The sequence below is a fragment of the Mesorhizobium sp. WSM4807 genome, from assembly GCF_055811615.1.
In genome coordinates this window covers 1-54718 of sequence record NZ_JBVVQY010000003.1, presented here as the reverse complement: position 1 = coordinate 54718, position 54718 = coordinate 1, and the positions used below count along the sequence as shown (strand labels likewise).

At 62.9% G+C, this 54718-nt stretch carries 57 protein-coding genes and 4 pseudogenes; 33 read left to right on the top strand and 28 right to left on the bottom strand.

Annotated elements, in window-relative coordinates; translation table 11 throughout:
* Positions 1–208: 208 nt before the first annotated feature.
* The 3 genes from rpsR to AC0L3N_RS04490 all read right to left on the bottom strand — a co-directional run bounded on the left by rpsR (position 209) and on the right by AC0L3N_RS04490 (position 3178).
* Positions 209–457, bottom strand: a complete 249-nt coding sequence (gene rpsR, locus AC0L3N_RS04500; RefSeq protein ID WP_006203718.1) for a 30S ribosomal protein S18 — start codon at positions 455–457, stop codon at positions 209–211.
* Positions 457–951, bottom strand: coding sequence for a 30S ribosomal protein S6 (gene rpsF, locus AC0L3N_RS04495; protein ID WP_292204681.1), 495 nt, complete (start codon positions 949–951; stop codon positions 457–459). Before rpsF ends, rpsR begins: the two co-directional genes overlap by 1 nt.
* 301 nt (positions 952–1252) lie before the next feature.
* The gene (locus tag AC0L3N_RS04490) at positions 1253–3178 is read right to left on the bottom strand and encodes an LTA synthase family protein (RefSeq protein ID WP_473545935.1); all 1926 of its coding nucleotides are present in this window, start codon (positions 3176–3178) and stop codon (positions 1253–1255) included.
* Between the two features lie 267 nt (positions 3179–3445).
* Here AC0L3N_RS04490 and fabD point away from each other — a divergent pair, with 267 nt between their 5' ends.
* The 7 genes from fabD to gmk all read left to right on the top strand — a co-directional run bounded on the left by fabD (position 3446) and on the right by gmk (position 10007).
* Positions 3446–4399: an ACP S-malonyltransferase gene (fabD, locus tag AC0L3N_RS04485; RefSeq protein ID WP_123149766.1), complete on the top strand. Its 954-nt coding sequence runs from the start codon at positions 3446–3448 to the stop codon at positions 4397–4399.
* Positions 4400–4455: 56 nt separating this feature from the next.
* Positions 4456–5193 carry a 3-oxoacyl-[acyl-carrier-protein] reductase gene (gene fabG, locus AC0L3N_RS04480; protein WP_473545933.1) on the top strand — a complete coding sequence of 246 codons (738 nt, stop codon included), beginning with the start codon at positions 4456–4458 and terminating at the stop codon, positions 5191–5193.
* A gap of 189 nt (positions 5194–5382) precedes the next feature.
* A complete protein-coding gene (locus AC0L3N_RS04475) occupies positions 5383–5619 on the top strand; it encodes an acyl carrier protein (protein WP_006203723.1) in 237 nt (78 codons plus the stop codon).
* Between the two features lie 34 nt (positions 5620–5653).
* The gene (gene fabF, locus AC0L3N_RS04470) at positions 5654–6916 is read left to right on the top strand and encodes a beta-ketoacyl-ACP synthase II (protein WP_473545931.1); all 1263 of its coding nucleotides are present in this window, start codon (positions 5654–5656) and stop codon (positions 6914–6916) included.
* Between the two features lie 102 nt (positions 6917–7018).
* The gene (gene mltG, locus AC0L3N_RS04465; protein ID WP_473545929.1) at positions 7019–8257 is read left to right on the top strand and encodes an endolytic transglycosylase MltG; all 1239 of its coding nucleotides are present in this window, start codon (positions 7019–7021) and stop codon (positions 8255–8257) included.
* A 179-nt stretch (positions 8258–8436) separates the two neighbouring features.
* Entirely contained in the window at positions 8437–9327 is an 891-nt protein-coding gene (locus tag AC0L3N_RS04460; RefSeq protein ID WP_123149761.1) for a YicC/YloC family endoribonuclease, read from the top strand.
* 5 nt (positions 9328–9332) lie between these two features.
* On the top strand, positions 9333–10007 hold the full coding sequence (gmk, locus tag AC0L3N_RS04455) for a guanylate kinase (RefSeq protein WP_167378860.1): 675 nt from the start codon (positions 9333–9335) through the stop codon (positions 10005–10007).
* A gap of 12 nt (positions 10008–10019) precedes the next feature.
* Here the strand turns inward: gmk and rsmA are convergent, their stop codons facing one another.
* The 7 genes from rsmA to AC0L3N_RS04420 all read right to left on the bottom strand — a co-directional run bounded on the left by rsmA (position 10020) and on the right by AC0L3N_RS04420 (position 18311).
* Complete coding sequence (gene rsmA, locus AC0L3N_RS04450; RefSeq protein ID WP_473545927.1) at positions 10020–10859, bottom strand: 16S rRNA (adenine(1518)-N(6)/adenine(1519)-N(6))-dimethyltransferase RsmA; 840 nt, start codon at positions 10857–10859, stop codon at positions 10020–10022.
* Positions 10856–11890, bottom strand: coding sequence for a 4-hydroxythreonine-4-phosphate dehydrogenase PdxA (gene pdxA, locus AC0L3N_RS04445; protein WP_473546339.1), 1035 nt, complete (start codon positions 11888–11890; stop codon positions 10856–10858). Before pdxA ends, rsmA begins: the two co-directional genes overlap by 4 nt.
* Positions 11887–12819, bottom strand: coding sequence for a peptidylprolyl isomerase (locus tag AC0L3N_RS04440; protein WP_473528030.1), 933 nt, complete (start codon positions 12817–12819; stop codon positions 11887–11889). Before AC0L3N_RS04440 ends, pdxA begins: the two co-directional genes overlap by 4 nt.
* Positions 12820–13073: 254 nt before the next feature.
* The gene (locus AC0L3N_RS04435) at positions 13074–15362 is read right to left on the bottom strand and encodes an LPS-assembly protein LptD (protein ID WP_473545925.1); all 2289 of its coding nucleotides are present in this window, start codon (positions 15360–15362) and stop codon (positions 13074–13076) included.
* A gap of 128 nt (positions 15363–15490) precedes the next feature.
* Positions 15491–16573, bottom strand: a complete 1083-nt coding sequence (lptG, locus tag AC0L3N_RS04430; RefSeq protein ID WP_473545923.1) for an LPS export ABC transporter permease LptG — start codon at positions 16571–16573, stop codon at positions 15491–15493.
* A 16-nt stretch (positions 16574–16589) separates the two neighbouring features.
* Positions 16590–17792: an LPS export ABC transporter permease LptF gene (gene lptF, locus AC0L3N_RS04425; RefSeq protein WP_473545922.1), complete on the bottom strand. Its 1203-nt coding sequence runs from the start codon at positions 17790–17792 to the stop codon at positions 16590–16592.
* Between the two features lie 30 nt (positions 17793–17822).
* Complete coding sequence (locus tag AC0L3N_RS04420; protein ID WP_473545920.1) at positions 17823–18311, bottom strand: hypothetical protein; 489 nt, start codon at positions 18309–18311, stop codon at positions 17823–17825.
* A 44-nt stretch (positions 18312–18355) separates the two neighbouring features.
* Here AC0L3N_RS04420 and AC0L3N_RS04415 point away from each other — a divergent pair, with 44 nt between their 5' ends.
* Positions 18356–19867, top strand: a complete 1512-nt coding sequence (locus tag AC0L3N_RS04415; protein ID WP_473545918.1) for a leucyl aminopeptidase — start codon at positions 18356–18358, stop codon at positions 19865–19867.
* Between the two features lie 19 nt (positions 19868–19886).
* Positions 19887–20336 (top strand): DNA polymerase III subunit chi, encoded by a 450-nt coding sequence (locus AC0L3N_RS04410; RefSeq protein WP_473545916.1) that lies wholly within the window; start codon positions 19887–19889, stop codon positions 20334–20336.
* Between the two features lie 331 nt (positions 20337–20667).
* Here AC0L3N_RS04410 and AC0L3N_RS04405 read toward each other — a convergent pair whose 3' ends face one another.
* Complete coding sequence (locus tag AC0L3N_RS04405; RefSeq protein WP_473545914.1) at positions 20668–21150, bottom strand: MarR family winged helix-turn-helix transcriptional regulator; 483 nt, start codon at positions 21148–21150, stop codon at positions 20668–20670.
* A 98-nt stretch (positions 21151–21248) separates the two neighbouring features.
* On the opposite strand from AC0L3N_RS04405, the pseudogene AC0L3N_RS04400 reads away from it, so the two are divergent.
* Positions 21249–21616: pseudogene (locus AC0L3N_RS04400) on the top strand (antibiotic biosynthesis monooxygenase family protein).
* 65 nt (positions 21617–21681) lie between these two features.
* On the top strand, positions 21682–22128 hold the full coding sequence (locus AC0L3N_RS04395) for an anthrone oxygenase family protein (RefSeq protein ID WP_473545912.1): 447 nt from the start codon (positions 21682–21684) through the stop codon (positions 22126–22128).
* 166 nt (positions 22129–22294) lie between these two features.
* Here the strand turns inward: AC0L3N_RS04395 and AC0L3N_RS04390 are convergent, their stop codons facing one another.
* Together AC0L3N_RS04390 and AC0L3N_RS04385 are read right to left on the bottom strand one after the other, a co-directional pair.
* Positions 22295–23017 carry a haloacid dehalogenase type II gene (locus tag AC0L3N_RS04390; RefSeq protein ID WP_473545910.1) on the bottom strand — a complete coding sequence of 241 codons (723 nt, stop codon included), beginning with the start codon at positions 23015–23017 and terminating at the stop codon, positions 22295–22297.
* A gap of 194 nt (positions 23018–23211) precedes the next feature.
* Positions 23212–23700, bottom strand: coding sequence for a RidA family protein (locus AC0L3N_RS04385; protein WP_473545908.1), 489 nt, complete (start codon positions 23698–23700; stop codon positions 23212–23214).
* Positions 23701–23890: 190 nt separating this feature from the next.
* On the opposite strand from AC0L3N_RS04385, the gene AC0L3N_RS04380 reads away from it, so the two are divergent.
* From AC0L3N_RS04380 to AC0L3N_RS04335, 10 genes are all read left to right on the top strand, one after another.
* Entirely contained in the window at positions 23891–24580 is a 690-nt protein-coding gene (locus AC0L3N_RS04380) for a TetR/AcrR family transcriptional regulator (protein ID WP_473545906.1), read from the top strand.
* 232 nt (positions 24581–24812) lie between these two features.
* Complete coding sequence (locus tag AC0L3N_RS04375) at positions 24813–25553, top strand: FadR/GntR family transcriptional regulator (protein WP_473545904.1); 741 nt, start codon at positions 24813–24815, stop codon at positions 25551–25553.
* Entirely contained in the window at positions 25550–26725 is a 1176-nt protein-coding gene (locus AC0L3N_RS04370) for a PLP-dependent transferase (protein ID WP_473545902.1), read from the top strand. Before AC0L3N_RS04375 ends, AC0L3N_RS04370 begins: the two co-directional genes overlap by 4 nt.
* Before the next feature lie 27 nt (positions 26726–26752).
* Positions 26753–28012 carry an ABC transporter substrate-binding protein gene (locus AC0L3N_RS04365; protein WP_473545900.1) on the top strand — a complete coding sequence of 420 codons (1260 nt, stop codon included), beginning with the start codon at positions 26753–26755 and terminating at the stop codon, positions 28010–28012.
* Between the two features lie 104 nt (positions 28013–28116).
* Positions 28117–29052: a carbohydrate ABC transporter permease gene (locus tag AC0L3N_RS04360; protein WP_123149749.1), complete on the top strand. Its 936-nt coding sequence runs from the start codon at positions 28117–28119 to the stop codon at positions 29050–29052.
* Positions 29053–29071: 19 nt separating this feature from the next.
* Positions 29072–29905, top strand: coding sequence for a carbohydrate ABC transporter permease (locus tag AC0L3N_RS04355; protein ID WP_292518219.1), 834 nt, complete (start codon positions 29072–29074; stop codon positions 29903–29905).
* A 10-nt stretch (positions 29906–29915) separates the two neighbouring features.
* Positions 29916–31016, top strand: coding sequence for an ABC transporter ATP-binding protein (locus tag AC0L3N_RS04350; protein ID WP_473545898.1), 1101 nt, complete (start codon positions 29916–29918; stop codon positions 31014–31016).
* A gap of 192 nt (positions 31017–31208) precedes the next feature.
* Complete coding sequence (locus tag AC0L3N_RS04345; RefSeq protein WP_123149746.1) at positions 31209–31820, top strand: hypothetical protein; 612 nt, start codon at positions 31209–31211, stop codon at positions 31818–31820.
* 3 nt (positions 31821–31823) lie between these two features.
* Positions 31824–32669, top strand: a complete 846-nt coding sequence (locus tag AC0L3N_RS04340; protein WP_473545895.1) for a 23S rRNA (adenine(2030)-N(6))-methyltransferase RlmJ — start codon at positions 31824–31826, stop codon at positions 32667–32669.
* Between the two features lie 131 nt (positions 32670–32800).
* Positions 32801–33253 (top strand): hypothetical protein, encoded by a 453-nt coding sequence (locus AC0L3N_RS04335; RefSeq protein ID WP_473545893.1) that lies wholly within the window; start codon positions 32801–32803, stop codon positions 33251–33253.
* Here the strand turns inward: AC0L3N_RS04335 and AC0L3N_RS04330 are convergent.
* Positions 33223–33561, bottom strand: a complete 339-nt coding sequence (locus AC0L3N_RS04330) for a transcriptional regulator (protein WP_192362290.1) — start codon at positions 33559–33561, stop codon at positions 33223–33225. The genes AC0L3N_RS04335 and AC0L3N_RS04330 overlap by 31 nt on opposite strands.
* Before the next feature lie 447 nt (positions 33562–34008).
* Positions 34009–34557, bottom strand: a complete 549-nt coding sequence (locus AC0L3N_RS04325) for a hypothetical protein (RefSeq protein WP_473545891.1) — start codon at positions 34555–34557, stop codon at positions 34009–34011.
* Positions 34558–35006: 449 nt separating this feature from the next.
* Here AC0L3N_RS04325 and AC0L3N_RS04320 point away from each other — a divergent pair, with 449 nt between their 5' ends.
* Positions 35007–35603 (top strand): glutathione S-transferase family protein, encoded by a 597-nt coding sequence (locus tag AC0L3N_RS04320; protein WP_473545889.1) that lies wholly within the window; start codon positions 35007–35009, stop codon positions 35601–35603.
* A gap of 74 nt (positions 35604–35677) precedes the next feature.
* On the opposite strand, the gene AC0L3N_RS04315 is transcribed toward AC0L3N_RS04320, so the two are convergent.
* Positions 35678–36328 (bottom strand): outer membrane protein, encoded by a 651-nt coding sequence (locus AC0L3N_RS04315; RefSeq protein ID WP_473545887.1) that lies wholly within the window; start codon positions 36326–36328, stop codon positions 35678–35680.
* 406 nt (positions 36329–36734) lie between these two features.
* On the opposite strand from AC0L3N_RS04315, the gene AC0L3N_RS04310 reads away from it, so the two are divergent.
* The 5 genes from AC0L3N_RS04310 to AC0L3N_RS04290 all read left to right on the top strand — a co-directional run bounded on the left by AC0L3N_RS04310 (position 36735) and on the right by AC0L3N_RS04290 (position 41040).
* A complete protein-coding gene (locus AC0L3N_RS04310) occupies positions 36735–37511 on the top strand; it encodes an SDR family oxidoreductase (protein WP_473545885.1) in 777 nt (258 codons plus the stop codon).
* Positions 37508–39595, top strand: coding sequence for an excinuclease ABC subunit UvrC (gene uvrC / locus AC0L3N_RS04305; RefSeq protein ID WP_473545883.1), 2088 nt, complete (start codon positions 37508–37510; stop codon positions 39593–39595). The genes AC0L3N_RS04310 and uvrC overlap by 4 nt, the downstream gene beginning before the upstream one ends.
* Positions 39596–39694: 99 nt before the next feature.
* Positions 39695–40291, top strand: a complete 597-nt coding sequence (pgsA, locus tag AC0L3N_RS04300; RefSeq protein WP_127316551.1) for a CDP-diacylglycerol--glycerol-3-phosphate 3-phosphatidyltransferase — start codon at positions 39695–39697, stop codon at positions 40289–40291.
* 1 nt (position 40292) lies between these two features.
* The gene (moaD, locus tag AC0L3N_RS04295) at positions 40293–40550 is read left to right on the top strand and encodes a molybdopterin converting factor subunit 1 (RefSeq protein ID WP_473486722.1); all 258 of its coding nucleotides are present in this window, start codon (positions 40293–40295) and stop codon (positions 40548–40550) included.
* 1 nt (position 40551) lies between these two features.
* Positions 40552–41040: a molybdenum cofactor biosynthesis protein MoaE gene (locus AC0L3N_RS04290; protein ID WP_473545881.1), complete on the top strand. Its 489-nt coding sequence runs from the start codon at positions 40552–40554 to the stop codon at positions 41038–41040.
* A gap of 46 nt (positions 41041–41086) precedes the next feature.
* On the opposite strand, the gene AC0L3N_RS04285 is transcribed toward AC0L3N_RS04290, so the two are convergent.
* From AC0L3N_RS04285 to AC0L3N_RS04270, 4 genes are read right to left on the bottom strand one after another with little or no spacing between them, the layout of a single operon-like run.
* Positions 41087–41584: a DoxX family protein gene (locus tag AC0L3N_RS04285; RefSeq protein ID WP_473545879.1), complete on the bottom strand. Its 498-nt coding sequence runs from the start codon at positions 41582–41584 to the stop codon at positions 41087–41089.
* 2 nt (positions 41585–41586) lie between these two features.
* Positions 41587–42387 carry an HvfC/BufC N-terminal domain-containing protein gene (locus AC0L3N_RS04280; protein WP_473545877.1) on the bottom strand — a complete coding sequence of 267 codons (801 nt, stop codon included), beginning with the start codon at positions 42385–42387 and terminating at the stop codon, positions 41587–41589.
* Complete coding sequence (gene bufB / locus AC0L3N_RS04275; RefSeq protein ID WP_473545875.1) at positions 42374–43297, bottom strand: MNIO family bufferin maturase; 924 nt, start codon at positions 43295–43297, stop codon at positions 42374–42376. Before bufB ends, AC0L3N_RS04280 begins: the two co-directional genes overlap by 14 nt.
* 32 nt (positions 43298–43329) lie before the next feature.
* Positions 43330–43653 carry a BufA1 family periplasmic bufferin-type metallophore gene (locus AC0L3N_RS04270; protein ID WP_473546337.1) on the bottom strand — a complete coding sequence of 108 codons (324 nt, stop codon included), beginning with the start codon at positions 43651–43653 and terminating at the stop codon, positions 43330–43332.
* Between the two features lie 280 nt (positions 43654–43933).
* Between AC0L3N_RS04270 and AC0L3N_RS04265 the strand changes: the two genes are divergently transcribed.
* Positions 43934–44701, top strand: a complete 768-nt coding sequence (locus AC0L3N_RS04265; RefSeq protein WP_473545874.1) for a YbaY family lipoprotein — start codon at positions 43934–43936, stop codon at positions 44699–44701.
* Positions 44702–44838: 137 nt separating this feature from the next.
* Here AC0L3N_RS04265 and ndk read toward each other — a convergent pair whose 3' ends face one another.
* The 4 genes and pseudogenes from ndk to AC0L3N_RS04245 all read right to left on the bottom strand — a co-directional run.
* Positions 44839–45261 (bottom strand): nucleoside-diphosphate kinase, encoded by a 423-nt coding sequence (gene ndk, locus AC0L3N_RS04260; RefSeq protein WP_473545872.1) that lies wholly within the window; start codon positions 45259–45261, stop codon positions 44839–44841.
* A 211-nt stretch (positions 45262–45472) separates the two neighbouring features.
* A complete protein-coding gene (locus tag AC0L3N_RS04255; protein ID WP_473545871.1) occupies positions 45473–45769 on the bottom strand; it encodes a DUF1905 domain-containing protein in 297 nt (98 codons plus the stop codon).
* A 158-nt stretch (positions 45770–45927) separates the two neighbouring features.
* Positions 45928–46566 (bottom strand): annotated as a pseudogene (gene bluB, locus AC0L3N_RS04250) (5,6-dimethylbenzimidazole synthase).
* A gap of 125 nt (positions 46567–46691) precedes the next feature.
* Positions 46692–46814 (bottom strand): annotated as a pseudogene (locus AC0L3N_RS04245) (glutathione S-transferase family protein); the annotation flags it as partial.
* 96 nt (positions 46815–46910) lie between these two features.
* Here AC0L3N_RS04245 and AC0L3N_RS04240 point away from each other — a divergent pair.
* Both AC0L3N_RS04240 and AC0L3N_RS04235 read left to right on the top strand, forming a co-directional pair.
* The gene (locus tag AC0L3N_RS04240; RefSeq protein ID WP_123151279.1) at positions 46911–47291 is read left to right on the top strand and encodes a hypothetical protein; all 381 of its coding nucleotides are present in this window, start codon (positions 46911–46913) and stop codon (positions 47289–47291) included.
* A 150-nt stretch (positions 47292–47441) separates the two neighbouring features.
* Positions 47442–47728: pseudogene (locus AC0L3N_RS04235) on the top strand (alpha/beta hydrolase); the annotation flags it as partial.
* A 1-nt stretch (position 47729) separates the two neighbouring features.
* On the opposite strand, the gene AC0L3N_RS04230 reads toward AC0L3N_RS04235, so the two are convergent.
* Entirely contained in the window at positions 47730–48431 is a 702-nt protein-coding gene (locus tag AC0L3N_RS04230; protein ID WP_473545869.1) for a glutathione S-transferase family protein, read from the bottom strand.
* A 158-nt stretch (positions 48432–48589) separates the two neighbouring features.
* Here AC0L3N_RS04230 and AC0L3N_RS04225 point away from each other — a divergent pair, with 158 nt between their 5' ends.
* Positions 48590–49102 (top strand): DinB family protein, encoded by a 513-nt coding sequence (locus tag AC0L3N_RS04225; protein WP_473545867.1) that lies wholly within the window; start codon positions 48590–48592, stop codon positions 49100–49102.
* A gap of 91 nt (positions 49103–49193) precedes the next feature.
* Here AC0L3N_RS04225 and AC0L3N_RS04220 read toward each other — a convergent pair whose 3' ends face one another.
* From AC0L3N_RS04220 to AC0L3N_RS04210, 3 genes are all read right to left on the bottom strand, one after another.
* Complete coding sequence (locus tag AC0L3N_RS04220) at positions 49194–49496, bottom strand: DUF982 domain-containing protein (protein ID WP_473545865.1); 303 nt, start codon at positions 49494–49496, stop codon at positions 49194–49196.
* 157 nt (positions 49497–49653) lie between these two features.
* Positions 49654–51735 (bottom strand): ATP-dependent helicase, encoded by a 2082-nt coding sequence (locus AC0L3N_RS04215; protein WP_473545863.1) that lies wholly within the window; start codon positions 51733–51735, stop codon positions 49654–49656.
* A gap of 101 nt (positions 51736–51836) precedes the next feature.
* Positions 51837–52007, bottom strand: coding sequence for a hypothetical protein (locus AC0L3N_RS04210; protein ID WP_473545861.1), 171 nt, complete (start codon positions 52005–52007; stop codon positions 51837–51839).
* 130 nt (positions 52008–52137) lie between these two features.
* Here AC0L3N_RS04210 and AC0L3N_RS04205 point away from each other — a divergent pair, with 130 nt between their 5' ends.
* Both AC0L3N_RS04205 and AC0L3N_RS04200 read left to right on the top strand, forming a co-directional pair.
* Positions 52138–52308 (top strand): hypothetical protein, encoded by a 171-nt coding sequence (locus tag AC0L3N_RS04205; RefSeq protein WP_165848808.1) that lies wholly within the window; start codon positions 52138–52140, stop codon positions 52306–52308.
* A 407-nt stretch (positions 52309–52715) separates the two neighbouring features.
* A complete protein-coding gene (locus AC0L3N_RS04200; protein ID WP_473545859.1) occupies positions 52716–54593 on the top strand; it encodes an ABC-F family ATP-binding cassette domain-containing protein in 1878 nt (625 codons plus the stop codon).
* Positions 54594–54718: the final 125 nt, after the last annotated feature.

Genomic DNA, 54718 nt, shown 5'->3' with positions numbered 1-54718 from the left:
TTTTGTTCCTTCGTTTAGGCGCCAAATCGCTGGCATCGACGCCGAATTGTTTGGAACAGGTCAGGAAGCTGAGGGCGTCGCCGCCTGTGTCGCTGTCCTGCCTGTCGCGGCAGTTAGAGGTCTTCACCTCAACCCGGGATTTGATGGCAACCCCGCGGCGCCCGTCGCCGTGGGAAAAGCGGGCGGCGAACCGCCCGCTGAAAGAGTGCTAGCGAACCACGTAGGGCAGCAGGCCGAGGAAGCGGGCGCGTTTGATCGCCTTGGCGAGCTCGCGCTGCTTCTTCTGGCTGACGGCGGTGATGCGCGACGGCACGATCTTGCCGCGCTCGGAAATGTAGCGCTGCAGCAGACGTACGTCCTTGTAGTCGATCTTGGGCGCGTTGGCGCCGGAGAACGGGCAGGTCTTGCGGCGGCGGTGGAACGGGCGCCGGGTCGGGATCTGGTTGATGTCGACCATTATTCTGCACCCCCTTCAACACCTTCGCGCGGACGGCGCGGACCACGTTCTGCACCGGCGTCGCCACCGAAGCTGCGCGGCGGGCGATCGCCACGGTCGCCGCGATCGCGGTCGCCGAACGAGCGCGGGCCGCGGTCACGGTCGCCGAAGCCGCCGCGTTCCGAGCGCTCCTCGCGCTTCTGCATCATCGCCGACGGGCCTTCCTCATGCGCATCGACCTTGATGGTGAGGAAGCGCAGCACATCCTCGGACAGGCCCATCTGACGCTCCATCTCGTTGAGTGCGGCCGGCGGGCAGGTGATGTCCATCAGCGTGTAGTATGCCTTCCGGTTCTTGTTGACCCGGTAGGTGAGGGACTTCAGTCCCCAGTTCTCGACCCGGCCGACGGACCCGCCATTCGCGGAGATGACGCCCTTGTACTGTTCGACAAGCGCATCGACCTGCTGCTGCGAGAGGTCCTGCCGGGCAAGAAACACATGTTCGTAAAGAGCCATATTGTTCTATTGCCTTTCTTCGTTTCTCTCCCGGTTCCCGGCGGCAAAAGCCTCTGCAACTTCTCTGACCCGCCGATCCCTAGGGGGCGGGGAAGAAAGGAGCATGACGAGACGGTCGAGAGCGGAGACACGGGAGGCGGAAGCGCTTCTGGCTCCACACGAAGGTTTCGAAAAAACCTCCGGCCCTCCGTTCAGCCCCCAGCAAGGACCGGCAGATTGCGGGCGTCTATACAGGAATTTGGCCGCAAGACAAGGGCGAGCCGAAAATCCGCCGCCGCGAGGGCGACATGTCGCGGCATCTTCAGCTTGTATGCGGAACGAGCTTCTTCACCGTTTCCGGGAAGAAATCGGGCGCTGCGCGGCGCTTGCCGAACATCATGTCGTATTGCAGCAAACGGAAATCGCGAATGGCCGGGTCGATTTTCTTCTTGCGCGCCCAGTCCGGCGTGGCCTCGCCCGCCGGCGTCATCAACAAATTGCGGTCGACGACGCTGTAGCGCTCGCGCATCTGGCCGAGGAAGCCGGTGTAATAGGGGTGGCTGATCCCGGCCGTGGTCAGGACATGGTAGGGCAGAAAGACTGGACTGACAGTGCCCATGTCCGCGACCGGACCGGTGCGGTTGGACCATACGATCAGCGGTGTTCGGTGATGCAGCAGCATCTGGTCGGGCGGCTCCTTGCGTGGCGCGACGTTATCCTTGAGGAAGCCGGTCTCGACATAGACAGGACCGAGCGGCGGCAGATGGTCGCCGAAGAAGGCGATGACCGTCGGTCGCCGCCGGTTCTTCGCCCATTCGATGAGGCGCTCGAGGCTCTTGTCGGCGTCGGATGCGCCTTCCGTGAAGCTCAGCAGCGAATCCTTTGCCCACTGGCTGGTCGGAGCCTGCACCTTATGGGTCGGATTGTAATAGCGATTCGGTTCGTAGGGTCCGTGGTTTTGCAGGCTGACGGCGAAGTAGAAGAACGGATCGTCCGTGGCGTCGGCTTCGCGGATGATCTCGTCGGTCATTGCCGCGTCCGACGCTAGCGGCCCGCGCTTTTCGAGATATGGCATGTTTTCTTCGGACTTGAAGTCATCGAAGCCGAACTCCGCATAGACCGGCGTTCGGTTCCAGAACCAGCTTGTGCCCGGATGGATGGCGCGCGTCTCATAGCCCTGGCTCTTCAGGAACGTCGCCATCGACGGCACCGGCGCGCGGACATATTGCTGGTAGGGGATGCTGCCGGCCGGCAGGAAGGCGTTGGAAAGGCCGGTCAGCGCCTCGAACTCGACATTGGCGGTCATGCCGCCGAATTCGGGCGAGAATACGTGGCCAGAGCGCAGCGCCCGCACGTTGGGAATCGGATCGGGCGTGATGGTGACGCCGGGCAGTTCGGTCGGATCCCAGAAGGATTCGCTCATGACGATGATGATATCTGGCTTCTCGGTCGGTACCGATGCCTTCACATCAGGCCTTTCGATCGCCGCGATCGCTTTGTCGGAGTAGCCGGCAGGCGCGGGGACATGGGCCATCGGCACGTTGAGCGCGAAGGCCAGTGCGAAGCCGTTGGAGGCGTAATTTTCCTTCTGGTCCCACATGATCGGGATGATTTGCAGCCGGTCGCGGGTCCACGAGAACGTCGCGTAATCCATGATCGACACGAAGAAGGCGAGCAGCGGCACGGTCAGCGTCAGCCTGGCCAGCCGCCCCTTGCGACCGAGCGCCGGTACCCGGCGGCGCCACAGCCGCCAGCCATAAACGAGCAGCGAGAGGCTGCCAACGATGCCGACCGCCAGAGCGATGGCGGTTCCCGGACGTTCGCGCACCAGAAGCGGCATCAGCGCTACGATCTGGCGTGAATAGAGGAAATCGGTCGGATAGAGCGGATCGCCGAGATAAAGCGATTTCTGATGGCCGACGAAGGCCAGCGCCAGGGTCAGCGGCGCGACGATAATCAGGCTCTGGTGGCTGCGGCCGAGCACTGCGTCGAGGCCGATCAGAATCAGCGCGAAGATGATGATGGTGGTCCAGCCCGGCTTGAAGGGCTGCAGGAAGAATGCGACGGTACCGGCAAAGTCGCCGCGCACGATCAGTTCGATCGCAAAAACCAGGATGGTGGCGGCGAGAAGGCTGACGAGGCCATAACGGATAAACGGCCATTTCCGGCCCGGCAGATAGCCGGTGGCCGGATCGCCTTCCAGAAACTGTGGCGCGGCTTTGCCAGCGCCCTTCCTAGTCCTTGCCACCTTACAATTCCCCCGACCATACACAAAAGCGTCATTGAGCTGTCATCGATATGTCACGAAAAGCTAGCGCCTGTGGCTGAAATAAGAAGAGCCAGCAAACGAATCGTGAGCGATTTTCATCATGAGTGATCGATAAAAAGCCTTTTGGAACAGGTACTCGGCCAGCAATACCGAGCCGGAGTGGCCCGGGTCGGGCCGATAGCGGACTTGACTTGCCCGCCCGCCTTGCGTCACAGCCAGGAAAAATCAGCCGCTTGGGAGCCACACATGGCCGTTGCATTCACCTTTCCGGGACAGGGCAGCCAAGCTGTCGGCATGGGCAAGGACCTCGCCGACGCCTTTCCGGAATCGCGGAAGATCTTCGAAGAGGTCGACGACGCGCTCGGCGAAAACCTGTCGAAGCTGATCTGGGAAGGGCCGGAAGAGACGCTGACGCTGACCGCCAATGCCCAGCCGGCGCTGATGGCTGTGTCACTTGCCGCGATCCGGGCGCTGGAATCGCGCGGCTTCTCGCTGAAGGACAAGGTCGCCTATGTCGCCGGCCATTCGCTCGGCGAATATTCGGCGCTTGCCGCCGCCGGTTTCGTTTCGGTCGCCGATGCCGCCCGGCTCTTGCGTATCCGCGGCAATGCCATGCAGGCGGCAGTGCCGGCCGGCGAGGGCGCCATGGCGGCGATCATCGGGCTGGAACAGGCCGATGTCGAAGACGCCTGCGCTGAAGCGGCCAAAGGTTCAGCCAAAGATTCAGTTTGCCAGATCGCCAACGACAATGGCGGTGGCCAACTGGTGATCTCCGGCGCCAGGGCGGCGGTCGAACTGGCGGCGAGGCTGTGCACGGATAAAGGCGCCAAGCGGGCGCTGATGCTGCAGGTCTCGGCACCTTTCCATTCGGCGCTTATGGCACCGGCGGCCGAGGTCATGCGCAATGCGCTGGCCGAGGTTACGAAGAACGCGCCGTTGGTGCCCGTAGTCTCTAACGTGTCGGTCACCCCGTCCAGCGATCCGGACGCAATCGCCCGCCGCCTGGTCGAACAGGTGACCGGCCGCGTGCGCTGGCGCGAAACGGTGGAGTGGTTCGGCGCAAATGGCATTGCGACACTTTACGAGGTGGGCGCCGGCAAGGTGCTGTCGGGACTGGCGCGGCGCATCAACCGCGATATCGCCACCGGCGCTGTCGGCACGGCGGCGGATGTCGAGGCGGCGCTGGCGGCGCTCGCATAACCGCCGAGATTTGACCCCACCCGTGTAGGGTGTTCTCTTAGATCAGGAGACAAGACATGTTCGAATTGACCGGCCGCAAGGCGCTCGTCACAGGCGCATCGGGAGGCATCGGCGAGGCTATCGCCAGGGTGCTGCATGCGCAAGGCGCCGTTGTCGGCCTGCACGGCACCCGCGTCGAAAAGCTGGAGACGCTGGCGGCCGAGCTCGGCGAGCGGGTCAAGCTGTTCCCGGCGAACCTTGCCAATCGCGACGAGGTCAAGGCGCTCGGCCAGAAGGTCGAGGCCGATCTCGAAGGTGTCGACATTCTCGTCAACAATGCCGGCATCACCAAGGACGGTCTGTTCGTACGCATGGCGGACGCCGACTGGGATACGGTGCTCGAAGTCAATCTGACCGCCGTGTTCCGGCTGACCCGCGAACTGACCCATCCGATGATGCGGCGCCGGCATGGCCGCATCATCAACATCACCTCTGTGGTTGGCGTCACCGGCAATCCCGGCCAGACCAATTACTGCGCCTCCAAGGCCGGCATGATCGGCTTTTCCAAGTCGCTGGCGCAGGAGATCGCCACCCGCAACATCACCGTCAACTGCGTCGCTCCGGGCTTCATCGAATCGGCGATGACCGACAAGCTCAACGACAAGCAGAAAGAGGCGATCATGGCAGCGATCCCGACACGGCGCATGGGCACCAGCGCCGAAGTCGCTTCCGCCGTCGCCTACCTCGCTTCCAACGAAGCTGCCTATGTCACCGGCCAGACCATTCACATGAATGGCGGCATGGCGATGATTTGACAGTTGCGGGAAAACACCCCTTTTCGCCTTGGACCCAGGCCGATTTTCGTGTAATGCGGCCCGCAACCCGGCGGTTCGGGCAAAAACCGACCCGGTGCTGTTGCGTTTCCGGCCGGACCATCTTTCAGCTTGATTAGCGGCATTCTGCCCGCTAACGAAGACAGACAAACAAAAGACGAGGATGCCCAAATGAGTGACACCGCAGAGCGCGTCAAGAAGATCGTTATCGAGCACCTTGGCGTCGATGCCGACAAGGTGACGGAGCAGGCGAGCTTCATCGATGATCTGGGCGCGGACAGTCTCGACACGGTCGAACTCGTCATGGCGTTCGAAGAAGAATTCGGCGTCGAGATCCCGGACGATGCGGCCGAAACCATCCTGACTGTTGGCGATGCGGTGAAGTACATCGATAAGGCTTCTGCCTGACGCTATTTGCAGTCATCACCGAGGAGGACCTGCGATGAGGCGTGTCGTCGTCACGGGCCTTGGGCTGCTTTCGCCCTTCGGCGTAGGCTTCGAGCATGGCTGGAAGGAGCTTCTTACCGGCCGCAGCGCAGCCAAGCGCATCACCGAGTTCGAGGTGGAGGATCTTGCCTGTAAGGTCGCCCACGTCATTCCGCGCGGTAATGGTGAGGACGCTACCTTCAATCCCGAGGCCGTTCTCGAGCCGAAGGAACTGCGCAAGATCGGCGACTTCATTCTCTACGGGCTCGCGGCCGCCGACGAGGCGCTGAAGGATTCGGGGTGGGCACCGAAGACGCATGAGGAACAGTGCGCCACCGGCGTGCTGATCGGCTCCGGCATCGGCGGCATCGAAGGCATCGCCGAGAACGCGTTGATCCTGAAGGAGCGCGGACCGCGCCGCATCAGCCCGTTCTTCATCCCCGGCCAGATCATCAATCTCGTCTCCGGCCAGGTTTCGATCCGGCATGGGCTGAAAGGCCCCAACCACGCCGTCGTCACCGCTTGCTCCACCGGCGCGCATGCCATCGGCGACGCCGCTCGGCTGATCATGTGGGGCGATGCCGACGTGATGGTCGCGGGCGGCACCGAGGCGCCGGTGACGCGGCTGTCGATCGCCGGTTTCGCAGCCTGCCGTGCGCTGTCCACCGACCGCAACGACGCTCCGGAAACGGCCTCGCGTCCCTATGACCGCGACCGCGACGGCTTCGTCATGGGCGAGGGCGCCGGCGTCGTCATTTTGGAGGAACTGGAACACGCCAAGGCACGCGGCGCCAAGATCTATGCCGAGGTCACCGGTTACGGCCTGACCGGCGATGCCTATCACATCACCGCGCCGGCCGAAGATGGCGACGGCGCCTTCCGCTGCATGGTTGCGGCGCTGAACCGGGCCAAGCTGACGCCCGCAGACGTCGACTACATCAACGCGCACGGCACCTCGACCATGGCCGACACGATCGAGCTCGGCGCCGTCGAGCGGCTGGTAGGCAATGCCGCGTCGAAAATATCGATGTCGTCGACCAAGTCGTCGATAGGCCATCTCCTGGGTGCGGCGGGCGCCGCCGAGGCGATCTTTTCGATCCTCGCCATTCGCGACAACATCGCGCCGGCCACCATCAATCTCGACCACCCGGAGCGCGAAACGGCGATCGACCTGGTGCCGCACAAGCCGCGCGCCCGCCAGGTCGACGTGGCGCTGTCCAATTCCTTCGGCTTCGGCGGCACCAACGCCTCGCTGGTCTTCCAGCGCTACAATGGCTGACCGGTCCGCCGACCGGCACGGTCTATGCGTGCCGTCAATTTTGCCATATTCGCCCCTACTGTGCCCAAGGGGATTCGTTGCACGATCAAACGGTAGGGCGCCATGAGCACAAATTCGGCGGACAATGGGGAACTCGGGCAACGGTCCGCACCGTCGGGTCCGATCATGCCGAAGACGGCCAGCGAAGCATTGCGGCCTGAAGCCGGCACGCCGCCGCCCAAGCGCTCGCGCGCCTCGCGCAGCCAGTTCGTCGTGTTTATGAACTTCGTCATCTCCTTGGTGATGCTGTTGGTTCTCACGGCCGGTTTTGCATTGTATTTCGGCAAGCAGGAATTCAACGAGCCCGGCCCGTCGGCCAATGCCGACACCTTCCTGGTCAAGCCGAACACCGGCGTCCAGGAAATTGCAGAGCAGCTCGAGCGGCGCGGACTGATCAGCGACGCGCGCATCTTCCGCCTTGGCGTGCGTGCCTTTGGCAATGATTCGGAACTGAAGGCCGGCGAATACGAGATCAAGCCGCAGGCCTCCATGCGCGACATCATGGAGTTGCTGAAGAGCGGCAAGTCGGTGATGTATTCGCTGACCGTCCCCGAGGGACTGACGGTCGAGCAGGCGCTGCAGCGCATCGCCGAGCAGGCAGCGCTCGACGGCGATATGCCGGCGACCATTCCACCCGAGGGCAGCCTTGCCACCGACACGCTGCGTTTCACCCGCGGCGCGACACGCCAGCAGATGGTCGAGAAGCTTTTGGCGGATCAGAAGAAGCTGGTCGAGGATGTCTGGCAGCGGCGCGCCCCCGATCTGCCTCTGGCCAATGTCGACGACTTCGTCATCCTGGCTTCGATAGTCGAGAAGGAGACGGGCAAGGGCGACGAACGCTCACGGGTCGCCGCCGTCTTCCTCAACCGGCTGGCCAAGGGCATGCGGCTGCAGTCCGATCCGACCATTATCTACGGTCTGTTCGGCGGCAAGGGCAAACCCGCCGACCGCCCGATCTACCAGTCGGACATCAAGAAGCCGACGCCCTACAACACCTATCTGATTAATGGCCTGCCGCCGACGCCGATCGCCAATCCCGGCCGTGCGGCGCTGGAGGCGGTAGCTAACCCGTCGAAGACCGACGACCTCTATTTCGTCGCCGACGGCACCGGCGGTCACGTCTTTGCCGCGACGCTCGCCGAGCACAATGAGAACGTCGCCCGTTACCGGGCGCTGCAGAAGAAGCTGGCCGACGAATCCGCCAAGGCCGGTGCTGCCAAGGCCGACGCCGCCAAGGTGGAAGGTCAGACCGATGCGCCGGTTGACGGCGGCGATGGCGATGCGGGAGCGGCGGCGCAGTAGCGCCGGACGGTTCTGGGATCGTCCCTCCGATTCGTTGACGGCAGCAGACGTGCTGATTTTGTGATCAGGAGCGTCTGCGTCCGATCCGGCGCGAAGAGGCACTCCGGCATTTTGAAGCCGCGCATGATCTGGCCCGGAACCGCTTCCGGGATCATGCGCCAGGGGGAAGCAAGGGCATCATGAATTTGCAGAGCATGACAGGTTTTGCGCGGGCCGTCGCCGAACATGACGGCACGTCGATCGCCTGGGAGGTCAAGTCGGTCAACGGCAAGAGCGTCGAGGTCAGGCTGCGGCTGCCGCAGGGCCTCGAGCGGCTGGAGCCGGCCGTCAGGCAGACGGTGCAAAAGCGCTTTGCGCGCGGCAATTTCCAGTCAACGCTGACCGTCGGCCGCGCCGCCGGCCAGCAGGCGCAGCCCGTGGTCAACGAGGCCTTCCTGAGGGATCTGGCCGGGCTGGCCAAGCGGCTGCAGGAGCAGTTCGGCGCAACGCCTGCGACAGCCGACGGGCTGCTTTCGCTACGCGGCGTGCTCGACATCCCCGAAACCACCGAAACCGAAGAGGCGCGGGCGGCGCTCGACAGCGCGATTCTCTCGGCGCTCGAAGTGGCGCTGGGCGGGCTGGAGCAGGCACGCCAGGGCGAGGGCGCCGCCCTGCGCTCGCTACTGTCCGGCCATATCGACGCTATCGAGGCGCTGACGCTGCGCGCCGAGGCCGATCCGTCGCGCGAGCCGGCGGTGATCCGCGAACGGATTGCCGAGCAGGTTCGGCTGCTGATGGATGCCTCCGCCAATCTCGACGCCAGCCGGTTGCATATGGAAGCGGCGTTCCTGGCCACCAAGGCCGACATCCGCGAGGAGATCGATCGGCTGAAGACGCATGTGGCGTCCGGCCGGGTGCTGCTGGCAGGCGGCGGCGCCATCGGCCGCAAGCTCGATTTTCTGGCGCAGGAATTCAACCGCGAATCGAATACGCTGTGTTCGAAGTCGAATGCCGCTGCGGTCACCGCCATAGGGCTGGAACTGAAGGCGGTCGTCGACCAGTTTCGCGAACAGGTCCAGAATCTGGAGTAACCCTGATGGTCGCCAAGGAGCCTATGGTTGCCAGGGATTTGGGTTCCCGCATTCGCCGCCGGGGTTTGATGCTCGTGCTGTCGTCGCCGTCCGGCGCCGGCAAGTCGACGATCGCGCGCAATCTTCTGGAGAGCGATTCCAGTCTCGAACTGTCGGTCTCCGTCACCACGCGGCCGCGCCGCGGCAGCGAGATCGAAGGCGTCCACTATCATTTCCGCACCATGCGTGAGTTCGAGCGGCTGCGCGATTCCGACGAACTGCTCGAATGGGCCGAAGTGCATGGCAATTGCTATGCGACGCCGCGTGAACCGGCCGAACTGGCGCTGGCACAGGGCCGCGACATGCTGTTCGACATCGACTGGCAGGGCGCCCAGCAGCTCAAGGAGAAAATGCGCGCCGACATCGTCTCGATTTTCATCCTGCCGCCCTCGATGAAAGAATTGAAGGCGCGGCTGAAGCGCCGCGCCGAGGACCAGGAATCGGTGATCGAGACGCGTCTGAAGAACGCCCGCAACGAGATCGAGCACTGGAAGGAATATGATTTCGTCATCATCAACGACGATCTCGACCGTGCCTTCGCCGAAGTGCGCGGCATCGTCACCGCCGAGCGGCTCAGACGCGATCGCCGGCCCGGCCTGTTCGATTTCGTCTCGGGGTTGCTCGACGAGAAGACGGACTAGGGGCCGGCGCAATCACACCGCGTTGGTCAGTCGCACGAATTCCTCGACGCTCAAGGTTTCCGCCCGCCGCGTCGGGTCGATGCCGGCGCGGCTGAGCAGGGCTTCGCCGCCGAGGCTCTTGACGCTCTGCCGCAGCATTTTACGGCGCTGGCCGAAGGCCGCTTCGGTGACGCGGCTGAGTTTCTTGACCTCGGTGGGCAGGGGACTTGCCCGCGGCACCAGATGCACCACCGACGACACCACCTTGGGCGGCGGCGTGAACGCTTGCGGCGGCACGTCGAAAGCGATTTTTGCCTCCGTCCGCCAGCCTGCCAGCACGCCAAGCCGGCCATAGGCATCGCTGCCGGGGCGGGCGACGATGCGCTCGGCCACCTCGCGCTGGAACATCAGCGTCATCGATGTGTAGAAGGGCGGCCACTCGGCGACGGTCAGCCAGCGTATCAAAAGTTCGGTGCCGATATTGTAGGGCAGGTTGGCGACGATCCTCACAGATCCATTGCCCCCATGCGCCCCTTTGGCAAGCGCTGCAAAATCCGTCTTTAGCGCATCGCCGGCAATGGTCTCGAGCCGGCCCGGATAGTGGTCCGACACCTCCGCGAGCGCTGCCAGGCAGCGCTCGTCGCGCTCGATGGCGATGACCCGGCCAGCGCCGTGGGAAAGCAGCGCCCGGGTCAGGCCGCCGGGACCCGGACCGACCTCGATCACCGTGGCGTCCGTCAGATCGCCGGCGGCGCGCGCGATCTTGCCGGTCAGGTTGAGGTCGAGCAGAAAATTCTGGCCGAGCGCCTTTTTCGCCTGCAGCCCATGGCGTTCGATCACCGCGCGCAACGGCGGCAGCCCGTCGATGCTCATGCGGCGGCAGCCCTCGTCCCGGTGTCGGCAAGCCTGCGGGCGAGCCTTAGCGCAGCGATCAGGCTGTCGGCCCGGGCTATGCCCTTGCCGGCGATATCGAAGGCGGTGCCGTGATCCGGTGAAGTGCGGATGAAGGGTAGGCCGAGCGTGACGTTGACCGCCTCGTCGAAGGCCAGCGCCTTGGCCGGGATCAGCGCCTGGTCGTGATACATGCACAGCGCCACATCGTAGCCGGCTCGGGCGCGGGCATGGAACAGCGTGTCGGCCGGCAGCGGCCCGAAGGCGTCGATGCCCTCCGCCCTCAGCCTGTCGACCGCCGGGCGGATGATGCGCTCGTCCTCGGCGCCCATCGCGCCGCCTTCGCCGGCATGCGGATTGAGGCCGGCAATGGCAAGCCGCGGCTTGGCGATGCCGAAGCGGTGTTCGAGGTCGGCGGCGGTGATTCGGGCGGTCGCGACGATCAACTCCGTCGTCAGCGCTTTCGGCACCTCGCGCAGCGCAATGTGGATGGTGACCGGAACCGTGCGCAACTCGGGACCGGCAAGCATCATCACCGGCATCACTTCTGCGCTGGTGTGGAGCGTCGCCAGATGCGCCAGATATTCGGTGTGGCCAGGGAAACGGAAGCCGGCATCGTAGAGCGGCTTCTTGGCGATCGGGCACGTGACGACTGCTGCTGCGCGGCCGCCAAGGCAGTCGTCAACAGCGCGGTCGATCGCCTCGATGATGCCGGCGGCGTTAGCTGGGTCCGGCCGGCCGGGGCTGTCGACGAAGCGGGCGACCAGCGGCATGATGGGCAGCGCGCGTGTAAAGACGCGCGCCGCTTCGGCTGGCATTGTCTCTGTGATTGGCACATCGGCGCCGAGCAGGCGCGCCCGTGCGGCGATCAACGCCGGATCGGCGATAAGATAGAAGGGCGGCACACCGGCGCTGTCGCGCGCCTGCCAGGTGGCAATGGCGATTTCCGGCCCGACGCCCGATGGATCGCCGGCGCTTAGCGCCAGCGGAAGCTCTGCCTCTGGCGACTTCAGCGCTCGACGATGCGGGCTTTCTTCCGCAACTCCTCGACATACTTCTTGGTGAGCTCGTCGGCATCCTTGCCGCTCGAGCCTTCGCTCTGGAACACCATCTGGGCGGCCTTGTCGTCGGACACTTCGCGCGACGAGCAGATGCCGATGAACTCGACGCCGCGGTCTGTTTCGCGCGTGGCGGTGGCGCCGCCGACCTTGGTGGCCTTGATCTGGTCGGCCCAGTCCGGCGGCAATTGCGGCGCCAGTATCCGGCCGAGATCGCGAACTGTGACGTCGATCAGGCCCTTGGCAAATTCGCGCGAGGTGTTGCAGCCGTTGAAGCGGGCGCGCATGGCGTCGGCCTCGCGTTTGCGCTTGGCCAGCGTCGCGCTGCGCTCGGCCGCCGGCACGACGAAGATGACCTGCTGCAGCATGTACTCCATGGCGGTCGGCTTGGTGCCACCATTGTCGAGCATACGCCGGACCACGTCCTGCTCGCTCATGGCGCCGCCGCTGTCGGAGCGATGGCGCGCGGTCAACGCCTGGTTCCAGGCCATCTGGGAGCGGATGAACTCCTTGAAATGCTCCTTCCCGACGCCGGACTGCGCCATGACGCCATCGAGTTGCTTGAGCTGCATCTTGTTGGTCGTCGCAAAGCGCTGATAGGCGGCGTCGACCTGGGCGTCGCTGATGCGGATGCCGAGACGCTTGGCTTCGGCGACGCGCAGCGTCTGCTCGATCATCTCCTCGGCGGCGTCGCCTTTCTTGCGCTGCAGGCGCAGGAAGGCTGCCCGATGCTGGATGTCGCCGGTGGTGATCGGTACGTTGTTGACGACGTATTTGATCTGGCTGGCGAAAGCCGGCGGCGTCATCATGGTGATCGAGGCCGAGGTCGCCGCCACCAGCAGCGCGAACCCTGCCGAAAAGAGGTATTTCCTCATCGAAAGCATCCCAATTCTATCTCGGTTCCGGCCCAATTCTATCCCATTTTGAGGGAGCTGGAATCCGTGCCTGCCCTATGCGGCGAAACGATGTCGTCAGAAGCGATGTGCGTCCACTTGGACGCACAAGATACGCTCTAACACTTTGAATCTACGCATCGTGCTTTCCGAAAATCAATTCCGATTTTCGGGCCGATGCGTTGGCCGGCCGCCCGTTTCGCCCGTCCGTTGTTGGCCAGTCGCCTGCTATGGCCAGGCGCCTGCTACTGCACAGTGTTGAAGGAACTTTGTGTCGAGCCGAAATCGCCGAGCGTGCGGAACGACAGGTTGAAACCGATGTTCTGCGACACTTCCTTGGTGCTCAGGTCGCGGGATTCCGAGAATGTCATCAAGTAGGTGAAACATGAATCGCTATAGGCAAAGCCGACCCCGTCCTTGACCAGGACACTTTGCTCCAGATCGTAGGTGCCGGTACCGAAGACACGCCAGTTCTCGGCAAGTTGCGTCGAGGCGCCGAGCGTGACCTCGTGGCGGTCGGTCGTGAAGCCATAGAGTGGCTGCGCCTGGATGAAGGCGTATTTGGCGCTGAACGAAATCGGCAGACCGGAATAGGCTGCCTTCACCTCGGCGCGGCGAATCTCGAAGCTCTGCTCGTCGAAGCGGCCGCTGACCGAGCCGGAAAGCCCGCTGGGGCTGTTGAAGCCGACAAGGCCGACATAATCGGAGGTCGCGGTCTCAAGGCCCGAATCTTCGCCGACGTTGACCAGGTCCGGCGCGGCGAAGGAGTTTTGGCCGTCAAGCTGGTAGGATTGGCCGAACAGCGCGTTGGTGCTCCAGCCATTGTCATAGGCGCCGGAATAGCGCAGCCCGACATTGGCGCGCGTGCCGCCTTCCAAGCGGTCGTAACCGGAGAACTTGTCGCGCTCGAACAATGTCGTGGCGTCAAAGACGAAGCTCTGCGCGTCCTCATTGGGAACAGCGAGGCCGCCGACATATTGCTCGTTCGGACGCACGAACACCTGCGCCATCGGCTCGAAGACGTGGCTGGAACTGGTCGACGAGAACAGCACCGGCCAACGCATTTCCAGCCCGGCGGTCGCCATGAACCGGGCGAGCGACGATCGCATATCGTCGTCGACGCCAAGGTTAGACGCCATCTGATTGATGGCATCGAGTGATCCCGAAGAGGCATTGACATAGCCGGCGTCGCCGCGCAGCGCCAGCAGCGGCGTCAGCAGCAGTCCGCCATCGGTGGTGAAGGTGCGCTCCCATTCCGCTTCAGCGGTGAGACGGCCCGACTGGCCGTCGATGCCGCGGACACGGTTGACGGACGCAGCGTTATTCGGATCGGCAAGGACCGTATCCAGCCCGTCGCGGCTGATAGCCTGCGCGTTGACATTGAACGACAGTTGCCCGCCGCCCACCGCCATGTCGGGGATGTAGGCGTAGTCGAGCGAGGGCAGCACCCAGGGCTGCTTGCCGGCGACTGCGGTCGGATCGTCAGGGAGTGTCTCTTCCTGGACCTCGAAGCGCATGGCGCGCACGTCGAAATAGTTGCGGCCGTTGAGGCCGGTCAGGTAGATCGAGGAGCGATGCACGCTGTCGTTGAAGTCCTCGATGGCGTAGGTGCGCGAGAAGTTCTTGTCGGTCTGCAACAGCACATCCCAGCCGAAGTCCCAGCGCGGATTGATAGCGAACTGGCCCTTGGTGCCCATCATGCCGCGAAACTTGTTCGGGTCGCCGGGCGCACCCGAATCGACATTGTGCCCGTCGCTGTCGATGAACTCGTCGGGATCCTCTTGCCGGATGCCGGCGATCTTCAGGCTGTACTGGCCGTTGTTGAAGCGCTGGCGCCACTCGGCTTCGCCGAGGAAACCCTGCTTGGTATAGCCGCTGCCGGTGACGGTGAGATCGTAAGTTGGTGAGAGCGCGAAATAATAGGGAACTTTGACGCCGATGCCGAGATCGCTCTCGTAGGCGATGCCTGGAATCAGGAAGCCGCTCTTGCGCTTGACGGTCGGGTCGGCAATCTCGAAGGCCGGCAGATAGGCGAGCGGAAAGCCGAAGAACTCGAAATTCGAATTCTCGAAGCGAACCGTCTTCTTTTCGCCGTTCCAGATGATCTTTCTGGCCTTGATGCGCCAGGTAGGCGCTTTGTCCGGTTTGTCCTCGCACGGCTCGCACGCCGTGTAGACGCCGTTGTGGAACGTCGTCAACACGCCGCCCATGCGCTCCGCGCTTTCGGCGGCGAAATAAGCCTTGTCGACGGTTTCGACACGCAGCGCGTTGACGAAGCCGTCGGCGAAATCGTCGGTGATGTCGACGTGCTGCGAATAGATCTTGGTGCCGTCGCTGTTGATGACCTCGACATTGCCGCTGGCGACGAGGCGTTTGGTGTTGCGATTGTATTCGACCCGCTGGGCGACGAGGCGGTTGCCGCCGTAATCGATCTGCACGCCGCCGACGGCCGTCACTGTCTGGTTGTCGTTGTCATAGACCAGCGTATCCGCCGCCAGCAGCATTTGCGAGCCGGCGGGAACGTCGGCTGCCATGTCGCTGATATCCTGGGCAAAAGCCGGGATATTCGGGACGACGCAAGCGAGCAGGCATGCCAAGGCGCTCGCCCCATAGAGGCGCGTCAAACCGGCCTGCCTATGGATGCGTAAAACCGCCCCCCTCACTAGCCGTCTTCCTTGTACAGCAAGAAAGTCACCCCGAAGAACATAGCCACGACAACCGGAACCCATGCAGCCACGACTGTGGGTACGAATCCCGCCACGCCGAATGCCTTGACCAGCACTGTCACGACATAAAGCAGAAACCCAGCCAGGACGCCACCCAGAATCATCGTCGCGGATTGTCCCATCCTCGCAAATCGCATCGACACCGTTGCGGCAATCAGCGTCATCGCGACGAGGAGGAACGGCAGCGCCACGAGCGAATCGAACTGCATGGCAAAGGCATTTGCCTTGAGGCCGAAGGATCGGGCAACCTCGATCTTGCCGGGCAGATCATAGAAAGGAATGGTTTCCGGGCGCGCCAGCCGCTCTTGCACGAATTCGGGCTTGAGATTTGTCGGCACCCGGTCGCTTGCCAACGATTGGATGTTGCCGTCCCGGAAAACCTTGACGTCCTGCAGTTCCCAGTAGCCATCCCGCAAAAAGGCGTGTGCCGCGTCCTTGCGTTCGACGATGTCGCCTTGCGGGTTGAGGACGAAGAAGACGGCGTCGGACATCTCCAGGCCCTGATTGAGAATGGCGCGCGCGCCGATGATGGTGTCGCCGGAACTGGTTTTCTGCCGGATCCAGGGCTCGGCGTCAGCCGAGACGGTGTTCGACTTGCCGGAGCGGAGCTGGGTTTCGATTTTTTCGGACCAGGAAAACGCATGCGCGGCGATCGGATTGATGACACCGACCGACAACACCCCGAACAGCAGCGCCCCGATGCAGCACGGCAGCAGGAATTGCCATGCGGACACACCGGCCGAACGCGCGATGACCAGTTCATATCTGCGGTTGAGCGAGACCAGCGTTGCCATCGCCGAGAACAGGCCGACGAAGGGCACCGTCTGCAGCATGATCATCGGCATCCGCAACCCTGAAATGGCGAACGCCGTGCCGTAGGTAAAACCCGGCAAGCCGGTCGTGCGGCCGGAAAGCTCGGTGAAGTCGATCAGGAACACAAGCGCCAGGAGGCCGATGAAGAACCAGATGGTGATCGTCACATAGCGGAAGAAGAAGTATCTGCCCAGAGTCCAGCCCATTAGCGTATCCAGCCCATCAGCCGGCCCCTTGGCCAGAAGCGCCGCGCTTGGCGAAGCGGAGCTTCAGGGCGCTCCAGCCGTCACCGAAGCGGCCGGCGAAATTCGTCATCCAGTCGGCCCAGGCGACCGGCAGCTCCATGGTCCGGTTGGAGACGATGAACCATGTCGCGACTGCGGACGCCACGATAGGAACGCCGTAGACCATATAGGTGTATTGCGGAACGTTGTCGGCCTTGCCGGCGGCAAAGAAACCAAGCCAGCGCACGAAAAGCGCAATCGCGATGGCCGTGATCAGCGGATGAATGCGCGCCTCGCGATGGGAGCGCGCGTCTCCCGCCACCGCAAGCGCGATCAGCGCGAAAACGAGTGAATAGGACCACTCGGAAAAACGCTGGTGGAGCTCGGCCAGGTACTTGTTCGGCCTTTTCTGGAACATCTTGTCGTTCGGACTGGGATTGAGCAGGTACTGGGTCGTCCGGTCCTTCGGCAAAAGCAATACGTCCGATGAGGCCGACATGAAGGCGGACAGGTCGAAGGCATAGGAGGTGAATCGGATGACCGAAAGATCGCCGGCCAGCGTTTCGCGATGGATGACGCCGTCGTTCATCATCAGCACATTCTCGTCGCCGTTTTCGATGATGGCCCCGGTCTTGGCGTAGTAGACGAGGTTGGCGCCTTCTTCGCGCGAATCGGCGACGAAGATGCCGCCAAGGCGGTTGTCCGGAAGCCGCTCGCCAATCTGCAGGAACAGGCCGTCGTCGATCTTGCGGAAGGTGCCTTCCTGGATGATCAGCGACAACAGATCGGCACGCGACGACGCCACCAGTTCGCGGTTTTTCTGTCGTGCATAGGGATCGACGCCGTTGTCGACGGCAAACGAAAAGACGCTGGCCGCCAGCGCCAGGAGCATGATCGGCCTGACGATGGTCCAGCGCGAAGCGCCCGCGGCGTTCAAGACGGCAAGCTCAGAATCGGAATTCATCGCGCTCAGTGTCTGGGCGACCGCGACCACCAAGGCGAAAGGCACGACGATCGGGACGATCGACGGAATGATCAGCGCAGCGACCTCGAAGAAGGTCAGCGCCGACTGCCCGCTGTCGGTGACGAGGTCGATGCGGGCGAGCACCTGCGTCGTCCACACGATCGCCAGCGTCCAGATGAGCGCTGCCAGGAAGACCGCCAACGCACGACGCATGATGTAGCGTTCAACGACCTTCATGAAGGCTTTTCTCGATTTTGCCGAACGGCATCATGCCTCCAGACAAGGTAGTCGCCCGGCGACGACTGTACAACCGGTCCGTTGGCGGTTCGATCTGGTTCCCGTCCCAGATCGATATTTCCGGTGGGCCGGAGTGTCGGCGGCAATGGATAAGAAAGGGCGAACATCAATGGTTAACAACACGTTGCGGCAGGAAAGCGGGGCCGTGCCGCGACGAATCGCCATCGATTCCATCCGCCATATGGGATCGGACTCCGGCAAAGTCTTGCCAAATGCCGGAAAACGACCAAATGTCGCGCCGATCACGGTCCTGGCCGCCGTAGCTGCGACGGCGGCGAGACGAACCCGAAATTGCCCGGCCTGTGGTTTACCGGCATGCGGCCAAGCATTCGCGGTTGCTTCGCCAAACGCACGAATGCAGGCCAACGCAATCGCGCAGGAGATCGTCAGGAAGGGGCGATGATTGAAAAGTGGGGTGGTGCTTCCGGTCGGAAACAGCCAAATATCTAGTTTCGCCAAGGCACTCTCCCAAAATCCAACGCCGTTCCCGAAAGCAGGACATGATGACTTCGAGACCTTCGATCGCCTTCGCCAAATTCGCAGCGCCCAAGAAGGGCAGTGTCTTCGTGCTGGCGGCCAACGATGGCGGCCTCGGCGACGCGGCAAAGGCTTGCGATCCGGCAAAGACCCTGGAGCGGGCGTTTCCGGTGGCCGACTTTTCCGGCAAATTCGCCGGCCTGGTCGAAGTGCTAGCGCCGGAGGGCACATTGCTCGACCGGCTGGTGGCGGTCGGCGCCGGCAAGGTCTCGGGGCTCGACGATCATGCCTGGCTCAAGCTTGGCGGCACCATCGCTGCGTCCCTGCGCAAGGCGACAGAGGTGGCCGTCGTGCTCGATCTGCCGGGTGCTGACGTTGGCGGCAGGCAAGCGGCACAGCTTGCCGCCGGCATTCTTCTGCGCAGCTATGCCTTCGACAAGTACAAGACGAAAAAGGACAATGGCGACGGCCAGCGCGACGGCAACAAGGCCGAGCCCAAAAAGCCGGTCAAGGTGACCATCCACACCACCGATCCGGCGGCGGCGAAAAAGGCCTTCGCCGACGAGGCGGCGGTGATCGACGGGGTGCTTCTGGCGCGCGATCTGGTCAACGAACCGGCCAATATGCTGGGGCCGGTGGAATTCGCCGCCCGCGTCAACGAACTGGAAGCGCTCGGCGTCACGGTCGAGATCCTGGTCGAGAAGGAGATGAAGAAGCTCGGCATGGGCGCGCTGCTCGGCGTCGCGCAAGGCTCGCCGCGTGGCGCCCGTCTGGCCGTCATGCGATGGAACGGCGGCAAGGCTAAGGACAGCCCGATTGCCTTCGTCGGCAAAGGCGTCACTTTCGACACCGGCGGCAATTCGATAAAGACGGCCTCCGGCATGGAGGACATGAAGGGCGATATGGGCGGCGCGGCGGCCGTGACCGGGCTGGTGCACGCGCTGGCCGCCCGCAAGGCCAAGACCAATGTGGTCGGCGTCATCGGGCTTGTGGAAAATGCCGTCGACGGCCATGCGCAACGCCCGGGCGACATCGTCACTTCGATGTCGGGCCAGACCATCGAGGTGCTCAACACCGACGCCGAAGGCCGCCTCGTTCTGGCCGATGCGCTGTGGTACTGCAACGATCGCTTCCAGCCGAAATTCATGGTCAATCTGGCGACGCTGACCGGCGCCACCATGGTCGCCCTCGGCCAGCATTATGCCGGCCTTTTCTCCAACAATGACGAATTGGCGAACAGGCTGACGAGCGCCGGGCAGGCGACGCAGGAACGAGTGTGGCGGATGCCGCTCGGCACCGAATACGACAAGTTGATTGATTCGAAAAATGCCGACATGAAGAACATCGGCGGCCGCTATGGCGGCGCCATCATCGCGGCGCAGTTCCTGCAGCGCTTCGTCAAGGATACGCCCTGGGCGCATCTCGACATCGCCGGCACCGCGATGGGCGCGCCGTCCAGCGAGATCAACCAGTCATGGGCCTCCGGCTTCGGCGTCAGACTGCTCGACCGGCTGGTGCGCGACAACTACGAGGGGTGAGGCCTTTCAAGGCGCAATCATGGCCGACGTCCTGTTCTACCACCTGACCGAATCGACTCTGGAGGATGCACTGCCCGGCCTGCTCGAGCGCAGCGTCGATCGCGGTTGGCGCGCCGTGGTGCAGACCGGCACCGAGGAGCGGCGCGACGCGCTGGACCAGCATCTTTGGATTTTCAGAGACGATTCCTTCCTGGCGCATGCGACCGACCGCGAATCCCATCTGGCCGAGCAGCCGATCCTTTTGACAACCGGCCAGGACAATCCGAACGAAGCGCAGATACGCTTCCTGGTCGACGGCGCGGTGCCGCCGGAGCTTCTCGGCTATGAACGCGCCGTGGTCCTGTTCGACGGCCACGATGCGGCCCAGGTCGAGGCGGCGCGCACGCACTGGAAGACGATGAAGGAAGCCGGCCACGCGGTCACCTACTGGCAGCAGACTTCAGACCGGCGCTGGGAACGCAAGGCGTAAAGCTGCCGCGTTGGCTATCCCGATGCCGCTGGCAGCCATATGCAGAATGACAACGTAGAAGGCGACGTGAACCCAGCACGCGACACGCTCCTGCGAGCGAGGCGATCCCTCCAGAGGAAACGGCTTCCGATCGAACCGCCGCCACCAGACGATACGGAAGGCCGTGAGAGAAGCAGGACTATGATCGCTACCGGAATGTGACACGGAGGAAACCCGCAGTGGTGGCCGCATCCATGGCCTTCGCTGCCTGAAAGCCGGAGCCCAGCAGGGCCAGAATCAGAAGGGGCTCAGCCAGTGAATTGAGACCGCTATCGTGCCGTAGCGATCAGCTCTACTCTTCAGCATCTTCTTCTTCTTCGAATTTCTTCCGCAGCGCCTTCATGACACGGCCGGCCGTTTCGAGGTCTTCGATGGGAAGACCCTCCGCGAGCGTGTTGACCCGTGGGTTGTACAATCTGATCGCGGCGTCATAGGTCTGCTGTCCCTTATCGGTTAGCACGACAAGGTGCGCGCGGCGGTGATGCGGATTGGGTTCGAACCTGACGAGCCCTTCCTTCGCCAAATCGTTGACGATGCGCTGCACGTTCTGGCGGTTGGCACCGAGATCGCGTGCGAGCCACGCGACCGGCTGAGGGCGTTCGGCTGCGACAATGGCGCCGAGGATCTGCCAACGGGCGCTGGTCAGCCCAAGCGGAGCCACGAGCCGATCGCCCCACGTCAAAGTCAGGTTATTGACCCTGAACAGGCCGAGAATGAGATCGGTCAAGGCTTCACCCGCCGGGGTTCGGTTTAGGGTCTTCGTTGTTTCGTTCATTTGTCACCATAGGATGATATTGACATTATAATGTCAATTAGGTACGTGTGCATCACACCAGATCGACATGGTATAACCAAATTGGAAAGGAACCTATCATGTCTCTTATGCGCCCACTGGACCCTGCATTCCCGATCGAACGTCAGATCGCAATCGATGCTGCTTCCGTCGTGCTCGTGAACGTATTCACGCTCGACAAGGCGACGAACAGACCTTTCTCCGACCCTGGCACGACGATGCGCTGTTCATGAAACAGCAGCCGGGTTTCATCTCGACCCAGCTTCACCGCGCGGTCGGCGAAAGTCCTACTTATCTGAACTATGCCGTCTGGGGATCGACAGCAGACTTCCGGACTGCGTTCATGCATCCGGAGTTCAGGGCGAAACTCTCAGTCTATCCGGCTTCGGCGGTCGCTTCCCCGCACCTGTTTCAAAAAGTCGGCGTGGCGGGCGTCTGCCTCGCGTAGGCGTGGCGTCAGCAAGAATTCGAAGTCATCAAAATCGAAAGAAAAGAAAGGCAGGAGAGATTCCGTTGCGACTCCTATTCAACATTCTCGCTATCTCTGGTTCGGCGATGTTCGCCGGCGTCATGCTGACGATCGGAGTAACGTTGGGCGGCTACTGGAAGAGCCTTCCGGCTGCCGAATTCCTCGATTGGTTTAGCCAGAACGACCGGTTCATCATAAGGACGATCCCCCTTGTCGTCGTTCCGACCCTCATCGGCCTGATCGGTTCGCTCTGGCTCAGTTGGAGCGAGGGAGGACTACGTGCACTGTGGATCGGGGCGATCGCCTGTGTCGCTGCCGTTCTGGTTCTCACTATGGCCTGGTTCCTTCCGACCAACGCGCAATTCGCCACCAAGTCGATTCCCCTGGATCAGGTGCCCGCCCGGCTAGACACCTGGCTCATGGTCCACAACGTTCGAATCGTGCTCGCCACCGTCGCGTCGGTGCTCGGGATTCTGGCAGTCGCTCGGTGAAGGGCGGGACCGGCGCTGGGAACGCAAGGCGTAATAAAGCCTGCCATCTTGGCTATCCGCAACCCGGGATAGATCGCGGAGCAATTGGCTCACGACGCCGAAGAAAGCATCGGACCGAAACCTGGAAGAACACTGAAGGGGATGGTTTGCTGATCGTTGAGACGCGCTACAACTGAAGCCGTTCAGCCAAGTCAATGAAGTCGCTGGCCACCAGGTCCCAGGCCTGATCAGGGTGCAAGTCTGTGGTCTGCGCTAACCCGTGCTCGGTCGGACGCGGGACAAAGGCTGTTCGCAATCCGCATGCCCGAGCCGCTGCAAGGTCGCCATTGTGGGCGGCCACAAGACAGATCTCAGCTGGCTTCATTGCCAGGACGTCAGCGGTGCGAAGATAGGCTTGCGGCATCGGCTTGTACGCCTGCACGACTTCGGCGCCGAGGATCGCATCCCAGGGGATGCGACTACGCTTCGCCATGTTGAGCATGAGGACGATGTTACCGTTCGAGAGCGGCGCGATGATATAGCGGGCCTTCAGCCGTGTGAGGCCGGCCACCGCGTCCGGCCATGGCTCTAATCGGTGCCATGCCAGGTTCAGTTCGTCCAGTTCGGACGCTGGCACCGAAGCCGGGTCGATCCCGAATTCTGGCAAAACAGCTTCCAGATTCTCCCGATGCAGCACGTCGAGCCGTGTAAAAGGCCGCCGGCCGCTGCGCACCTCCTCCATCGCTGGGGAGTAACGGCTGCGCCACGCATCCGCGAAAGCGGTAAGAATGGCGGATCCTGCTCCATGCCGCTTCAGGAACGGTTCAGCTTCGCGCGCCACGCCGCTGCGCCAATCGACGACAGTGCCGAATACGTCGAATACCAAGGCACGTACGCCATCCAATGCCATCACATTCGGCTCCTCGATCCCACACTAAATGACCGTCGCATTCGGGTGGCGAGCGCCCCTTGCGGCTGTCGCAAAAATCGTCCGCGAAACACCCATTTTTGCGAGGGAAATTTGCGACAGGCAAACCATTGACCGGATGGACAGGGTGAAACTATCGCGAAGCTCAGAATATGTGCGAAGGGCGACCGGCATCACTACTCCAGAATGACGATGGCCTCCACCTCGAAGAGCATGGGGTCAATTGCAAGCTTGGGAACGGGAATCAGGGTCTGCGCCGGCAGCGCCTCACCGAACATTTTCTTGACGTTCTTGGTCAACACCTCAAGCTTGGACATATCGTGATCGACCACGAAGACCGTGAGCTTGGCGACCTGATCCGGCCTGGCACCGAGCGCATCGAGGGCGGTACGCAAATTTGCGTAGGCCTGCTCGACCTGGACAGCGAAGTCGGGCGACAAGGCTCCCGTGCTGTCTTGGCCGCCCTGTCCGGAGATGTAGGCCAACCGGCCATCGCGGGGCGTGATCACCGCCGTGCTGTAGCCATTCGGCGACGGGTCGTAGAGGGTTTGTGGATTGACGATGGTCAGCTTGAGATCCTTCTCATTCGCTGTCGTCGCAGCGGGAACTCCGATGATCATCATAATTAGCCCTCCGATAAGCAGATGCTTGATTGTGCGTGACATGATTTTCTCTTGGCTCTGCGAGCAACGTATCCTCGCGGCCGGCATGATTGAACTTTAACCGTATCGCCCATACGATCACTCGTGCGACGTACGAGTCGTCGTATGGTACGCCGTACGAGTCAATCGTTCAAGATCGACATTCGTCGCGTTGCCGGTCAAAATCGACGTTCTGAACAGCGAGGGGAGACGGATGGCTGCCAAACGCAGCGGCGCCCGGAGCAAACGAGGGATAAATGAGCGGCTCCAGCCCGTGCAGGAGCCGCGCAGTGAACCGCCGCTCTCTCGGGAACGCATCGTGGCGACCGCGGTAGAACTGCTGGACGCCCAGGGAGTCGACGGATTGACGATGCGTCGGCTGGCCGATCGCCTCGGTTCGGGCGTGATGAGCCTGTATTGGCACGTCGACAACAAAGAGGATGTCTTTGATCTGGCGCTCGACTCGGTGCTCGAATATCGCGGACCGCCGCAAATGGTTGAGTCTCGAGACTGGCGCGGAGAAGTCGTTCATATGCTCGAAGACTGGCGCGCCAGCATGCTGCGCCATCCTTGGTCGGCATCGCTGTTGCCGCGCCGGGCACTCGGCCCGAACATACTCAGTCGCCTAGAACTGCTGAGCAACACCTTGTCCAGAGCCGGGGTTGCGGACGCAGATGTGAACGTCGCGATATGGTCGCTCTGGAACTATGTGATGGGCGCCACCATCACCCGGGCGAGCTTCGACCTCTCGGACGACGACAGGGCCGCCGCGCAGCAACGCCTTACACGTCTCAGCGAACGCTACCCGACAATCGAACGCTCTCGTCTGCTGATGGAGACCGATTGGAGTGGCACCTTCCGGAAAGGCCTCGGTTTCCTCCTCGATGGCCTCTCTCCAGGATGAGGCTGAACGGTAGCTTTGGGCTCAAAGCGACTGTCGCAAAATCCCCGTTTACACGACGTTTTTGCACCTGATTTTTGCAACGTCGCATGAGAAGCCTTTGCGGCAAGGTCTAGGGTTCCACAGCGGGTCGTGAGCCGAAATGCAAACTGAGACACTGCCCAGGGCACTTGACGAAAGGTCGGCCGCGCGCAAAACTGCTAAGATATCAGACCAATTTTGGATGTAGGTTCCCATGCGAGCGCGCGGCGAACTGCCCGGGGCACCTGCCACGCGTGTCGCAATCGCCACGCTCCCGCCATTGGATCGCGGCAAGCAGGTTATGGAAGCGCTGGCCGACTATGTCGAGCGCGCTGCGTTGAAGAGCGGTGACCAGCTTCCGACCGAACGCGAATTGATGGCCGCGCTTTCCGTCGGGCGCTCGACGATACGCGAGGCGATGGGGCGTTTCGAAGCGCTCGGCGTCACCGAGACCCGCAAAGGCAGCGGCACCTATCTGCTCAAGCCGATATCCGCCGGCACGATCCATTTGCCGCTGTCGCTCGATACGGCAGAGCTGCGCGATGGTCTCTTGCACACCCTCGAGGTACGCCGCGGCATCGAGGCCGAGGCAAGCATGGTCGCGGCGCGGCGGCGGACAGTCGACGATCTGCGGACGATCGAGGAAAAACTCATCGAGATGGAGCGCGTCCATCTCGCCACCGGCACGTCGGGTCCGGAAGACCTGGCCTTTCACCTGGCCGTCTACGACGCCACGCACAACCCGCTTTTCCGGCAGCTCCTGGGGCAGATGCGCGAAGCGTTCGAGCGCTTCTGGGACCATCCTTTCGACCGGCAGGATTTCGCGCGGCGATCGTTCCCGTATCACCGCGAGCTGTTCGATGCCATCGTCGCCAGGGACGCGGAGCTGGCGCGCGGAAAAACGCTGAAGATCCTCGAGATCGTGGAAGAGGATATCGAGGAAATGTCGAAATGAACGGTCCCGATTTTTTCGACCAGGCATCGCTGATCGCCGCGCATGACGAGGGCAACGCCTTCGATGCCGTCGTGCCGCCGATCGTGCAGACTTCGCTCTTCACCTTCCCGAACTATGACGAGATGCTCGAGACGTACCGCGGCGAAAAGGTGCGGCCGACCTACACGCGCGGGCTGAACCCGACCGTGCGCATGTTCGAGGAAATGCTGGCAAAGCTGGAGGGCGCCGAGGACGCGATCGGTTTTGCAAGCGGCATGTCCGCCATCTCGTCGGCAGTGCTGAGCTTCGTCGAGCCGGGCGACCGCATCGTCGCGGTCAGGCATATCTACCCGGACGCGTTCCGGCTGTTCGGGACGCTGCTCGCGCGCATGCGCATCGAGGTGACCTATGTCGACGGGCGCGACGAAGCCGCTGTCGCGAGCGCCCTGCCTGGCGCCAAGCTGTTCTATATGGAAAGCCCGACCAGCTGGGTCATGGAAACCCATGACATCGGTGCGCTCGCTGCGCTGGCAAAGTCCCGCGGCATCCCGACCATCATCGACAACAGCTGGGCCAGCCCGGTCTTCCAGCGGCCGCTGTCGCTCGGCGTCGATGTGGTGGTCCACTCCGCGTCCAAGTATCTGGGTGGCCACAGCGATGTCGTCGCCGGCGTGGTCGCGGGCTCGAAGGGCTTGATTGGCCGCATCCGCGGCGAAGCCTATCCATATCTCGGCGGCAAGCTGTCGCCATTCGACGCCTGGCTCTTGATTCGTGGCTTGCGCACACTGCCGATCCGGATGCGCGCGCATCAGGCCTCCGGCCTCGAAATCGCACGGCGCCTGCAGGATCATCCGATCGTCGAGAAGGTCTGCCATCCGGGGTTGGCCAACCTGCTTCCTGCGGGGCTCACCGGCACGTCGGGCCTGTTCTCATTTGTCTTCCGCGACGGCATCGACATCCGGACGTTTGCCGACCGCCTCAAGCTGTTCAAGCTAGGCGTGTCCTGGGGCGGCCACGAAAGCCTCATCGTGCCCGGCGAGGTCGTGCTGCAGCAGAAGGCCCAACCCAATTCCGCGATGGCGTTCGGCGTCCATCCGCGGTCCGTGCGTCTCCATGTCGGCCTCGAGGGAACCGAGGCGCTGTGGAGTGACCTGGAAGCGGCTATCACAGCCGCGTCCGAAGAAAAGACCTGAAGCAACCAGACAAGAAGGGAACGGAAAATGAAGAAGCTTCTTATCACCGCATTCGCCACCGTACTGATGTCGGGTGCTGCACTCGCCGACACGACGCTGAAGCTCGTGGAGGTGATCACCAGCCCCGAGCGCACCGAAACCCTGAAATCGATCGTCTCCAAATTCGAGGCTGCCAACCCGGGCACGAAGGTCGAGGTCATCTCGTTGCCCTGGGGCGAGGCGTTCCAGAAATTCGCGACCATGGTGTCCGCCGGCGAAATCCCCGACGTCATGGAGATGCCGGACACCTGGCTGTCGCTCTATGCCAACAACGGTCTTCTCGAGAGCCTCGAACCCTATCTTGCCAAATGGGAGCACACCTCGGGCCTCACCGATCGCGCGCTCGAACTCGGCCGCGACGTGAACAACACCGCCTACATGCTGCCCTACGGCTTCTATCTCCGGGCGATGTTCTACAACAAGAAGCTGTTCCAGGAGGCTGGTGTCACCGAGCCGCCCAAGACGATGGACGAGTTCGTGGCGGCGTCGGAAAAAGTATCCAAGCTTCCAGGCAAATATGGCTACTGCCTGCGCGGCGGGCCGGGCGGCCTCAACGGCTGGATCATGTTCGGCGCAACCATGGCCGGGTCCAACAAGTTCTTCAACGAAGACGGCACCTCGACGATGAACAGCGAAGGCTGGGTCAAGGGACTGACCTGGGTCGTCGACCTGTACAAGAAGGGATTGGCACCGAAGGACAGCGTCAACTGGGGTTTTAACGAAATCGTCGCCGGATTCTACACCGGCACCTGCGCAATGCTTGATCAGGATCCAGACGCGCTGATCGCGATAGCCGAGCGGATGAAGCCGGAAGACTACGGCGTCACGACCATGCCGAAGGGGCCGTCCGGCAAGACGTTTCCGACCATCGGCTATGCCGGTTGGTCGATGATGGCGGCCAGCCAGAACAAGGACCTCTCCTGGAAGCTGATCGAAACGCTCGAAGGGCCCGAGGGCAATGTCGAGTGGAACAAGCGCACCGGTGCGCTGCCGGTCCACAAGTCGGCCGAAAAGGATCCCTTCTACGCAAGCGAGCAGTTCAAGGGCTGGTTCGCCGAACTCGAGGACAAGGATGCGGTGCCGACGGTCATGCCGACCTATCTCGAGGAGTTCGCCTTCTTCAAGGACTCGATGGTCATCAAGACCAGTCAACAGGCATTGCTCGGCGACATCACGCCCGAGGAAATGGCCAACCAGTGGGCCGACTATCTGACCAAGGCGCAGCAGAAGTACCTGGCCAAGAAATAAACGGCGGACCTAGAGCATCGGAGCCGCCCATCGCCGGGTGGCTCCGATAGGTCTCGTCCATGGTTGATTGGAAGGATGGCCAATTGGAACGAAAGCGTTAGCTGATGGTTTTTGACGCCACCGCCGGGTTCCCGGAATCGCGCCGCCGGTCGCTGGTCGACCGGATCACGCGCCACGCCGAGCCATATCTTTACACCGCCCCGGCGCTGATTCTGATCGTCACCATCATGCTGGCGCCGCTGGTGCTAGGCCTGTCCTACGCCTTCCGTGACGTGCACTTGCTCAATCCCTTCTCTGGCGGGTATGTCGGGCTCGATCATTTTCGCACCCTTTATGACGACGATAATTTCTATCGGGCGCTGCGCAACACGCTGTGGTGGACCGGCGCGTCCGTCCTCCTGCAGTTCGTGTTCGGCCTGGTCCTGGCGCTGTTGCTCGACCGGCCGTTTGCCGGCCGCGCCATAGCGCAGGCGCTGGTGTTCCTGCCCTGGGCGGTGCCGACCTTCCTCACCGGGCTCAATTGGGCGTGGCTGTTCAATCCCGTCATCGGACCGCTGCCGCATTGGCTTTATGCGCTCGGCCTGATGAGCGAGCCGGCCAACATCCTTTCCAATCCGCAGCTCGCCATGTGGGGACCGATCATCGCCAACGTCTGGTGGGGCATTCCCTTCTTCGCCATCACGCTGCTGGCCGCGCTTCAGGCTATCCCACGCGACCTCTACGAGGCGGCGGCGATCGACGGCGCCGGCGCGATCAGGCGGTTCACGTCGATCACGTTGCCATTCCTGGCGCCGACCATTGCGATCACCGTGCTGTTGCGCACTGTCTGGATCTCGAACTTCGCCGACCTGATCATCGTCATGACCAGCGGCGGGCCGGCCGACCGCACGCAGATCGTCGCGAGCTACATCTTCACGCAGGCCTTCAGAGCCCTTGATTTCGGCTACGCCTCGGCCATCGCGCTGGTGCTGCTCGTCCTGCTGCTCGCCTATTCGATGCTGATCGTCATGCTGCGGCAAGTCCTGATGGATCGGTCGTGATGGGTCGGGGGATGACCAGATGAACAGGTATTCGACCTTCGGCACCGCGCTGCACCGCCTGGCGATCCTCTGCTACGTGGTCTTTGCGCTGTTCCCGCTGTTCTGGCTGTTGAAAGTATCGGTGACGCCGAACGACCTGCTCTATTCGGAGGGCGTGCGGATGTGGCCGTCGCGGATGAGCTTTGAACATTTCCGTTTCGTGCTCGCCCACAGCGCATTTCCGGTCTTCTTCAGGAACAGCATGATCGTTGCCGGCGCAACGGCCGTGATCGTGACGCTGCTCGCGTCCCTCTCCGGCTATGCGTTGTCGCGTTTCACCTTCCGCGGCAAATACTGGCTGGTCGCGCTGATGCTGCTCACCCAGATGTTTCCATTGGTGATGCTGGTCGCGCCGATCTTCAAGATGCTCTCGCCGCTCGGGCTGACCAACAGCCTGACCGGGCTGGTGGTCGTCTACACCGCCTTCAACATCCCCTTTGCGACGTTCCTGATGCAGTCGTTTTTCGACGGCATTCCCAAGGAGTTGGAGGAGGCGGCCAAGATCGATGGCGCCACGCAGTTCATGGCGTTTCGCCAGATCGTCCTGCCGCTGACGCTGCCCGGCATTGCGGCGACGCTGGGCTTTGTATTCACCGCCGCATGGAGCGAACTGCTGTTCGCGCTGATGCTGATTTCGGGCAACAGCGCCGCCACGTTTCCGGTCGGTCTGCTCACCTTCGTGTCGAAGTTTTCGGTCGATTTCGGGCAGATGATGGCGGCCGGCGTGCTGGCGCTGATCCCGGCCTGCCTCTTCTTCCTGTTCATCCAGCGCTATCTGGTCCAAGGCCTGACGGCCGGCGCGGTCAAGGGCTGAGTGAGGTTCCATGGCATCGATCGACATCCGCAACGTCCGCAAGAATTTCGGCATCGTCTCCGTGCTGCATGGCGTCGACCTGTCGATAGAGAACGGCGAGTTCGTGGTGCTGGTGGGGCCGTCGGGCTGCGGCAAGAGCACGCTGCTGCGCATGATCGCCGGGCTCGAGGAGGTGACCGAAGGTGAGATCCGGATCGACGGCATGCGCGTCAATGAGCGGGCGCCCAAGGACCGCGACATCGCCATGGTGTTCCAGTCCTACGCGCTCTATCCGCACATGAATGTCGCCGAGAACATGAGCTATGGCCTGCGCATCCGGAAGGCTGCCCGCGAGAAGATCACGGCCGCCGTCAGCAATGCAGCCAGGAAGCTTGAGCTGCAGCCGCTGCTTGCGCGGCGGCCGAAGGCACTGTCGGGCGGTCAGCGCCAGCGCGTGGCGATGGGCCGCGCGATCGTGCGACAGCCCAAGGCATTCTTGTTCGACGAGCCGCTGTCAAATCTCGATGCGCGCTTGCGTGAGCAGATGCGGGCAGAGATCAAGAAGCTGCACCGCGATCTCGGCGCGACCTCGATCTATGTCACCCACGACCAGATCGAGGCGATGACACTGGCCGACCGGATCGTCGCTATGCATGAGGGCGTGGTGCAGCAGGTCGGCAGCCCGCTGCAGCTTTACGACCGCCCTGCCAACCTGTTCGTGGCCGGCTTCATCGGATCGCCGGCCATGAATTTTCTGTCGGCGCGCTATGAGGTCGGCGCAGGCACGGCCGGCGCACGATTGCCCGATGGAACGCTGATTGCGCTTTCGTCAGCCTATCAACTCGAGCAAGGCGCGGCGGTGACGCTCGGCATCCGGCCGGAGCATGTCGAGATGTCGCCGGGCTCGGAGAGCAGCCTGAGGGCGACGGTCGACCTGATCGAGCCGACCGGCTTCGGCATCATCCTGCATCTCGGCCTGCATGGCCTGCCATTCAACGTCTTCACGCTGGACAGGGCGGCGCTGACGGCTGGCCCGACGGTGACGGTGGCTTTCCCGCCGCAACATCTGCATTTGTTCGACGAGACGGGAATGCGCGCATTGGAAACGAGCCTCCAGAAGGGGAAGGGCTGATCCTCCTCATCGGGCGCTCAGATCATTCGGATTCTCCCAAATCCGGTTCCCACCTTTGGGTCCGACGCTATTGTCTATCTTGGCACCGCCGAATTCGATACGACATTTGATCTCGGCCTCGACATGGCTCTGGTACGAGATGGAACGCGCCCGCGGCGCTAATGCTAATATCTGGGCAAGGTAGTCGAGCGCATGCGCTTTCTGTTTCTTCTGATCCTGCTCGCCGGCATCGGCATCGGCGTCGTCTATCCCTGGGCGATGACCAATTTCTCCGGCCATGAGATCGGGACCTGGCGGGTTTACGAACAGGGCCGGTTCATGCCGGCGACGGTGCCGCTGGCCGCTCGCGACGCGCCGGTGCGGGTGCTGGTCGACCTCACCGCGAGAACCGAACGCATCGTCTCGCAACAGCGCACCGTGCTGACGCTGACCGCAGCCACCGGCGGCAGGACGGTGCTCGCCTCGACGCTGCAATTCAACCATTCGGAAAATCCGCGCCAGGTCAGCCCGCAACTGCCGGACAAGATCTTTCGCGACGAAGCCGGCCTGATCGCGAAGGTCAGCCCCGGCCCGTACCTCTTCACCCTCGGCCCGGGCGACGCCGAAGGCATCGAGATGCGGGTGGTGGACCTCGTGCTGCGTTCCGGTGTCGGCGAGATCGATCGCCGGGCGCGGCCGGTCGGCTTCTCGCTGATAGCGGCCGGCCTGATCGGGCTGCTGTTGGCGTTGCGTTTCGGCGGCCGCCGGCCGCAAAATCCGAACTCGCAGCCGCCACCGCCCCGCTGGGGCAGGGGCTCGAACTAGACCGTGAATTACCGCCACGCCTATCACGCCGGAAACTTCGCCGATGTTGTCAAGCATGTCGTGCTGAGCCGGCTCGTCGAATATCTGAAGCAGAAGGACAAGGCCTTTCGCGTCATCGACACCCATGCCGGCATCGGCCGCTACGACCTGTCGTCGACTGAAGCGCAAAAGACCGGCGAATGGCAAGGCGGCATCGGCCGACTGGTCGATGCCGCGCTTGACGCGCCGGCGGCAGCACTTCTGGCGCCTTATCTGGAAGCTGTCAGTTCGCTCAATCCCGAAGGCGGCGTGAAAAAATATCCCGGCTCGCCGCTGATCGCGCGTCATCTCATGCGCAAGCAGGACCGGCTGTCAGCGATCGAATTGCATCGCCAGGATGCCGCGAAACTGAGGGCGCTATTCCAAGGCGATTTCCAGACCCGGGTGATCGAGCTCGACGGTTGGCTGGCGCTCGGCGCGCATCTGCCGCCGAAGGAAAAGCGCGGCCTCGTACTCGTCGATCCGCCGTTCGAGGAGGAGGGCGAGTTCGATCGCCTCGTCGACGGGCTGCGGAAAGCCCATAAGCGCTGGCCCGGCGGCATCTATGCTTTGTGGTATCCGGTCAAGGACCGCAAGGCGGTCGCCGCCTTCCGGAAGGCGCTGGTGCAGTCAGGCGTCCCGAAGCTGCTCGACATCGGCTTCGAGATCAGGCCGCCATCGGCCGAGGCCAGCCTCGACGGCAGCGGCATGGTGGTGGTCAACCCGCCGTTCACGCTGGAGGGCGAGCTGCGCACGCTGCTGCCGGCCTTGCACACATTGCTTGTCGTTGAAAAACCAGCGCACTGGACGCTGGAATGGCTGGCGGCGTAGGGCGGCAGAGGTATTCGCGCGCCTGTCCTGGCTGAAGGCGATTTCGAACTAGGAAACCATTGTCTCTACAACCGCTTGACCGCGCGCAAGCGAATCCGCACAGTGCGCGCAATCGACCATAAGAGGCTGCCATGACTCGCTTCGCCCAATCCGCCCTTGCCGCACTGATCGCCCTTTGCACGCCGCTCGGCACGTCCCTCGCTGTCACCCAAGCAGCAAAGGCTGCCGACCTTGCCGTCTATGTCGACGAAGACAGCGGCGTTTGCGGTGAGGCTTGGGTGCTGAACAAGATCACCAGCCGCTTCTCCTACCAGGTGCACCACGTGCCGAATCTGCCCGATGTCGAGATCACCGATTTCCAGCGGATCCATCAGCACCGCTATCTGCCGGCCAACGAAACCTGGCCGATCGGCCGCCGCTATTGCGGCGCCACCGTCAGCCTGTCCGACGGCCACGCCCGTACCATCTGGTATCTGATCGAGGAAGGGCAGGGCTTTGCCTCGATCGGCAACAATGTCGAATTCTGCGTCTCGGGCTTCGACCGCTGGATGGTCTACAACGGCCGCTGCCGAGTCCTGCGCTGAACGCGTTTACCTGGCTGCTCCGCCTCATCGAGGATGGCGCGAAGGAAGGCGGCGTGACCGCGAAAGGCGCGCCGTCCGATTGACGTCGCCTTGACCCGCGTTTGCGGCCGACGTCCGACAAACAGCTTTTCGACATCGACATATCCCGCTTTGGCAAGCGTATCGATATGCGCGCCGAGATTGCCGTCGGTCGCATTGACGATGGCCTTCAATCGGGCGAATTCCAGCGCTTTGCGCCTTTCCAGAGAATTCAGCGTGGCCATGATCCTGAGCCGCACGCTCTGGTGGATGATTTCGTCGGCAGCCATCATCGGGCCTGCTGTGGTGTCCGGCGTTCAGTCTCACTGGTCTGGGACAGCGCCGCTTGATCTTGTGCGAATGACATGCGCTTCTCCCGCATACTGCAGAATACTCTGCTGAATAGAGTAATCTGTCAACCTTAGCAAAAAATTGCCCCTCTCGAACGCAGGCAAGGTCCTGGCGCAGAGCGGGCCGCGTTTTGCTTTTGCAGCTTGTGTAGATCGTCCGGTTGACAAGACGATGAGATCGTTGAAGCAGCCGCATCATGGTGTTGCCGGTCGATGATCAACGAGCAAAACGCTTGCTAACCTTCAGCGCTTCGTAGCAAGATTGGTCCGGCAAAGCGCGCACAATGTCTGTAGCAAACCGTCGGCAAAGATCGATGAGCAGCAACGGCATTTTGCGAAATCAGCACGAGCGTGTGTCGCCTGTAACCAAAACTTAAACTGAAAAAATCATGCTAATGCTTCGCTGGCTAGACAAGCGCGAGTCAGATATGCATTACGCGCCGGGTCATTAACGGCCGTCGGCACAACTAAGGGGCATGATATGGCTAAACAGTCATCCAAAGCGCCGGCATCCAAGTCACCGGCAAAGAAGGCACCGGCAAAGAAAGCACCAGTAAAAGCGGTGGCGGCAAAGGCCGCAGCCGCTGTGAAGAAAGCAGCACCTGCTGCCAAGCCGAAGGCCGCCGCGGCCAAGGCAAAAGCAGCGCCGGCCAAGAAGCCAGCCGCGAAGGCCGCGGCAAAACCGGCAGTGAAGAAAGCAGCACCAGCCAAGGCCAAAGCAGCGCCGGCCAAGAAGCCGGCCGCGAAAGCCGCGGCGAAGCCGGCAACGAAGAAAGCAGCACCTGCCAAGACTGCGACGATAAAGAAGGCTGCACCGGCCAAGAAGGCTGCGCCGGCAAAGAAAGCGGCTGCAGCGAAGTCTTCGGTAGCGGTGAAGAAAGCAGCGCTGGCGGCCAAGCCGAAGGCGAAGGCAGCGCCCGCGAAGGCGAAGGCCAAGAAGTAATCGCGTTTCTTCGCTCGCGGAGAAGACCGTTAAGGGCGGGTGCCGGACAGGCGCCTCGCTCGCAGGGTCAGTGCTCGGGCAAGAATAGAGGCGGAGGGAAGACAGCTTTTCGCAGCTCCCAGGACTTCGCCGCACGGCGAAGTCCGGTGGGGCATTTCTCTGTGCCCGCAGAGGAATTCTCGGTGCAAGACCGGTGGCTAGGTTCGGGTCTGTCTGACCTGTTCAGATTCTCTTGGGCTGCAACTGCCGTACCGCTCATTGCCTCAAGATCGCAGAGGAACGGTCGTTTGCCGTGGCGCCCGGTTTTTCCGCCTGTGGGCTGTTGATCATGCCGGCATGCCCGGCCAACAGTGTCGCGGAAATGGATCATGCGCAAATTCTAAGTGCTACAGCATTCTTTGCGCGTCCACGCGCTCTGTACTCGGCAACCAGGAACCCGATCATGCCCAGACTGCTCTACGCCTCCACGTCCCCTTACAGTTCCAAGGTGCGCATGGCCGCGCTTTATGCCGGCATCGCAGTCGATCTCGTGCCGATAAAAACCGAAGACAAGCCGGCCTACCTGATCGACGCCAATCCGCTCGGCAAGATCCCGGTGCTGGTGCTCGACGACGGCCGCTCGGTCCACGACAGCCGCGCCATTAACCAGCATCTCAACCGCATGTCGAAGAACGCGCTGTTCCCGCGCAATCCCGACAAGCGCCTCGAGGCAGAAGTGCTGGAGGCACTGGCCGACGGCATCTGCGACTGCGCGCTGTCGATGGTCTATGAGCGGCGCACGCGCCCCGAAGACATGGTCTACCAGCCGTGGCTCGACCGCCAGTGGGCGAAGATCACCAGCGCGCTCGATCTGCTCAACGCCAATCCGCCAAAGCTGCCAAAGAAGATCACCGCCGGCCAGCTGGCGCTGCGCGCCTGCCTTGGCTATCTCTCGCTGCGCTTTGCCGGAAAGTGGGAAAAGGGCCGCAGCAGGCTGGTCCGCTGGGCAACGCGATTTGACGAGAAGTTTCCCGAGCTGAAACCCTGCGTCCCGGCGTGAGCGGCAGCCAGAGAACGGGTCATAAAAAAGCCGGGCGCGAGGCCCGGCTTTTTCGTGTCGTGGCTTGGACGATTTTAGAACTTCATACCGACGCCAAAGGTGACGCGGTTGTCGGTCGACTTGACCTTGCCGATACCGTCAAAGTCCTTGTCGCCGAAGTCGGTGTAGCGATACTCGACACGGCCGAACACATTGTCGGTGATCTTGATGTCGGTACCGACGCCGGCCGTCCAGCCGAGCATGGTTTGTTCGTCGCTGACGCCGGCCGCTTCGATCTCCTGGTTCTTGAGCGCGCCACCGGCGGTGCCGTAGAGCAGGATTTCCGGGGTGACGGCGTAGCCGAGGCGGGCGCGCAGCGAGCCTTCGAAGCCGCCCTTGGCCTCGACGCCACCATCGTCGCCCTCGATGCCGCTATAGCCGATATCGGCTTCAGCACCGTACACGAAGTTCTCCGCCTGCCACTGATAGCCGCCAAAGACGCCGCCGACAAAACCATCGGTGTCGACGTCAGTGCCGAAATCATCGGCATCGGCGTGACCGCTGAAGCCGTAGCCGACGCTCACACCGGCATAGGGACCGGCCCAGGAAGCGACCGGCAGTTCGGCGATCGGGGCGGGTGCCGGCGGCTCTTCCGAGATGACGTCAGCAGCATAGGCGGTTCCGCCGAGGGCGAAGAGCCCAAACGCCACCGCCAGCGGTCGCGCAAATTTAAGATTGGCTTGCATTGTTCTTTACTCCTTAAGCCACAGGCACAGGCTTGCTTTTCACAAGCGCCCTCAACCCGCCGGGGGAAAAACGGGTCTGGCGCTCAACGGTTCCGAATGTCGTGTCGAAATGCGGCTGAAGCGAACCTGAACTTGGGTCATTACCCGGCACGAATGAGGCTGAATTTTGACGTTGCATCTGCGCAACAGATAGTGTCAGGAGGCTTTGCCGTGCGATGCCGAACACCGCTTGGAGCAAGGAGTCCGGCGCCCTATATTGCGGTCTGACGGCCGAGTCCCGGCCACAGTCGAAAGACCGATCCGGCCGCTTTGCCACAATGCTGCCCAAGGTCCGAACGGCATTTAACGCTCGGCCGGCCATATTTCGCCGGCGGGCTGAAATCGAAGCCCATTGAGGATTGACAGGATGAGCAAGGCCGCTGGAACGGCGCTGGTGACGGGCGGGGGCAAGCGGATCGGCAAGGCGATCGTCGAGGATCTGGCCGCGAACGGTTTTGCTGTCGCGATCCATTGCAACCGCTCGCGAGCCGAGGCGGATGCGTTGGCCGCGCGGATCAACGGCGGTCATTTTGGCCAGGATGGCCGCGCCGCTGTGGTCGCCGCCGACCTGACCGACATGGCCGCGGTCGGCGACCTGATCGGCCGCGCCGCAGCCGCGCTCGGGCCTGTTACACTGCTGGTCAACAATGCCTCGCTGTTCGTGGACGACACGGTTCAGGACGTCGACTGGCTTGCCTGGGACCGTCACTTCGCCATCCATGTGAAGGCGCCGGCACTTTTGGCGCAAGAATTCGCCCGCGCGCTGCCGGAAGGCCAGGACGGGCTGATCGTCAATATGATCGACCAGCGCGTCTGGCGCCCGACGCCACGCTATTTCTCCTATGCGCTGTCGAAATCCACATTGTGGACGCAGACGCAGATGATGGCGCAGGCGTTGGCACCCCGCATTCGCGTCAACGCCATCGGCCCCGGCCCGACGCTGAAGAGCGCGCGCCAGGAAGACAGCGATTTTGCCGCGCAGGTCGACGGCTTGATCCTGAAGCGCGGCCCGGAATTGCCTGAATTCGGCGCCACCATCCGCTATCTCTGGGGCGCGCGCTCGGTCACCGGCCAGATGATCGCGCTCGACGGCGGCCAGCACCTTGCATGGCAGACGCCGGATGTGACAGGCATTATCGAATGAGTCCCATGGACCAGAAACACAAACGAGGCGGCGCCGCCGACGACCTGCCCCCCGATGTCGACCTCGAGGACGAGGCGGCGGAGGAGATCGTCGATCCGTCAGCTCCCGGTTCCGGCGGCCCTGACGTCGCCTTCACGGCCATCGATTGGACGCCGCATGCCGGCGATGCCGACGGCATGGTCGGCGCCGAAGTCATCCAGACCCTGGTCAAACGGCTGCCCAACGCGCCCGGCGTCTACCGCATGATGAATGCCGCAGGCGACGTGCTCTATGTCGGCAAGGCGCGCAGCCTGAAGAAGCGGGTGACCAATTACGCGCAAGGCCGTTTCCACACCAGCCGCATCGGCCGAATGGTGCGCGAGACGGCGACGATGGAGTTCGTCGTCACCCGCACCGAGATCGAAGCGCTGCTGCTGGAAGCCAACCTTATCAAGCGCTTGCGGCCGCGCTTCAATGTGCTGATGCGGGACGACAAGTCGTTCCCCTACATCCTGTTGACCGGCGATCATGTCTCGCCCGGCATCTACAAGCATCGCGGCGCGCGCTCGCGCAAGGGCGACTATTTCGGCCCATTCGCCTCGGCCGGCGCCGTCGGCCGCACCATCAATTCGCTGCAGCGCGCTTTCCTGCTCAGGAGCTGCACCAACTCCTTTTACGAGAACCGCACGCGGCCGTGCCTGCTGTTCCAGATCAAGCGCTGCGCCGGCCCGTGCACCGGCGAAATCTCGCATAGTGACTATGCCAAGCTGGTCGCCGAGGCGAAGGACTTCTTGTCCGGCCGTAGCCAGAAGGTGAAGACCGATATCTCCGCCGCCATGCAGCAGGCCGCGGAAAACCTCGACTTCGAGCGCGCCGCCATCTATCGCGACCGGCTGGCGGCGCTGTCGCATGTGCAGAGCCATCAGGGTATCAACCCGCAGACCGTCGACGAGGCCGATGTCTTTGCCATCCACCAGGAAGGCGGCCAGGTCTGCATCCAGGTGTTCTTCTTCCGCACCGGCCAGAACTGGGGCAACCGCGCCTATTTCCCCAAGGCCGATCCGGCGCTGGACGCGGCCGAAGTGCTGGGCTCGTTCCTGGCGCAATTCTATGACGACAAGCCGACGCCGCGCACCATCCTGTTGTCGCGTGGCGTCGAGGACCAGGAATTGCTGGCCGAGGCGCTCTCCACCCGCGCGGGCCGCAAGGTGGCCATCTTGGTGCCGCAGCGCGGCGAGAAGAAAGACCTGACCGACAACGCGCTGCAGAATGCCCGCGAGGCGCTCGGCCGCCGGCTGGCCGAGACCTCGACGCAAGGGCGGCTGCTCACCGGCTTCGCCGAGACTTTCGGCCTGAAAAAACCGCCGGTGCGCATCGAGGTCTACGACAACTCCCACATCATGGGCACCAACGCCGTCGGCGCCATGGTTGTCGCCGGGCCGGAAGGCTTCGTGAAGAACCAGTACCGGAAATTCAACATCCGCTCGACCGAGATCACGCCGGGAGACGATTTCGGCATGATGCGCGAGGTCATGGAGCGGCGTTTTTCCCGGCTGCTGAAGGAACATGGCGATGTGCCGCAGAGCGAACAGGCGGCGGACGACACCCTGGCCGAACAGGGCGACGATATCGAGGATGCAGGCGGCTTCCCGGCCTGGCCAGACGTCATCCTCATCGACGGCGGCCAGGGCCAGATGACGGCGGTGCGCAAGATCCTCGCCGATCTCGGCATCGAGGATCGTGTCCAGGCCATCGGCATCGCCAAGGGCCAGGACCGTGACGCCGGCCGCGAACGCTTCTTCGTGAGGGGAAAGCCACCGTTCTCGCTCCCCGTGCGCGACCCGGTGCTCTATTTCGTCCAGCGGCTGCGCGACGAGGTCCACCGCTTCGCCATCGGCTCGCACCGCGCCCGCCGCAAGAAGGAGATGGTCAAGAGCCCGCTCGACGAGATCAGCGGCATCGGCCCGGGCCGCAAGCGCGCGCTGCTCATGCATTTCGGCACCGCCAAGGCGGTCAGCCGCGCCGCGATCGAGGATTTGGTCAAGGTCGACGGCATATCCGAGCAGGTGGCGAAGCTGGTCTACAACCATTTTCACGAGAGCTGATGGATTCGGCTATTTTCGGTTGGTCCATCGACTATCGCCTGTTGACCCCCCACATTCGCTTCTGATTTGAGTAGGCAGGCAGAAAGAGTTCCCAAAAATATGGCCCAGCGCGCATTCAACCTGCCCAACATGCTCACCTATGCCCGCATTCTCGCGGTGCCGCTGGTTGTGCTGTGTTTTTTTCTCGAAGGTCATCTGAAATCGAGCGACTTCGCCCGCTGGTCGGCGCTGATCATTTTCCTGCTGGCCTCGATCACCGACTATTTCGACGGCTATCTGGCGCGCGCCTGGCAGCAGACCTCGAACATCGGCAAGATGCTCGATCCGATCGCCGACAAGTTGCTGGTTGCCACTTGCCTGCTGCTGCTGGCGGCCGACACCGATAGGCATGCCGGCATCGCCGGCTGGTCGCTGTGGGCGGCGATCATCATCCTGTGCCGCGAGATCCTGGTCTCGGGCCTGCGCGAATATCTGGCGGCGCTGAAGGTCTCGGTACCGGTGACGCAGCTGGCAAAGTGGAAGACCACCATCCAGATGGTCGCCATCGCCTTCCTGCTCGCGGGACCTGCCGGCGACAAGATCTTCCCGCTGACTACGCAGACCGGGCTGGTGCTGTTGTGGATCGCCGCGCTTGTGACGCTTTACACCGGCTATGACTATTTCCGCGCCGGCCTCAAGCACATCATGGACGAGTAGCATGTCGACGAGGCTCATCTATTTCGCCTGGGTGCGCGAGCGGATCGGCAAGTCGCAAGAGGACGTCGACTTGCCCGCCGGCATCGAGACGGTGGCCGACCTGCTGCGCTGGCTGAAATCGCGCGGCGAGGAGTACGAGCACGCGCTGCAATATCCTGACGTGATCCGCGTCGCCATCAACCAGGAACACGTCGAGCACCGCGAGAAGATATCAGGCGCGCGCGAGATCGCGCTGTTCCCGCCGATGACGGGTGGCTGAAATGCCCGGCGCGGTGGTGCCGACGGTGCGCATCCAGGCGGAGGATTTCGATGTCGCCGCCGAGATCGCCAAGATGACGCAAGGCCGCGCCGACATCGGCGCCGTGGTGACTTTCTCGGGTCTCTGCCGCGATGAAGCGGGCAGGCTGGCGGCACTCGAACTCGAACATTATCCCGGCATGGCCGAGGCCGAGATCGGCCGCATCGCCGCCGAGGCGGTCGGCCGCTGGCCGCTGCAGGGCCTCACCGCCATCCATCGCCACGGCAGGATCGCGCCCGGTGAGAACATCGTGCTGGTGGTCGCTGCCTCCACGCACCGGCAGGCGGCGTTCGAGGCGGCGAGCTTCCTGATGGACTATCTGAAATCGCGCGCGCCGTTCTGGAAGAAGGAACACCATACCGACGGCTCGCAAGGCGGCTGGGTCGACGCCAAGGAGGCCGACGACGAGGCGGCAAGCCGCTGGAAGCAGGCCGTGCCGAAACGAAATTGATGCTTCGCGTCACCGCCGGACGGGTGGGAATCCCATCGACCCCAGATCAGCCTTTGTCAGTGCCGATCCAGTGATCGAGCGCAATCCGGCCGGGTCCCCACGCCATGATGCCGAGCGCCATCGCCGCCCAGGTGATGTGCAGCGGCCAGCCGTCCGGCACGGTGAGCTGTATGACCAGCGTCATCACGAGCAGCCCGAATGCCGCCAGTCGTGTCGCCAGGCCGAGAACAAGGAGAATTGGCAGCAGGATTTCCGCCGATCCTGAGATGAACGCTACCAGCCCAGGTGCGGGAAAATTGTAAGGGCCGCCGGGCAGATGCAGCTTGAGCTCCGAGCTGAAAAGCAGCGCGGCGACCTCGTTCAACTGCAGAAAACCGTCCCATTTGTTGATGCCGGACCGCCAGAACGGGACGGCGAGCGCGCAACGCAGGACAAGCTGCGTCAGCGATGGTGTGGCACCCGTGCGCAGGGCGGCATTCACCCTCTCGACGAGGGCGGCAATCCCTCGCGGCTTGGTGCTGGCGTTCTGCCCATGGTTCGTCATGGTCATCCTCCCTGGTGTGCCGCCGTGAAGGCGCCTGCTTGCAGCAGGCCGGCAATGTTCACGGCAAGGTCGAATTCGGCACGCTCCGCAAATGCTGCCGCCGCCGCCGCGCCGAGCGGCTCGCCCGTCATGAGACGGTCCAGGAAAACAGCACCGCCGGGCGGCAGGTGGTGAACGAAGACTTCGATGCCGGGCCGCGTGACCAGCGCATCTTCAGGGTCGCCCGCCTCAATCCGCCCGACAGGACCGTCGCTCCGGTTTGCCGCAAAGATCGTCACGACCGGATAGCGCGAGCGTATGGCGCGCGTTGCCGGGTGCGGCACGAACACGGTATCGGCCAGCCGTTCGGGCGGGATCGCCGCCAGTGCTCGGGACGCCAACGGTTCCGCGTCTGCGGCATGATAGGCGTCGAGCCAGGCACGCTCCATGCGCGCCACGTCGGCCAGCCACGGCATCGACTGCGCGTATTCGTAGCGCTCGATGAAATCGGGAAAGTCGCGGCCGTATTCGAACAGGAGCGGCGAGGTGGGTGGCGTTTCGCGGACATGAAAGCGCGCCATCGCGCGAAAGAAGTCCGGGCCAGTGATGCGCAGCGTCGCTGGAAAGCTGGCGGCCAGCGCATCGATCAGGCTGACCGTGACGTTGTTGCGGTAGACGGCATATCGCTTGATCGCAGCCTTCCCGTTCGGCCCCGAGACAACCTCAGGCGGGGCTCGGTCAGGATCGAGCAAACCGGCGGTGAATGCCGCGGCATAGTCGAACCGGCGGCCGAGATCGCGCGACTGGAGCTCATCCTGCGGCATGGGCTTTTCCGAACAAGCTGTCGGCATGACGGTCGAGGATCGCCTGGGCGGCGGCGGCCTCCGCCTTGAGCACCGGCCAATCGGGAATGTCGCTATCCCATTCGATCAGCGTCGGCAGCGGCCCGCATCGGCCGATGACGACATCGAAAAGCTTCCAGACCGCGTCGGCGACCGGGCCGTCATGGCTGTCGATGAGCAGCAGATCGCCCTCGTCATCCTCCTGCTCGGCGTGCCCGGCCAGATGGATTTGGCCGACATGCTGAAGCGGGAAATCCGCGAGATAGGAAAGGGCTGAAAAGCCGTGGTTGGTGGCTGAAACAAAGACGTTGTTGACGTCGAGCAGCAAGCCGCAACCGGTACGCCGCACCAGCTCTCGGATGAAATCCGTCTCGCTCATAGTCGATTCCGGGAAAAGGACGTAGGTCGAGGGGTTCTCGAGCAGTATCGGGCGGCCGATCGTCCCCTGCACCTCATCGATATGATCCGCCACTCGCGAAACCGTTGCATGCGTATAGGGTAGGGGAAGCAGGTCGTTGTAATAGGTTGTGTCGTGGGTCGACCAGGCGAGATGCTCGGAAACGAGCGCCGGTTCATAGCGGTCGACGAGCGCCTTGAAACGACCGAGATGCGCTTTGTCGAGCGGCCGCGGTCCGCCGATCGACATGCATACCCCGTGCAGCGAAACGGGATAGTCGCGGCGGATCTTGGTCAGCGCATCGTGCGGCGGGCCGCCGGCGCCCATGTAGTTTTCGGCGTGGACCTCGAAGAAGCCGTCCTTTGGGTCGTCGCCGAGGATCGCGGGTAGATGCTCGTGCTTGAAACTGGTGCCGGCAAGGCCAGCGATCGGGTGCGCCGGAAAGCGCGAGGTTTTCGACACGCGGGATGTTGGGTGAGTGACCATTCCGTTCATCTACATCTCCGCTTTCCGGGCAGTTGCATTGCTTACGACGGGATGTCGCGGGTCAGCTCTGTGGGCGAGCCCTTGCGGTCGCCGGGCAGGTCCATCGTAGTGCAGGTGCCGCCGTCGACAAATTTCCAGGCGTTGCCCTGATAATCGACAGTCGAGGTGCCTTGGCAGGTAGTGCCGGGTCCTGCCTTGCAGTCGTTCTGCCCCTTCAGGGCGACACCAAAGCACTTCTCCTTGCCGGCATCCATCGCCGCCTTGGCCTCTGCCTCGGACAGCGGCGCGGCCGTCGCAAAAGAAGCAAGAGCCGTGGCAACGGCGCCGGCCAGAAAGGCCGCGCTCACGGTTGATCTTGTTGACATGATTTCACCTCCGATTGGGTTGTTGCGCGCGCGGTTCCTCAAGCGCGCATTGGTCAGTTCGGTCCGGAGGTTCCCTGTGTTACATCTTTTGGGAACACGACTTCGTGATCGCCTTGGGTCTGGCTTGAGCAAAATTTTGCCGGTCACCAAAGAGGCCGACGACAAGGCCGCAAGCCGCTGGAAGGCGCCGTCGTCCGAATAGTCCGTGTCGGCGTCACGGAACCACCGCAATCCTGCGAGACCTTCCGACCAGTTTGGGTGCGCCATGGGGAGCAGGATCATGCTGGACAGGATCGCCGAGTTCTTCATCTTCGGTGTCGTGCCGCTGGTCGTTGGTATACTGGTGATGCCTGAGTTGTCCGTCGCTGCCGAGAAGACCCTGAAGGGCGAGGTGACGTATCGCGAGCGCGTCGCGCTGCCGCCCAACGCCGTGCTTTCCGTGCAGCTTGCCAATGTCTCGCAGGCCGATGCGCCGGCCGCTGTCATCGGCGAGCGGAAGATGGCGCCGGCCGGCCAGGTGCCGATCAAGTTCGAGGTCAGCTTCGATCCCCAGGTGATCCGGCCTGATATGACCTACGTGCTGCAGGCGCGCATCACCGTCGACGACAGGCTGTTGTTCATCTCCGATATGCGCCACCAGGTCGATCCGCTGAGCGACGCGCCGCAGACCATCATGCTGAAGATGGTGACGTCGAGCGAGCAGCCGGCGTCGGCCCCGGTGTTCGGGCAGATCTGGCTGATCGAGTATATCGACGGCATTGGTGTGATCGCCGAGCCCCAGGCGACGTTCAGGATCGACGAGGCCGGCAAGGCCGGCGGCAGCGGCCCTTGCAACGTCTACTTCGCCATCGCCAAAGTCGATGATTCGACGATCGCCATCAATGACATCGGTTCGACCTTCAAGGCCTGCGCGCCCGAGATCATGGCCGAGGAAAAGGCGCTGTTCGAGGCGCTGGCCAAGGCGGCGTCATACCATGTCGACGCCGGCAAGCTTGTTATCGCCGACAAGGACGGCCGCGTCATCCTGCGCTTCAACGCCGCGAGCTGATCGTTCAAAACCGGTTTCGGTTTTTGAGCATCTTGCGCGGTTGGAGGGCGGGAGTCCGGTGCAGGATCGCCGCAACGAAAAAAGGCCAGCATTGCGCCGGCCTTTTTTGCATGTGACGTGGTGATGGGCTTATCGGCTCAGCCGACGATCTCGGTGTCCGAGAACCAGTATTTGATCTCCTGCGCGGCCGTCTCCGGCGCATCGGAGCCGTGCACGGAATTCTCGCCGATCGACAGCGCGTGTACCTTGCGGATGGTGCCTTCGGCGGCGTTGGCCGGGTTGGTGGCGCCCATCACGTCGCGGTTTTTGGCAATGGCGTTCTCGCCTTCCAGCACCTGCACGACCGTTGGGCCCGCCGACATGGACTCGACCAGCTCGCCGAAGAACGGACGATCCTTGTGGACGGCATAAAAACCTTCCGCCTCGCGGCGGCTCATCCACACCCGGCGCGAGGCGATGACGCGCAGGCCGGCTTCTTCGAGCATCTGGGTGATGGCGCCGGTGAGATTGCGCCGGGTTGCGTCCGGCTTGATCATGGAAAAGGTGCGTTCGAGCGCCATGGGTCGTCCTTGTGATGGAGAGTGGAATTCAGGGTGGCGGGCTCTATACAAGCCGCCCGCCGGCTTGCCAAGGGGCTGGCACTAATGCATGTCGCGCAAAAGTGCGCAGCGGTTTTGCGATAACGACATGCATTAAAACAAGAACTTAAGCGCGTCGCCGACGCGCTTTAGCCGCCGCATAGCGTGTCGCCGTCAGCCAAGACCAATGTTGTCATAACTGCATCTCGATCGTCAGGTTGGCCGTATCGCCAGCCCGAAGGCCTTCGCGGACCCGCACCGCCGTCTTGATCGGCAACAGCAGGCTGCCGGATTTCTTGTCGGGAAACAGCGATGTCCGCCATCTGGTCTGGCCTATGACGGCTTCCACGCCAAGCGAACCCCAGGGCCGTGCCATGCCCGCCGTCGCCGTCTTGATCCGTGCCCCAAGCTCCGGCGGCAGCGTCACGAAATGCCAGCCGCCCTTGCCTGGATAGACCCAGATCTCGGCCTGCACGTCGTAGCGAAACATTTTGTGCCCTTCCTCAGATCAAGGCTGTCACCGGTGGCTTCGCCATAGTGCCATGTTGGCAACGCCGGCGATTGGCGAAAACATCCATGATATCATTCTTCCCTGCATGGAGGAGCCATTCTTCCCCTGCAAGAGAGGATGCCAGCGTCGCCGTTGCGCTACCGCCTTATCACCATCGAAGCACGCCGGACTTCCCAGCCCTCCCGTTCCAGTTCCGGCACGCTGTGGTTCTCGCTCGGGTAGCCGACGTAGAAGTAACCGATCAGCGTCCACTCCGGCGGCGCGTCCAGGATCGTCGCCATTTCGGCCGGATCGAGGATCGAGACCCAGCCCATGCCTATTCCTTCCGCACGCGCCGCCAGCCAAAAGGTGTGTGGATTGCCATCACCGCCGAATATTCGATGGTCGCGGGCATGGTCAGGCGGCCGAGCCCATGCCCCTGTTCTGTCGCGCGGTCGGCGAAAACCGCGAATTGACAAGGCGCCTCGTTCAGGCCGGCAAGTTTCAGGCGCGAATAAAGCGCGGCGCGTTTCGTTTCGTCGTGGTCGAGAGTGCGGCGTGCCGCGGCGGCGTCAGGGCATGCTTTGAGCGCTGCAATGCGGAGGCGCTCGCATCGTTCGGCGGCGCCAGGGCTGGCTCAGCCCGACCGAGGGCGCAATGCTGGCGACGTCAAGCAGCCGCTCCAGCGCGCCTTCCGGAAGCGGTGTCGGCTTGAATCGCCTGACGTCCCGCCGCCACAGGAAGAGATTGACCAGATCGGCGCGAAAATCGTCCGGGAATTCCGGGCCTGACGTCATGGTGTCGTGCTGCCTTTGCTAAAGGGAGTAGGGGAGTAGGACAGTAGGGCAGTAGGGCAGTAGGGCATAAGGCACTAGGTATGCGCGCCGCCGCGACTTCCCTACTACCTTACTGCCTTACCCCCCTATGCGGCGGCAGCCGCCGCCACCTTGCGGCGGAGGCCGCCATGCAGGTCGAGGCAGCGCTCGAACCACTGCGCCACCACATCGCTGTCGTCGAGCAACCGGTGGGGCGAGGCGATGCTGGCCGGGCTATTTTGGTTCACAGTCGGATCAGGCGCGCCCGCGTTCATCGGCGGTTCAGGTTCCATGGCGTAACATTGGCCCAGCAAAGGAGGAGGGCCATGAAAAAGCTCTTGTCTGTCCTTGTGGCCGCAGTTTTCGGTACGGCTTTTGCCTTGCCTTTGAATGCCGCGCCTCTCTCTATTCCGAAATCTGAGCAGGTGCAGAACAGCGCCGTCGAACAGGTTAGGCACCGTAGACACTGGCGACACAACTATGGTCACTGGCGGGGTGGTCGTCACTGGAACCGACGATACGCATTGCGGGGGTGTGGCTACTATGGGTGTTACCCGCGCCGCTATTATAGGCCCTACTACAGACCTTTTTATCGCCCCTACTACGGCTTTAGCCCCTACTACGGCTTTAGCCCCTATTACGGCCACCGTGGTTACTACCCGCACTACTACAATGGCTCAGGAGTGAGCATCTATCTGCATTTCTAGCTACGAAATCGTGGAAAGCGTCCCATACCCCCAAGCGCGGTTTCAGGGAAGGCGGAAAGCTGGCGGACCAGAGTGTTGGATGCCCGACGCGAATCGAATGGCCTTGGCCATTCCGATTTCAAGTTTGCAATCCGTCAGAGGATTTTGACTTCCGCAGCTGCACTCCGGACCCTGAAGATCGGGAGCGCCGGACTTTTCCTAGCCGGGTGGTCGCAGGGCGGCTTCGTGACGATGGCTTTCCTGGAAAAACTCGAGAGAGCGGGCATTTCAGTGAAGGCAGCTGCCACGGCAAGTGCGCCGATCGATATCTTTGTGGCATTGAACGGCGCCCTGAACTTTCCCCGAAAAAGGATGATGCACCGTGGATGACGACGATCGTCATCCTGACGGCCTTCTCCTTTGAGAACTACTACGGCACTCCCTTACTGCCTTACTCCCCTATGCGGCGGCGGCGGCCGCCGCCCCCATGCGGCCGAGGCCATCATGCAGGTCGAGGCAGCGCTCGAACCACTGCGCCACCACATCGCTGTCGTCGAGCAACCGGTAGGGGGAGGCGATGCGCGCCCATTGCAGCGCGCCGAAGACGATGTAGTCCGCAAACAGCGGTGATTGGCCGCCGATGAACGGCTGATAGGCGAGCGTCGAGCGCAACGGTTCCAGCGAGGCGCGGAAGGCGCCAAGGCCGGCGTCGCGCGCCGCCATCACCTCTTCCAGTCTCTTGCCGAAGCGCTGCTCGCGGTTTTGGCGGAAATAGGCGGCGTTCGCCTCGTCCTGCATGGCGTGGAGGTCCATGATCGCCGCAGTGGTGACATAGGGATGGATGGTCAGTTGCGACCAGCGTTCGATGAAGCGCGCCATCGCCTTGCCGCCGTCGCCGGAAAACAATGTCGGCCGCTCGGGATAGGCCTCGTCGAGATAGAGCGCGATGGCGAAAGAATCGGCGACCACCTTCTCGCCGTCGCGGATCACCGGAACGAGTTTCGAAACGCCGCCTTCAACTGTCGGCACTTCGAGAAAACATGTCGGCACGGTGGAGATGTCGAGCCCCTTGTGGGCAAGCGCCATCGCCGCCTTCCAGCAATGCGGGCTGAACGGACGGGCGGTATCGTGCCCGACGAGGTCATAGAGCAGAATGGTCATTGGCGGCAGCTTCCTTGCGGTCTACTAGAGCGATGTGCATCCACTTGGAAAGTACGCTCTGGCACTTTTGAATCTAAGCATCGGCCCGAAAACGGTACCGATTTTCGGGCCGATGCGGTAGGCACCCGGAACGGGGTCTCGTTGGTCGGGAGAAAAAAATGAAACAGCACTTCATGATGTTTGCGGCCTACAATCAATGGGCCAATAGCCGCATCTACGATGCCGCCGCCGATCTCGACGAGGAGGAATTTCACCGCAATGTCGGTGTTTTCTTCGGCTCGATAATGGGCACGCTCAACCATCTTCTGACCGCCGATCGCATCTGGATGAGACGCTTTACCGGCGAGGGCGACGCGCCGGCCAGGCTCGATACGATCCAGCACCGCGCCTTGCCGGGCTTGCGGCTGGCGCGCGAGGCCGAAGACAAAAGGATCATCGACTGGGTCGGGGCGTTAAGCGACAGGGCCTTGTCCGGCCGCTTCTCCTACATGACCGTCTCCGACATGCGCACCGTCTCGCAGCGGTTGGCGCCGGCGCTCGATCATTTCTTCAACCACCAGACCCATCACCGCGGCCAGGCGCACGCGATCCTGACCGTTCTCGGCCGGCCTTCGGTGCCACTCGACCTGACGCTGTTCCAGCGTAGCGAAGAGGGGCGCGCCTACGCCTGATTTCGGATTATCCGGATCGAACTGAAAGGGAAAACCCGTCGAAGATGAACAGCATCTCGACGGGCCATAGGCGCAAAAGAGGCCTAGCCAGTCAGGCGGCGTACCCGCCCTGGCCCCGGGCGGCCGGCTTGACCGAGACCGCCGGCTGGGCGGAAGGCCAGAGAATGCCTGCCGTCACCGCGAAGGTGATCAAGGCATCGCGTGCCGCTTCGGGCGAGATCTCGCCGGCGCGTGCCGCCTCGCAGGCCTTCACCGCTGCGCCGTAGCTCAGGCGTCGCCGCGATGGCGGGAACTCGGTCAGGAACTCATGCATGTCGAAGAGCGAAGCGATCATGCGCTTATGGCCGGCGCCGACGGTTACGGCGACCGGGGTGAAAAATGTCGTGTCGTGCATTCTGGCCTCTTGAATTGGGCGGAGGTGACGGCGGACGCCGCTCTCCGACCTGGGTCGGACGCCCAGAAACGCGGATTGCGGCTTCAGGTTCCATGTTGCCGAAATTTGGTTTTAGCCGCCAGGTCCCATGGCATGAGGGCCGTGCCGAAGAAGCGGCCTATTTCCACATGTCACGCATGCGGGCGCCAAGGTCGACGCGCACTTGCGGCTGGCGGCGCGGATCGTCCTTGACCTGGACGCTCGCCCACGATGTCTGTTCGAAGGCACTGAGGATCGAGGCCGGGATGAAGCGGGTGCGCGAGGCGTAAACGTGACGATCGCCACGCGCCGCCTGGCCGTGGACGAAAAAGCGCTGCGGCATGACTAGGTGCAGGCCGTCCTTGGCCCGCGTCATCGCCACGTAGAGCAGGCGGCGCTCCTCGTCGATGTCCGCCTCGCTGCCAACAGCGAGGTCGATAGGGATACAGCCGTCGACGGTGTTGAGCACGAAGACGTTCTTCCATTCCTGGCCCTTGGCAGAATGGATGGTCGACAGGATCAGATAGTCCTCGTCGCGATGCGGCGGCCCAGCCTCGTCGCTGGTCGCATCCGGCGGATCGAGCGTCAGCTCGGTGAGGAAACGCTCGCGCGAGGCGTAGCCCGAGGCGATCTGTTCGAGCTGCAGAATATCGGCCCGGCGCGTCGTTGCGTCCTCGTGGATGCGGTCAAGATGCGGCTCATACCAGAGCCTGACCTGTTCGAGATCAACAGGCCATTTTCCCGACCCGGTGCGAAGCTGCGAGAACAGCGCGACGAAACCCGGCCAGTCGTCGGCGGCGCGTTGCGGCGGCCGGTAGCGCGCCAGCCCCATCGCTTCGTCGAGCGACGTCGCCATGGTGTCGACGATCTGCGAAGCCGCCGAAGGGCCGATGCCGGGCAAAAGCTGCAGCACGCGAAAACCGGCGACGCGGTCGCGCGGGTTTTCGGCGAAGCGCAGCACCGCCAGCACGTCCTTGACATGGGCGGCGTCGAGGAACTTCAGCCCGCCGAACTTGACGAACGGGATGTTGCGGCGCGTCAGCTCGATCTCCAGCGGCCCGCTGTGGTGCGAGGCGCGAAACAGCACGGCCTGCGCCTTCAGCGCCGTGCCGGCCTCACGCTCGGTCAGGATCGCCTGGCAGACGTAACTCACCTGCTCGGCCTCGTCGCGAACGCTGACCAGCTTCGGCTTTTCGGTCGATCTGCGCTCCGACCAGAGGTTCTTGGCAAAGCGCTCCGAGGCCTCGCCGATCACCGCATTGGCGGCGGCCAGGATGGTCTCGGTCGAGCGGTAGTTGCGCTCCAGCATGACGATCTCGGCCGGCTGCGCGAATTGTTTGGGGAAGTCGAGGATGTTGCGCACTTCCGCCGCGCGAAACGAATAGATCGACTGCGCGTCGTCGCCGACCACCGTCAGCCCGGATCCGTCCGGCTTGAGCGCCGTGAGGATCGCGGCCTGCAGCCGGTTGGTGTCCTGGTACTCGTCGACCAGCACATGGTCGAAACGCCCACCCAGATGCGCTGATATCTCCGGCTCGCCGGCCATCTGCGCCCAGTAGAGCAGCAGGTCGTCGTAATCGAGCACGTTCTGCGCCTGCTTGGCCTCGACATATCGGGCAAACAGCGCCTTAAGCTGTTCTGCCCAACCCGCGCACCAGGGAAACACCGAACCGAGAATCTCGCCGAGCGGCGCCTGCGCGTTGACCGCACGCGAATAGATCGCCAGGCACGTGCCCTTGGTCGGAAAACGGCCTTCGGTTTTCGAGAAGCCGAGTTCGTGCCGGGCGAGGTTCATCAGGTCGGCCGAATCCTCTCGGTCATGGATGGTGAAGGCCGGATCGAGGCCGATCTCCAGCGCATAGTCGCGCAGCAGCCTGGCGCCAATGCCGTGAAATGTGCCGGCCCAGCTCAGCGCATCGGTGATAATGGAAGCGTCCCGGCCGAGCACCTCGCCGGCGATGCGCTCGACCCGCTTGGCCATTTCCGATGCGGCACGACGCGAAAACGTCATCAAAAGGATGCGCCTGGGGTCAGCGCCCCTGACGATCAGATGCGCGACGCGATGCGCCAGCGTGCTGGTCTTGCCGGAGCCGGCGCCGGCGATCACCAGCAACGGCCCGGCGACCGCGCCGTCGCCATGCTCGACGGCAAGGCACTGCTCGGCATTCAGCTTTGCGAGATAGGCAGGCCGGAAGGTCGAATCACGGGCAGCGAGGTTCATTGCCCATCAAGCATCGTTTCTGCTTTGTTCGCAACGCTCTCGACGTGAAAGTTGCGACCGATGCGTCCGATTCTACTGGCGCACCAGCCGATGAACTGGGCCTAGCGCTGGGGCTCTACGCCCATCGCCGCCGACTGCCGCGGCAACGACTTGTCGTCATCGGGAGGCGGCAGCAACAGCGGATCGAAGTCGTCGGGCACTTCGTCAATGATTTCCCTGACTATGCGGTAGGCCACGTAGATGGCGGCCCCGGTTATGAGCAGACGGATCATGATTTTCTCCACTGGTATGAACCAACCGAAGAGGCCGCGTTTTGTTCCCCGCTTTCCAAAGGCCCCGAGCTCTGCCTGAGGGTGCAACCAAATCGGCACCGTCTCGTTTGCCCGGTGACAGGAGGTTGCGATGAACAAGCTATCAATCTCGTTGGCTTTGGCGGCGGCGCTGGCTGTCGCGGCTTGCGATAACAACATCCCACCGACAAAGGCCCCCGGCGCCGATCAAAACCCGCAGGTCGACCCTGCACCCAACTCGACGTCAGGCGATGATCAACCCGGCGCGCCGTCGGCGCAGTGATGGAACGCAGTAGGAAAGGTGGCCGGCGCCGCTTGGGAGGGGAGCGATGACGCCGGCCAGGCGGGTATCAGGTCCGCCGCATACCTAGAGATAGCTGAGTCTTGCCGTTGCGTCATGGGGTGATCGCGGAAGACCACCGCCTTGAACAGGCAATCAACTGACAAATGTGACAAAACTGCAATTTTCAGATGCGAGAAGTCGATGCTCGCCAGGCGCCGCGCCGTCGCAGCAGGGTCCCGGCCCAATTCAAAGCTGGCCCTCTGATCCGGCGAGGCCGGCAATCGGATCAATCGTCTTCCCCACCGCGGCATAAAGCAACCGGCCGCGCCGGGCATTTTCATACCTTATCCGGCCAAGCGGCGCTCAAGGTCTTGCGAAGCGCTGACGTCCCGTGCAAAAGCGCGGCCATGCTGATCATTAACGACCTTTCGCTCCGCATGGCCGGACGCCTGCTTCTTGACCATGCCTCGCTGACCTTGCCGGCCGGCAGCAAGGCAGGGCTTGTCGGTCGCAACGGCACCGGCAAAACGACTTTGTTCAAGGCGATCACCGGCGACCTCGCCTCCGAGAGCGGCTCGATCGGCCTGCCGAAGAACACGCGCATCGGCCAGGTGGCGCAGGAAGCGCCCGGCACTGAGGAGCCGCTGATCGAGATCGTGCTCAAGGCCGACCTTGAACGCTCCGCACTGATCGAGGAGGAAAAGACGGCGACCGATCCTCACCGCATCGCCGATATCCACATGCGGCTGGCCGATATCGACGCCCATTCGGCCGAGTCGCGCGCTGCCACCATCCTCGCCGGCCTCGGCTTCGACGACGCCGCCCAGCGGCGGCCGGCCTCGTCCTTCTCCGGCGGCTGGCGCATGCGGGTGGCGCTGGCGGCGGTGCTGTTTGCCGAGCCCGATCTTCTGCTGCTCGACGAGCCGACCAACTATCTCGACCTCGAAGGCACGCTATGGCTGGAAAACTACGTGTCGAAATATCCGCACACGGTGCTGCTGATCTCGCACGACCGCGACCTGCTCAACCGCGCCGTCAACTCGATCGTCCATCTCGACCAGAAGAAACTGACCTTCTGGCGCGGCGGCTACGACCAGTTCGAGCGCCAATACACCGAGCAGCGCGAATTGCAGGAGAAGGGCAGGGTCAAGCAGGAAGCCGCACGCAAGCACATGGAGTCCTTCGTCGAGCGCTTCCGCGCCAAAGCTTCCAAGGCGAGACAGGCCCAGTCGCGCATCAAGGCGCTGGAGAAGATGAAGCCGATCGCCGCAATTGTGAACGACAACGTGCGGCCGTTCTCCTTTCCCGAGCCGGTGAAGACCGTGGCCTCGCCGATTATTGCGCTCAACAGCGTCAATGTCGGCTATGTCCAGGGTGAGCCGATCCTGAAGAAGATGACGCTGCGCGTCGATGCCGACGATCGCATCGCGCTGCTTGGTGCCAACGGCAACGGCAAGTCGACCTTCGCCAAATTGCTGTCCGGCCGCCTGAAGCAGGAGACCGGCACCATGACGGTGGCGCCCGGCCTGAAGGTGGCGATCTTTGCCCAGCATCAGCTCGACGATCTCCGACCGAATGAAAACGCCTATGAGCATGTCCGCCGGCTGATGCCGGAAGCGCTGGAATCGAAGGTGCGCGGCCGCGTCGCCCAGTTCGGCCTGACCACCGAGAAGATGAACACCGCCGCCAAGGACCTGTCCGGCGGCGAGAAGGCGCGGCTGCTGATGGGCCTGTCGGCGTTCGAGGGGCCAAACCTGTTCATCCTCGACGAACCGACCAACCATCTCGATATCGACAGCCGTGAATCGCTGATCCATGCGCTGAACGAATTTCCCGGCGCCGTCATCCTGATCTCGCACGACCGCCATCTGCTCGAGGCGACGGCCGACCGGCTGTGGCTGGTCAAGGACGGCACGGTCAACCCCTATGACGGCGACCTTGATGACTACAAGACGCTGGTCACCGGCGTATCAGGCGACCGCCGCGGCAAGCGCGAGGCCGAAAAAGCCTCGAAGGCCGACCGCCGCCGCGATGCGGCCGCACGCCGCGCCACCTTCGAGCCGCTGGCCAAGGAGATCCGCGCCACCGAAGCGCTGATGGACCGCATCCGCAAGCGCATCGACTTGATCGAGGACGAGCTCGCCAATCCGGCGGTCTATGAAAAGGACCCGTCGACGGCGACACGGCTGGCCAAGGAGCGCTCGCAGCTGGCCCAGACGCTCTCCGCCCATGAGGAAAAATGGCTGTCGATGTCGGCGGAATACGAGGAAGGCACGGCGGAGTAGCGCGACGCCCCTCCTGCCTTCGCCCACAAGGGGAGAAGGGAAGGCCCACAGGGCTCCGAATCCAGGTTAACGGCGTAGGTCGCCGAGGATTGCGGCGAGGTAGTCGGTGCTCCAGCCTGCCTTTT

Bases quoted from the DNA above. Each gene is read 5' to 3' on its own strand.
- AC0L3N_RS04330 (WP_192362290.1), bottom strand. From the start codon at position 33,561: ATGGCTGCCGACGAAATCATCCACCAGAGCGTGCGGCTCAGGATCATG.
- AC0L3N_RS04320 (WP_473545889.1), top strand. From the start codon at position 35,007: ATGCCCAGACTGCTCTACGCCTCCACGTCCCCTTACAGTTCCAAGGTG.
- gmk (WP_167378860.1), top strand. From the start codon at position 9,333: ATGGTCGCCAAGGAGCCTATGGTTGCCAGGGATTTGGGTTCCCGCATT.
- AC0L3N_RS04200 (WP_473545859.1), top strand. From the start codon at position 52,716: ATGCTGATCATTAACGACCTTTCGCTCCGCATGGCCGGACGCCTGCTT.
- AC0L3N_RS04380 (WP_473545906.1), top strand. From the start codon at position 23,891: ATGGCTGCCAAACGCAGCGGCGCCCGGAGCAAACGAGGGATAAATGAG.
- AC0L3N_RS04270 (WP_473546337.1), bottom strand. From the start codon at position 43,653: ATGTCAACAAGATCAACCGTGAGCGCGGCCTTTCTGGCCGGCGCCGTT.
- AC0L3N_RS04205 (WP_165848808.1), top strand. From the start codon at position 52,138: ATGAACAAGCTATCAATCTCGTTGGCTTTGGCGGCGGCGCTGGCTGTC.
- AC0L3N_RS04385 (WP_473545908.1), bottom strand. From the start codon at position 23,700: ATGTCACGCACAATCAAGCATCTGCTTATCGGAGGGCTAATTATGATG.
- AC0L3N_RS04350 (WP_473545898.1), top strand. From the start codon at position 29,916: ATGGCATCGATCGACATCCGCAACGTCCGCAAGAATTTCGGCATCGTC.
- AC0L3N_RS04225 (WP_473545867.1), top strand. From the start codon at position 48,590: ATGAAACAGCACTTCATGATGTTTGCGGCCTACAATCAATGGGCCAAT.
- pgsA (WP_127316551.1), top strand. From the start codon at position 39,695: ATGGCCCAGCGCGCATTCAACCTGCCCAACATGCTCACCTATGCCCGC.
- AC0L3N_RS04460 (WP_123149761.1), top strand. From the start codon at position 8,437: ATGAATTTGCAGAGCATGACAGGTTTTGCGCGGGCCGTCGCCGAACAT.
- AC0L3N_RS04405 (WP_473545914.1), bottom strand. From the start codon at position 21,150: ATGAACGAAACAACGAAGACCCTAAACCGAACCCCGGCGGGTGAAGCC.
- AC0L3N_RS04355 (WP_292518219.1), top strand. From the start codon at position 29,072: ATGAACAGGTATTCGACCTTCGGCACCGCGCTGCACCGCCTGGCGATC.
- AC0L3N_RS04370 (WP_473545902.1), top strand. From the start codon at position 25,550: ATGAACGGTCCCGATTTTTTCGACCAGGCATCGCTGATCGCCGCGCAT.
- AC0L3N_RS04280 (WP_473545877.1), bottom strand. From the start codon at position 42,387: ATGCCGCAGGATGAGCTCCAGTCGCGCGATCTCGGCCGCCGGTTCGAC.
- rsmA (WP_473545927.1), bottom strand. From the start codon at position 10,859: ATGAGCATCGACGGGCTGCCGCCGTTGCGCGCGGTGATCGAACGCCAT.
- uvrC (WP_473545883.1), top strand. From the start codon at position 37,508: ATGAGTCCCATGGACCAGAAACACAAACGAGGCGGCGCCGCCGACGAC.
- AC0L3N_RS04440 (WP_473528030.1), bottom strand. From the start codon at position 12,819: ATGCTTTCGATGAGGAAATACCTCTTTTCGGCAGGGTTCGCGCTGCTG.
- AC0L3N_RS04255 (WP_473545871.1), bottom strand. From the start codon at position 45,769: ATGTTTCGCTACGACGTGCAGGCCGAGATCTGGGTCTATCCAGGCAAG.
- AC0L3N_RS04360 (WP_123149749.1), top strand. From the start codon at position 28,117: ATGGTTTTTGACGCCACCGCCGGGTTCCCGGAATCGCGCCGCCGGTCG.
- AC0L3N_RS04265 (WP_473545874.1), top strand. From the start codon at position 43,934: ATGCTGGACAGGATCGCCGAGTTCTTCATCTTCGGTGTCGTGCCGCTG.
- AC0L3N_RS04410 (WP_473545916.1), top strand. From the start codon at position 19,887: ATGGCCGACGTCCTGTTCTACCACCTGACCGAATCGACTCTGGAGGAT.
- AC0L3N_RS04345 (WP_123149746.1), top strand. From the start codon at position 31,209: ATGCGCTTTCTGTTTCTTCTGATCCTGCTCGCCGGCATCGGCATCGGC.
- AC0L3N_RS04415 (WP_473545918.1), top strand. From the start codon at position 18,356: ATGACTTCGAGACCTTCGATCGCCTTCGCCAAATTCGCAGCGCCCAAG.
- AC0L3N_RS04230 (WP_473545869.1), bottom strand. From the start codon at position 48,431: ATGACCATTCTGCTCTATGACCTCGTCGGGCACGATACCGCCCGTCCG.
- AC0L3N_RS04315 (WP_473545887.1), bottom strand. From the start codon at position 36,328: ATGCAAGCCAATCTTAAATTTGCGCGACCGCTGGCGGTGGCGTTTGGG.
- AC0L3N_RS04365 (WP_473545900.1), top strand. From the start codon at position 26,753: ATGAAGAAGCTTCTTATCACCGCATTCGCCACCGTACTGATGTCGGGT.
- bufB (WP_473545875.1), bottom strand. From the start codon at position 43,297: ATGAACGGAATGGTCACTCACCCAACATCCCGCGTGTCGAAAACCTCG.
- rpsF (WP_292204681.1), bottom strand. From the start codon at position 951: ATGGCTCTTTACGAACATGTGTTTCTTGCCCGGCAGGACCTCTCGCAG.
- lptG (WP_473545923.1), bottom strand. From the start codon at position 16,573: ATGGGCTGGACTCTGGGCAGATACTTCTTCTTCCGCTATGTGACGATC.
- AC0L3N_RS04210 (WP_473545861.1), bottom strand. From the start codon at position 52,007: ATGATCCGTCTGCTCATAACCGGGGCCGCCATCTACGTGGCCTACCGC.
- AC0L3N_RS04390 (WP_473545910.1), bottom strand. From the start codon at position 23,017: ATGGCATTGGATGGCGTACGTGCCTTGGTATTCGACGTATTCGGCACT.
- AC0L3N_RS04220 (WP_473545865.1), bottom strand. From the start codon at position 49,496: ATGCACGACACGACATTTTTCACCCCGGTCGCCGTAACCGTCGGCGCC.
- fabG (WP_473545933.1), top strand. From the start codon at position 4,456: ATGTTCGAATTGACCGGCCGCAAGGCGCTCGTCACAGGCGCATCGGGA.
- AC0L3N_RS04215 (WP_473545863.1), bottom strand. From the start codon at position 51,735: ATGAACCTCGCTGCCCGTGATTCGACCTTCCGGCCTGCCTATCTCGCA.
- moaD (WP_473486722.1), top strand. From the start codon at position 40,293: ATGTCGACGAGGCTCATCTATTTCGCCTGGGTGCGCGAGCGGATCGGC.
- AC0L3N_RS04375 (WP_473545904.1), top strand. From the start codon at position 24,813: ATGCGAGCGCGCGGCGAACTGCCCGGGGCACCTGCCACGCGTGTCGCA.
- fabD (WP_123149766.1), top strand. From the start codon at position 3,446: ATGGCCGTTGCATTCACCTTTCCGGGACAGGGCAGCCAAGCTGTCGGC.
- rpsR (WP_006203718.1), bottom strand. From the start codon at position 457: ATGGTCGACATCAACCAGATCCCGACCCGGCGCCCGTTCCACCGCCGC.
- AC0L3N_RS04290 (WP_473545881.1), top strand. From the start codon at position 40,552: ATGCCCGGCGCGGTGGTGCCGACGGTGCGCATCCAGGCGGAGGATTTC.
- AC0L3N_RS04435 (WP_473545925.1), bottom strand. From the start codon at position 15,362: ATGGCAGCCGACGTTCCCGCCGGCTCGCAAATGCTGCTGGCGGCGGAT.
- lptF (WP_473545922.1), bottom strand. From the start codon at position 17,792: ATGAAGGTCGTTGAACGCTACATCATGCGTCGTGCGTTGGCGGTCTTC.
- ndk (WP_473545872.1), bottom strand. From the start codon at position 45,261: ATGGCGCTCGAACGCACCTTTTCCATGATCAAGCCGGACGCAACCCGG.
- AC0L3N_RS04285 (WP_473545879.1), bottom strand. From the start codon at position 41,584: ATGACGAACCATGGGCAGAACGCCAGCACCAAGCCGCGAGGGATTGCC.
- AC0L3N_RS04475 (WP_006203723.1), top strand. From the start codon at position 5,383: ATGAGTGACACCGCAGAGCGCGTCAAGAAGATCGTTATCGAGCACCTT.
- AC0L3N_RS04310 (WP_473545885.1), top strand. From the start codon at position 36,735: ATGAGCAAGGCCGCTGGAACGGCGCTGGTGACGGGCGGGGGCAAGCGG.
- fabF (WP_473545931.1), top strand. From the start codon at position 5,654: ATGAGGCGTGTCGTCGTCACGGGCCTTGGGCTGCTTTCGCCCTTCGGC.
- AC0L3N_RS04335 (WP_473545893.1), top strand. From the start codon at position 32,801: ATGACTCGCTTCGCCCAATCCGCCCTTGCCGCACTGATCGCCCTTTGC.
- mltG (WP_473545929.1), top strand. From the start codon at position 7,019: ATGAGCACAAATTCGGCGGACAATGGGGAACTCGGGCAACGGTCCGCA.
- AC0L3N_RS04240 (WP_123151279.1), top strand. From the start codon at position 46,911: ATGAAAAAGCTCTTGTCTGTCCTTGTGGCCGCAGTTTTCGGTACGGCT.